General features: G+C 74.0%; 40 protein-coding genes, 1 tRNA gene and 1 pseudogene (1 of these 42 running past the window's edge). 20 read left to right on the top strand and 22 right to left on the bottom strand.

Translation table 11 applies throughout. From position 1 onward, the window contains the following. From HS99_RS37535 to HS99_RS37515, 5 genes are all read right to left on the bottom strand, one after another. Positions 1–6,569, bottom strand: the 5' portion of a protein-coding gene (locus tag HS99_RS37535; RefSeq protein ID WP_050366548.1) for a non-ribosomal peptide synthetase. The gene continues 5,926 nt to the left of window position 1, outside the view; 6,569 of the gene's 12,495 nt are visible here — the first part of the coding sequence; it begins with the start codon at positions 6,567–6,569; its stop codon lies beyond the left edge, outside the window. Position 6,570: 1 nt separating this feature from the next. After that, a complete protein-coding gene (locus HS99_RS37530; RefSeq protein ID WP_050366549.1) occupies positions 6,571–12,909 on the bottom strand; it encodes a non-ribosomal peptide synthetase in 6,339 nt (2,112 codons plus the stop codon). A 120-nt stretch (positions 12,910–13,029) separates the two neighbouring features. Further along, positions 13,030–14,334: a serine hydrolase domain-containing protein gene (locus tag HS99_RS37525; RefSeq protein ID WP_046385743.1), complete on the bottom strand. Its 1,305-nt coding sequence runs from the start codon at positions 14,332–14,334 to the stop codon at positions 13,030–13,032. Positions 14,335–14,682: 348 nt separating this feature from the next. Next, positions 14,683–17,250 carry an FtsX-like permease family protein gene (locus HS99_RS37520; RefSeq protein ID WP_030553364.1) on the bottom strand — a complete coding sequence of 856 codons (2,568 nt, stop codon included), beginning with the start codon at positions 17,248–17,250 and terminating at the stop codon, positions 14,683–14,685. Positions 17,251–17,254: 4 nt separating this feature from the next. Further along, positions 17,255–17,992, bottom strand: a complete 738-nt coding sequence (locus HS99_RS37515) for an ABC transporter ATP-binding protein (RefSeq protein ID WP_030287913.1) — start codon at positions 17,990–17,992, stop codon at positions 17,255–17,257. A 193-nt stretch (positions 17,993–18,185) separates the two neighbouring features. Between HS99_RS37515 and HS99_RS37510 the strand changes: the two genes are divergently transcribed. Both HS99_RS37510 and HS99_RS37505 read left to right on the top strand, forming a co-directional pair. Then, positions 18,186–19,478, top strand: a complete 1,293-nt coding sequence (locus HS99_RS37510; RefSeq protein ID WP_030287915.1) for a sensor histidine kinase — start codon at positions 18,186–18,188, stop codon at positions 19,476–19,478. Beyond that, positions 19,466–20,128: a response regulator transcription factor gene (locus HS99_RS37505; RefSeq protein WP_030287917.1), complete on the top strand. Its 663-nt coding sequence runs from the start codon at positions 19,466–19,468 to the stop codon at positions 20,126–20,128. Before HS99_RS37510 ends, HS99_RS37505 begins: the two co-directional genes overlap by 13 nt. A gap of 90 nt (positions 20,129–20,218) precedes the next feature. Here the strand turns inward: HS99_RS37505 and HS99_RS37500 are convergent, their stop codons facing one another. The 8 genes from HS99_RS37500 to HS99_RS45560 all read right to left on the bottom strand — a co-directional run bounded on the left by HS99_RS37500 (position 20,219) and on the right by HS99_RS45560 (position 29,503). Continuing rightward, the gene (locus tag HS99_RS37500) at positions 20,219–21,514 is read right to left on the bottom strand and encodes an MFS transporter (protein WP_050366550.1); all 1,296 of its coding nucleotides are present in this window, start codon (positions 21,512–21,514) and stop codon (positions 20,219–20,221) included. Then, the gene (locus tag HS99_RS37495; protein WP_046385742.1) at positions 21,511–22,533 is read right to left on the bottom strand and encodes a TauD/TfdA family dioxygenase; all 1,023 of its coding nucleotides are present in this window, start codon (positions 22,531–22,533) and stop codon (positions 21,511–21,513) included. The genes HS99_RS37500 and HS99_RS37495 overlap by 4 nt, the downstream gene beginning before the upstream one ends. A gap of 68 nt (positions 22,534–22,601) precedes the next feature. Next, entirely contained in the window at positions 22,602–23,648 is a 1,047-nt protein-coding gene (locus tag HS99_RS37490; protein WP_030553359.1) for an isocitrate/isopropylmalate dehydrogenase family protein, read from the bottom strand. Between the two features lie 9 nt (positions 23,649–23,657). Continuing rightward, entirely contained in the window at positions 23,658–24,833 is a 1,176-nt protein-coding gene (locus HS99_RS37485) for a pyridoxal phosphate-dependent aminotransferase (RefSeq protein WP_030553357.1), read from the bottom strand. After that, positions 24,830–25,456: a 3-isopropylmalate dehydratase small subunit gene (gene leuD / locus HS99_RS37480; protein ID WP_030287927.1), complete on the bottom strand. Its 627-nt coding sequence runs from the start codon at positions 25,454–25,456 to the stop codon at positions 24,830–24,832. The genes HS99_RS37485 and leuD overlap by 4 nt, the downstream gene beginning before the upstream one ends. A gap of 7 nt (positions 25,457–25,463) precedes the next feature. Further along, positions 25,464–26,870, bottom strand: coding sequence for a 3-isopropylmalate dehydratase large subunit (gene leuC / locus HS99_RS37475; protein ID WP_030553355.1), 1,407 nt, complete (start codon positions 26,868–26,870; stop codon positions 25,464–25,466). Beyond that, complete coding sequence (locus HS99_RS37470; protein WP_030553353.1) at positions 26,867–28,051, bottom strand: LeuA family protein; 1,185 nt, start codon at positions 28,049–28,051, stop codon at positions 26,867–26,869. Before HS99_RS37470 ends, leuC begins: the two co-directional genes overlap by 4 nt. 747 nt (positions 28,052–28,798) lie before the next feature. Further along, complete coding sequence (locus HS99_RS45560) at positions 28,799–29,503, bottom strand: ArsR/SmtB family transcription factor (protein WP_052405390.1); 705 nt, start codon at positions 29,501–29,503, stop codon at positions 28,799–28,801. Between the two features lie 1,004 nt (positions 29,504–30,507). Here HS99_RS45560 and HS99_RS37460 point away from each other — a divergent pair. After that, positions 30,508–30,735 (top strand): MbtH family protein, encoded by a 228-nt coding sequence (locus tag HS99_RS37460; RefSeq protein ID WP_030287934.1) that lies wholly within the window; start codon positions 30,508–30,510, stop codon positions 30,733–30,735. 18 nt (positions 30,736–30,753) lie between these two features. Here the strand turns inward: HS99_RS37460 and HS99_RS42020 are convergent, their stop codons facing one another. Then, positions 30,754–31,479 carry a flavodoxin family protein gene (locus tag HS99_RS42020; RefSeq protein ID WP_072654564.1) on the bottom strand — a complete coding sequence of 242 codons (726 nt, stop codon included), beginning with the start codon at positions 31,477–31,479 and terminating at the stop codon, positions 30,754–30,756. A 143-nt stretch (positions 31,480–31,622) separates the two neighbouring features. On the opposite strand from HS99_RS42020, the gene HS99_RS42015 reads away from it, so the two are divergent. Continuing rightward, positions 31,623–32,543 (top strand): LysR family transcriptional regulator, encoded by a 921-nt coding sequence (locus HS99_RS42015; protein WP_078867519.1) that lies wholly within the window; start codon positions 31,623–31,625, stop codon positions 32,541–32,543. A 55-nt stretch (positions 32,544–32,598) separates the two neighbouring features. Further along, positions 32,599–32,811 (top strand): cold-shock protein, encoded by a 213-nt coding sequence (locus tag HS99_RS37445; RefSeq protein ID WP_030287940.1) that lies wholly within the window; start codon positions 32,599–32,601, stop codon positions 32,809–32,811. Between the two features lie 58 nt (positions 32,812–32,869). On the opposite strand, the gene HS99_RS48040 is transcribed toward HS99_RS37445, so the two are convergent. Continuing rightward, a complete protein-coding gene (locus HS99_RS48040; protein ID WP_051835541.1) occupies positions 32,870–35,014 on the bottom strand; it encodes a serine/threonine-protein kinase in 2,145 nt (714 codons plus the stop codon). Positions 35,015–35,150: 136 nt separating this feature from the next. Then, positions 35,151–35,234, bottom strand: a tRNA-Leu gene (locus HS99_RS37435). Between the two features lie 475 nt (positions 35,235–35,709). Between HS99_RS37435 and HS99_RS37430 the strand changes: the two genes are divergently transcribed. The 3 genes from HS99_RS37430 (at position 35,710) to HS99_RS37420 (ending at position 38,878) form a co-directional block, all read left to right on the top strand. Then, the gene (locus HS99_RS37430; RefSeq protein WP_030287945.1) at positions 35,710–36,606 is read left to right on the top strand and encodes a LysR family transcriptional regulator; all 897 of its coding nucleotides are present in this window, start codon (positions 35,710–35,712) and stop codon (positions 36,604–36,606) included. 126 nt (positions 36,607–36,732) lie between these two features. Further along, entirely contained in the window at positions 36,733–36,915 is a 183-nt protein-coding gene (gene dmpI, locus HS99_RS37425; protein WP_030287947.1) for a 4-oxalocrotonate tautomerase DmpI, read from the top strand. A gap of 388 nt (positions 36,916–37,303) precedes the next feature. Further along, entirely contained in the window at positions 37,304–38,878 is a 1,575-nt protein-coding gene (locus HS99_RS37420; RefSeq protein WP_232543128.1) for an AMP-binding protein, read from the top strand. A 222-nt stretch (positions 38,879–39,100) separates the two neighbouring features. Here HS99_RS37420 and HS99_RS37415 read toward each other — a convergent pair whose 3' ends face one another. Further along, positions 39,101–39,997 carry a LysR family transcriptional regulator gene (locus HS99_RS37415; RefSeq protein WP_030553346.1) on the bottom strand — a complete coding sequence of 299 codons (897 nt, stop codon included), beginning with the start codon at positions 39,995–39,997 and terminating at the stop codon, positions 39,101–39,103. A gap of 148 nt (positions 39,998–40,145) precedes the next feature. On the opposite strand from HS99_RS37415, the gene HS99_RS37410 reads away from it, so the two are divergent. Beyond that, the gene (locus HS99_RS37410; protein ID WP_030289058.1) at positions 40,146–40,496 is read left to right on the top strand and encodes a DoxX family protein; all 351 of its coding nucleotides are present in this window, start codon (positions 40,146–40,148) and stop codon (positions 40,494–40,496) included. 136 nt (positions 40,497–40,632) lie between these two features. Here HS99_RS37410 and HS99_RS37405 read toward each other — a convergent pair whose 3' ends face one another. Continuing rightward, complete coding sequence (locus tag HS99_RS37405) at positions 40,633–41,277, bottom strand: TetR/AcrR family transcriptional regulator (protein ID WP_030289060.1); 645 nt, start codon at positions 41,275–41,277, stop codon at positions 40,633–40,635. A gap of 60 nt (positions 41,278–41,337) precedes the next feature. On the opposite strand from HS99_RS37405, the gene HS99_RS37400 reads away from it, so the two are divergent. After that, the gene (locus HS99_RS37400; RefSeq protein ID WP_030289062.1) at positions 41,338–42,744 is read left to right on the top strand and encodes an aldehyde dehydrogenase family protein; all 1,407 of its coding nucleotides are present in this window, start codon (positions 41,338–41,340) and stop codon (positions 42,742–42,744) included. Positions 42,745–42,793: 49 nt separating this feature from the next. After that, entirely contained in the window at positions 42,794–43,009 is a 216-nt protein-coding gene (locus HS99_RS37395) for a hypothetical protein (RefSeq protein ID WP_030289065.1), read from the top strand. Positions 43,010–43,031: 22 nt separating this feature from the next. Here the strand turns inward: HS99_RS37395 and HS99_RS37390 are convergent, their stop codons facing one another. Continuing rightward, complete coding sequence (locus HS99_RS37390) at positions 43,032–43,991, bottom strand: GlxA family transcriptional regulator (protein ID WP_030289067.1); 960 nt, start codon at positions 43,989–43,991, stop codon at positions 43,032–43,034. Positions 43,992–44,062: 71 nt separating this feature from the next. On the opposite strand from HS99_RS37390, the gene HS99_RS37385 reads away from it, so the two are divergent. Next, entirely contained in the window at positions 44,063–44,674 is a 612-nt protein-coding gene (locus HS99_RS37385; RefSeq protein WP_030289068.1) for an isochorismatase family protein, read from the top strand. Here the strand turns inward: HS99_RS37385 and HS99_RS37380 are convergent. After that, the gene (locus tag HS99_RS37380) at positions 44,664–45,185 is read right to left on the bottom strand and encodes a hypothetical protein (RefSeq protein WP_030553343.1); all 522 of its coding nucleotides are present in this window, start codon (positions 45,183–45,185) and stop codon (positions 44,664–44,666) included. The two genes, HS99_RS37385 and HS99_RS37380, sit on opposite strands and share 11 nt — an antisense overlap. Positions 45,186–45,405: 220 nt before the next feature. Between HS99_RS37380 and HS99_RS37375 the strand changes: the two genes are divergently transcribed. Beyond that, positions 45,406–46,335 (top strand): sigma-70 family RNA polymerase sigma factor, encoded by a 930-nt coding sequence (locus HS99_RS37375; RefSeq protein WP_223885956.1) that lies wholly within the window; start codon positions 45,406–45,408, stop codon positions 46,333–46,335. Positions 46,336–46,392: 57 nt separating this feature from the next. On the opposite strand, the gene HS99_RS37370 is transcribed toward HS99_RS37375, so the two are convergent. After that, on the bottom strand, positions 46,393–46,944 hold the full coding sequence (locus HS99_RS37370; RefSeq protein WP_232543127.1) for a DinB family protein: 552 nt from the start codon (positions 46,942–46,944) through the stop codon (positions 46,393–46,395). A gap of 38 nt (positions 46,945–46,982) precedes the next feature. After that, positions 46,983–47,558 (bottom strand): nucleosidase, encoded by a 576-nt coding sequence (locus HS99_RS37365; RefSeq protein ID WP_030289077.1) that lies wholly within the window; start codon positions 47,556–47,558, stop codon positions 46,983–46,985. A gap of 535 nt (positions 47,559–48,093) precedes the next feature. Between HS99_RS37365 and HS99_RS37360 the strand changes: the two genes are divergently transcribed. The 7 genes and pseudogenes from HS99_RS37360 to HS99_RS46010 all read left to right on the top strand — a co-directional run. After that, entirely contained in the window at positions 48,094–49,407 is a 1,314-nt protein-coding gene (locus tag HS99_RS37360; RefSeq protein ID WP_030289079.1) for a GlnX family signal transduction membrane protein, read from the top strand. Between the two features lie 15 nt (positions 49,408–49,422). Next, the gene (locus HS99_RS37355) at positions 49,423–50,394 is read left to right on the top strand and encodes a glutamate ABC transporter substrate-binding protein (RefSeq protein ID WP_050366553.1); all 972 of its coding nucleotides are present in this window, start codon (positions 49,423–49,425) and stop codon (positions 50,392–50,394) included. A 230-nt stretch (positions 50,395–50,624) separates the two neighbouring features. After that, positions 50,625–52,031 (top strand): hypothetical protein, encoded by a 1,407-nt coding sequence (locus HS99_RS37350; RefSeq protein ID WP_232543126.1) that lies wholly within the window; start codon positions 50,625–50,627, stop codon positions 52,029–52,031. 5 nt (positions 52,032–52,036) lie between these two features. Beyond that, on the top strand, positions 52,037–54,550 hold the full coding sequence (locus tag HS99_RS37345; protein WP_030553336.1) for a serine/threonine-protein kinase: 2,514 nt from the start codon (positions 52,037–52,039) through the stop codon (positions 54,548–54,550). Positions 54,551–54,553: 3 nt separating this feature from the next. Continuing rightward, positions 54,554–55,888 (top strand): PP2C family protein-serine/threonine phosphatase, encoded by a 1,335-nt coding sequence (locus HS99_RS37340; RefSeq protein ID WP_063738010.1) that lies wholly within the window; start codon positions 54,554–54,556, stop codon positions 55,886–55,888. Positions 55,889–56,017: 129 nt separating this feature from the next. After that, positions 56,018–57,373, top strand: a complete 1,356-nt coding sequence (locus HS99_RS37335) for a vWA domain-containing protein (protein ID WP_030289088.1) — start codon at positions 56,018–56,020, stop codon at positions 57,371–57,373. Between the two features lie 84 nt (positions 57,374–57,457). Then, positions 57,458–57,671 (top strand): annotated as a pseudogene (locus tag HS99_RS46010) (hypothetical protein); the annotation flags it as partial.

The raw sequence follows: 57,671 nt of genomic DNA, 5'->3' as shown, positions 1-57,671 counted from the left end.
CGGTGCTCGACCATGACGCCCTTGGGCCGCCCGGTGGAGCCGGAGGTGTAGATGACGTAGGCGAGGTGCTCCGGGGTGACGCCGGACTCCGGGGTCCGTGCGGGCAGGCCGGCGATCCGCGGCCACTCCTCGTCCAACCGGAGCACCGGCACGCCCTCGGGCAGCCGGCCGGCCACCGAGGCCTGGGTGAGCACCAGCCGGGCGGCGCTGTCGGCGATCACGTACTCCAGCCGCTCGGCGGGGTGCCCCGGGTCCAGCGGCAGGTAGGCGCCGCCCGCCTTGAGCACGCCGAGCAGGGCGACGACCATGGGCAACCCGCGCTCGACGCAGATGGCGACCACCGTGTCCGGGCCGACGCCGCGCGCGGCCAGCTCCTGGGCCAGCCGGTCGGCCGCCTCGTCCAGTTCGGCGTAGCTGAGGGAGGCCGAGCCGTACACCACCGCCTCGGTGTCGGGGGTGAGCCGGGCCTGCCGGGCGATCAGCTCGTGCAGGCAGCTCTCCCGGTCGAAGGGCAGGGGCGTGCCGCTCCAGTCCCCGAGCAGCCGGGACCGCTCCTGGTCGGTGAGCATGCTCAGCTCGCCCACCGTCCGGTCCAGGCCGTCGGACGTGCCGCGCAGCAGCGCGGCCAGGTGCTCGGCCGCCCGGGCCACCCTCGGCCGGTCGAACAGGGCCGGGTCGTAGGCGAGTTGGAGGGTCAGCCGGTCGCCGTCGAGGTGGGCGGTGAGGTCCAGCGGATAGCTGGTGGTGTCCACCGCGGCGACGTCGGTGACGGCGAGCCCGTTCGCGGCCGCCGCGCCGTCGTTGCCCGGGTAGTTCTCGAAGACCACGATGCTGTCGAACAGCCGGGTTCCGCGCGGCAGTTCGGAGGCCGCCTGGATCTGGGCCAGCGGCGTGTACTCGAAGCGCCGGGACTCGACCTGCTCCTCCTGCAGCCGCCGGAGCCAGTCCAGCAGGTTGTCCTCCTCGGCCACCCTGGTGCGGACGGGCAGCGTGTTGAGGAAGTTGCCGACCATCTCGCCCACGCCCGGCAGGTCGGCCGGCCGTCCGGACGCGGTGGCGCCGAAGCAGACGTCCTGCTCGCCGCTGTAGCGCGACAGCAGCAGGGCCCAGGCCCCCTGGACCACGGTGCTGAGGGTGAGCCGGTTGGTGCGGGCCCGTTCGACGAGCGCGGCGGAGTGCTCCGGCGAGAGCTCCACCCGGACCCGCTCGGCGGACTCGGACTGGTGGCCCGGGGCGGGGAGGCGGTCGTACGGGAGCGGGGTGGGCGAGTGCAGCCCGGCCAGCGCCCGCCGCCAGTGCGCCTCCGCCTGGGCGGCGTCCTGGTGGCCGAGCCACTGGACGTAGTCGCGGAACCGGGGCCGGACCGGGACGGCCTGCTCCGGGGACGCACCGTCCACCAGTGCGCGGTACTGGGCGAAGACGTCGCCGAGGATCCGGGAGGTGCTCCAGCCGTCGAGCACGATGTGGTGGAAGGTCCACACCACCCGGACGGCGTCCTCGCTCTCCCTCGCCAGCACCAGGCGGGTCAGCGGGGCACGGGACAGGTCCATCCCGGCCCGCCGCTCCTGCGCCGTCAGCTCCTCCAGCAGGCGTGCGCGCTCGTCCGCCGTGCGGTCGCGCCAGTCCAGGGTCCGGACGGTCGGCCGGGCGTCGCGCCGCACGATCTGCAGCGGCTGCTCGACCCCCTCCCACACGAGGTGGGTGCGCAGCGCCGGGGTCGCCTCGGCCACCCGGCGCCAGGCCGTCGCCAGGGCGTCGACGTCACCGGCGCCCTCCAGCCGGAAGGCGACGTGGTCGAGGTAGGCGCCGTCCGGCTCGGTGAGGGCGTGGAAGAGCATGCCGCTCTGCATCGGGGTGAGCGGGTAGATGTCCTCGACCTGACCGCCGGTCCCGGCCAGCTGGTCGACCCGTTCCTGGTCGAGGCCGGCCAGCGGGAAGTCGGAGGGCGTGGCGCCGCCGGCGCCCGGCTGCAGGCAGTGCCCGATCAGCGCGCGCACCGCGTCGGCCAGGCCGTCGGCCAGCTCCTGCGCGGTCTCCCCGGTGTGCACGTCCTGCGCGTAGAAGACGGTGAACTCCAGCTCGCCGCCCCGGACTTCGCCGACGACGTCGAGCAGGTGCGGGCGCGTCCCCAGCGGGCTGTGGTCCCGGCCGAAGTCGAACTCGACGGCCGTGCACAGCCCGTCGCCGGCGACGTCCTGCCACTGCCCCAGGTAGTTGAAACTGACGGCCGGGGCGCACTCGGGCAGGACGGACCGCCCGGTGACCGGGTAGCGCAGCGCCCCGTAGCCGACGCCGCGCTGCGGGACCGCCCGCAGGCCCTCCTTCACCGACTTGATCAGCTCGCCCGGCCCGGCGCCGCGCGGGACGTCCAGCAGGACGGGGAAGATCGAGGTGAACCAGCCCGTGGTCCGCGAGACGTCGACCCCCTCGAGGATCTCCTCGCGGCCGTGGCCCTCCAGGTCGACCAGCACCCGCTCCTCGCCGGTCCACCGGCACAGGACCTGGCCGAGCGCCGTGAGCAGGATGTCGTTGACCTGGGTGCGGTAGACCGGCGGGACCCGGTGCAGCAGGGCGTGGGTCGTCCCGGCGTCCAGCGCGGCCCGCACCCGGCGCACCGAGGCCATGGTGTTCCCGCCGTCGCGGTCGACGGGCAGCGGCGCGACCGGCCGGCCGGTCACCTCCCGCCAGTGGTCCAGCTCGGCGTCGAAGCCGCCCGCTGCGGTGTGCTCGGCCTGTCGGCGGGCCCAGTCGCGGAAGGAGGTGGTCTTCGCGCCCAGATCCACCGGCCGGCCGGCCGCTGCCTGGGCGTGGGCCCGTTCCAGGTCCTCCAGCAGGATCCGCCAGGACACCCCGTCGACCACCAGGTGGTGGACGGTCAGGAACAGCTGGGCCGGTTCGTCCGGTGCGCCGGTGAACAGCAGGGCGCGCAGCAGCGGCCCCTCTTCGAGGTCGAGCCCGGCCTGTGCCCGCTCGGCCAGGGCGAGGGTGGCCCGGCGCCGCTCTCCGGCGCCGAGGCCGCCCAGCTCGACCCGTTCCAGGGCGGGCTCCTCCCCCACCGGCAGGTTGACCTGGTGCGGCTCGCCGTCCCGGAGGCGGAAGCGCATCCGGAGCGCGTCGTGGTGCGCGACCACGGCGCGCAGCGCCGCCGCCACCGCGCGCTCGTCGGTGCCGGGGGCGAGGGTGATCAGCACGGACTGGTTGAAGTGGTGCGGGGCCTCGGTGTGATGGGCGAAGAACCACCGCTGGACGGGGGTGAGCGGAGCGTCCCCCGTGACCGGCCCGGTGTCGGCCGCGGCGGAGACCGGTACGGCGGCCCGCGCCAGCTCGGCCACCGTCTGCCGGGCGAAGACGTCCTTGGAGGTCAGCTCCCAACCGGCCTGCCGGGCCTGGGCGACCACCTGGATGCTGAGGATGGAGTCGCCGCCGAGGTCGAAGAAGTTGTCACGGGTGCCCACCCGCTCGATGCCGAGCACCTCGGACCAGACCCGCGCCAGCACCTGCTCGGCCTCGCCGGTCGGCGCGGTGTAACCGGCGCCGGGGGTGTGCCGGTCGGCGGGGGCGGGCAGGGCTCGCCGGTCCAGCTTGCCGCTGGCGGTGAGCGGGAACTCCGCGAGCGCCACGAAGGCGGAGGGCACCAGGTAGCCGGGCAGGTGGCTCTCGGCGAAAGCGCGCAGCTCGGCCGGTTCGGGGGCGTCGCCGTCCGACGGCCGGACGTAGCCGACGAGCTGCTTGCGGGCGCCGTCCTGCCGGACCACCACCACGGCGGCGGAGAGCCGCGGGTGCTGTTCGAGGACGGACTCGATCTCGCCCGGCTCGATCCGGTAGCCGCGCACCTTGACCTGGTGGTCGGTGCGGCCGAGGAACTCCAGGGTGCCGTCGCCGCGCCAGCGCACCAGGTCGCCGGTGCGGTACAGCCGGGCGCCGGGCGTGTCGGAGAAGGGGTCGGCGAGGAAGCGCTCCTCGGTCAGTTCGGGCAGGTTGAGGTAGCCGCGGGCCACCCCGGGCCCGCCGATGTACAGCTCGCCCGCCACCCCGGCGGGCACCGGGGAGCGGCGCTCGTCCAGGACGTACAGCGAGGTGTTGGCGATCGGGCGGCCGATCGGGACCGGGGTGGTGCCGTCGGCCTCGCGCACCCGGTGGCAGGCGGCGAAGGTGGTGGTCTCGGTGGGTCCGTAGCCGTTGACCAGGCGCCGCGGCGGCGCGGTCGCGAGGACCTGGGCCACCCGGCGGGGGTTGACCGCGTCCCCGCCGAACAGCAGGTTGCGCAGGCCGCCGAACGCGGCCGGGTCGACGGCCACCACCTGGTCGAACAGCCCGGCGGTCAGCCACATCGTGGTGATGCCCAGCCGCTCGATCGCCCCGGTCAGCGCCCGGGCGTCCAGCAGGGTCTCCCGCTCCAGCGCTACCAGCCGTGCCCCGGCGGTCAGCGCGCCCCAGATCTCGAAGGTGGCGGCGTCGAAGGTGACGTCCGCGGCCTGGGCCACCACGTCGTCCGGGTGCAGCGGCGCGTAGTCGTTGCCGCTGACCAGCCGGACGATCGAGCGGTGCTCGACCACCACGCCCTTGGGGGTGCCCGTGGAGCCGGAGGTGTACAGCACGTAGGCCGCGTCGCCGGGGCCGACCGCCACCGAGGGGGCGTCCTGCGGGCGGGCGGCGATCGCCCCGGCCTCCTCGTCCAGCAGGACGGTCCGGGTCCGGCCGGCGGGTATCCGGTCGGCCATACTCCGCTCGGTCAGGCAGACCGGCGCCGCGGTGTCGTCCAGGATGTGCGCCAGCCGCTCGGCCGGGTGGTCGGGGTCCAGCGGCACGTAGGCGCAGCCCGCCTTCAGCACGGCCAGCAGGGCCCCGTAGAACCCGGCGCCGCGCGGCAGGCAGACCGCGACGTGGTCGCCGGGCCGGGCGCCCAGGGCGATCAGGTGGTGGGCGAGCCGGTTGGCGCGCTCCTCCAGCTCCCGGTAGCGGAGCGGGCCCGCCGCGTCCTCGACCGCGACGGCGTCCGGGTCGCACCGGACCCGGTCGGCGACCAGGCCGTGCACGGTGGCGTCGGCCGGGTACGGGACGCGGTGGTCGCCCCACTCCCGGGTGAGGGTGTGCAGTTCGCCGGCCGTCAGGAGCGGCAGGTCCCCCAGCGGGCGGGCCGGGTCGGCGACGATGCCCGCGAGCAGCTCGCCCAGGTGCCCGGTGAGCCGGGCCACCGTCGCGGCGTCGAACAGGTCGGTGTTGTACTCGACCGTCCCGGCCAGTTCACCGGAGGCGGTCTCGGCGAACTCCAGCGTCAGGTCGAAGATCGAGGACACCGACGGCGGGCGGAACTCCGTCACCTCCAGTCCCGGCAGTGCGATCTCGCCGGCGGGGGCGTTCTGCAGAACGACCGCGGCCTGCACCAGCGGGGTGCGGCTGGGGTCCCGCTCGATGTGCAGCGCGTCCACCAGCCGGTCGAACGGGACGTCCTGGTGGGCCAGCGCCTCCCACACGGTGTCGGCGACCCCGGCGAGGAAGTCGGTGAAGGGCAGGTCGGCGTCCACGTCCGCGCGCAGCACCAGGGTGTTGACGAAGAAGCCGACCAGCGGCTCCAGTTCGGTGCGGTCCCGGCCCGTGCTCACCGTGCCCACCGCGATGTCCCGCTGCCGGGAGTGGCGCGCCAGCAGCACCTGGGAGGCGGCCACCAGCGAGGAGAACAGCGTGCCGCCGTACCGCCGGCCCAGCTCGGCCAGGCCGCGGGCCACCTCGGCCGGGACGCGGAACGGCGCCAGCGCCCCGTTGGTGGTGCGGACGGCCGGCCGGGGCCGGTCGGTGGGCAGCTCCAACGGCTCGACGCCCGCCAACCGGTCCTTCCAGTAGGCGAGTTCCGTCTCCTGCCGGGCCTCGGTCAGGCTCTCCCGCTGCCAGTCGGCGAAGTCGCGGTAGCGCACCGGCAGCGGTGCGAGCCGGTCCTCTCGGCCCTCCTTCGCGGCCCCGTAGAGCTCGCCCAGCTCGCGGGCGATCACCCCCTTGGACCAGCCGTCGGCCGCGATGTGGTGCAGAGTCAGCAGCAGGACGTGCTCCGCGGCGCCCAGGCGCAGCAGCACCGCCCGCAGCAGCGGCCCCTCCACCAGGTCGAAGGGGCGGCCGAGTTCGGCCCGCAGCAGCTCGTCCACCCGCGCCTGCCGGGCGTCCTCGGGCAGCCCGCCCAGGTCCTGGACGGCCAGGTCCACCGGGGCCGCCGGGCGGACCACCTGGTACGGCCGGCCCTCGGCGGTGGCGAAGGTGGTGCGCAGCGGCTCGTGCCGGGCGACCAGTCGGCCGAGGGCGGCGGCGAGCGCCTCGACGCTCAGCTCGCCGCGCAGCTGCAGCCCGACGGCGGAGTTGTACTCGGTGCCGCCGGACTCGTAGCGGTCGAGGAACCACAGCCGCTCCTGTCCGAAGGAGAGTCGGGCGGGCCGGGCGTCGTCGGCCGGCGGGATGGCGGCGACCTCTGGGTCCGCCTCCGTCCGGGCGTTCAGCCGCTCTTCGAGCAGCGCGTCGAGGGCGGCGTCGTCCAGCTGGTCGAAGTCCTCCGGCCCGGCTGTGCCGGCGATCTGGTCGGGCATGTCATTCCCCTCGTGCGCTGGTGGTGCGGACAACGGCGTCCGGTCGGGCCCGGTGCAGCTGTGCCCGGGCCTTGGCCCGGACCACGCCGGCCAGTTCGGACACGTTCCGGGCGGTGAAGACCTCGCGCACCGAGACGGTGACGCCGAAGTCCTCGCGGATGCGGGAGACGGTCTGCAGGGTGAGGACGGAGCTGGCCCCGAGGGCCGACAGGTCGTCCAGGACGCCGATCCGCTCGGTGTCCAGGACGTGCTCCCAGATGCGGGTCAGTGCCCGCTCCACCGCGTTGCGGGGCGCGACGTGGTCGCTCCCGCCCTGCGGACGGGACGCCGGCCGGGGCAGCGCGTTGCGGTCGATCTTGCCGCTGGTGGTCTCCGGGAAGGCGGCCAGCACCAGGATGTGCGCCGGCACCATGTACTCGGGCAGGCCGGTGCCGAGCCGCTCCCGCAGCTCCTCCGGGTCAGGTTCGCCGGGGCCGTCCGGCACCACGTACCCGGTCAGCACGGCGGAGCCGGAGGCGCCCTTCCGGGCGACCACCGCGGCCTTGGCCACCCCGGGCAGCCGTGACAACGCGTTCTCCACCTCGCCCAGTTCGATACGGTAGCCGCGGACCTTGACCTGGTTGTCCAGCCGTCCCAGGAAGTCCAGTTCGCCGTCGGGAAGCCACCGGACCAGGTCACCCGTGCGGTACAGCCGCTCCCCCGGCGCGAAGGGGTCGGGAACGAAGCGCTCCTCGGTCAGCTCCGGGCGGTTGAGGTAGCCGCGGGCCAGGCCCAGGCCGCCGACGAACAGCTCGCCGGGCACGCCGGCCGGCACCGGCCGGCCGTTCTCGTCGAGCACGCGGGTGCGGGTCCCGGTGATGGCCGAGCCGATGGACGGCAGCCGCTCGTCGGAGGCGTCCCCGCGTTCGCGCAGCACGGCGGCCGTGGTCAGCACCGTGGTCTCGGTCGGACCGTAGTGGTTGACCAGCGTGAACGGGGCGTCCGCGGGCAGGCGGCGGCGGACCACGTCGGCGCCGGTGAGCATGAAGCGCAAGTTCCCCTCGTAGAGGCCCGGTTGGTCCAGGACGGACTCCAGTCGCGGCGCCGGCACCACGGCGTGGGTGATGCGCTGGGCCCTGAACCACTCGACCAGCAGGTGCGGGTCGTCCAGCCGCTCGTCGGGGACGAACCACACGCTCGCTCCGGCGCCGAGGTTGCCCCACTGCTCCAGCAGCGTCGGGTCGAAGCCCGGCGCCACCAGCTGCGAGGCACGGTCCTGCGGACCCACCCGGTAGTAGTCGCGGTACCACCGCAGCAGGTTCAGCACGCTGCCGTGCTCGATCTGCACGCCCTTGGGCCGGCCGGTGGAGCCCGAGGTGTAGAACACGTACGCCAGGTCGCCGGGGCCGGTCGCCACGTCGGGCGGGCCGTCCACCGCCTCCCCGTCGGCGTCCTCCACGTACAGCACCCGGCCGTGCTCGGGGACCGGGCCGTCGGCCGGGTTCCGCCGGGCGACCACCACCCGCACCCCGGCGTCGTCCAGGATGTCCGCGGCCCGCTCCGCCGGCACCGCCGGGTCGAGCGGCAGCGCCGCGGCGCCCGTCTTGAGGACGGCCAGCTGGCCGACGGTCATCTCCGGGCCGCGCCCGGTGCGGACGGCGACGACCTCGCCCGGGCGCACCCCCTCCGCCACCAGCCGCCGCGCCAGCGCGTCGGCCCACCCGTCCAGTTCGCCGAAGTCCAGGCGCCGGTCACCGGCCACCACGGCGAGTCCGTGCGGTCGGCGGCGCACCTGCTCGGCGAGGAGCGCGGGCACGCTCCGGTGCCCGGGCGGGCCGGTGCGCGGGTCCGGGCTGCTCCAGCGCTCGACCAGGCGGCGCTCCGCCTCGGCCATCAACGGCAGTTCACCCAGCGGGCGGTGCGGCTCGGCGGCCATCGCCGCCAGCAGCACCAGCAGGTGGCCGGACATCCGTTCCACGGTGGAGCGGTCGAACAGGTCGGTGTTGTACTCCAGCCGGCAGGACAGCTCCCCGTCCCGGTCCTCGAACTCGAAGCCCAGGTCGAACATCGCGGTGACCCTCGGCGCGCGCACCTCCTCGGCCCGCAGCCGGGCGGACTCGACGGTCTGGGCCCGGTGCAGGGTCACCCCCGCCTGGAACAGCGGGGTGCGGCTCGGGTCCCGCTCCGGCTGCAGTTCCTCGACCAGGCGGTCGAACGGCAGCTCCTGGTGGGTGAGCGCTTCCAGCACCGTGCGCCGGGTGTCGGCCAGGAACTCCCCGACGGTCGCCCCGGGGCGGACCGAACCGCGCAGCACCAGGGTGTTGACGAAGTAGCCGAGCACGTTCTCCATCTCTTCCCGGTCCCGGCCGGAGACGATCGTGCCCAGCGCCACGTCCTGCTGCCGGCTGTAGCGGGACAGCAGCAGCTGCACCCCGGCCACCAGCGCGGCGAACAGCGTGACCTGCTGCTCCCGGCACAACTCGCCGATCCGCTGCGCCAGTTCGGCGGGGAGGGCGAAGACGTGCTGGTCGCCCACCGAGGTGCGGACCGGCGGACGGGTCCGGTCGGTCGGCAGCTCCAGCGGACCGAGGCCGGCCAGCCGGCGTCGCCAGTACTCCAGGTCCTCGCGCGGGCCCGCGCCACTGCGCCGCTCCTCCTCGGCGCGCTGCCACACGGCGTAGTCCGGGTACTGCACCGGCAGCGCCTCCAGGGCCGCCGGGGTGCCGGTCGCCGCCTCCTCGTAGAGCGCGCAGAACTCCCGCGCCAGCACGTTCTTGGACCAGCCGTCGGTGACGACGTGGTGCATGTCCAGCACCAGGACGTGCTCCTGCCCGGACAGCCGCACCAGCACCACCCGCAGCAGCGGGCCGCGGCGCAGGTCGAACGGGAGTGACGCCTGCTCACGCAGCAGCCGGTCCAGCTCGGCCTCGCGACCGGCCGCCGGGCGGTCGGAGAGGTCCACCCGGCGCACCGGCACCTCCACCGTGTCGTGCACCCGCTGCACGCCACGGCCGTCGACGACGTCGAAGGTGGTCCGCAGCGCCTCGTGGCGGGCGACCACCGCCCGCAGCGCGGCCTCGGTGGTGTCGGCCTCCAGCGCGCCGGTCAGCCGCAGCACCAGCGGCGAGTTGTACTCGATGCCGCCGGGCTCGTACTCGTGCAGGAACCACAGCCTCTGCTGGCCGTACGACAGCGGCAGCGGCCCGCCGCGGTCGACCCGCCGCGGGCCGGACCCGCTCCGTGAGCCGTCCAGTCGCTGGGCGAGCGCGGCCACCGTCGGGGCCTCGAACAGGGTGCGGACGGACACCTCGGTGTCCAGCGCCGCGCGGATCCGGCTGACCAGCCTGGTGGCCAGCAGGGAGTGCCCGCCCAGGTCGAAGAAGCTGTCGTCGATGCCGATCCCGTCGGCGCCCAGCACCTCGCAGAACAGGGCGTGCAGCTGCTCCTCGCGGGCGATCCGGGGCCCGCGCCGGGCCTCCGTCGGCTCCAGGACGGGCGCCGGCAGCGCCGCCCGGTCGGCCTTGCCGTTGGGGGTCAGCGGCAGCTCCGCCAGCGGGACGACCGCGGCCGGGGCCATGTAGTCGGGCAGCGAGGACGCCGCGTGCTCCCGCAGCCGGGCCGGGTCCAGCCGCCGGCCCGCCGCGGCGACCGCGTACGCCACCAGCCGGACGTCACCCGGCCGGACCTCGGTGGCCTTCACCACCGCCGTGGCCACGTCCGGGTGCCGCTCCAGGACGGCCTCGATCTCGCCGGGTTCGATCCGGAAGCCGCGGACCTTGACCTGGTGGTCGCTGCGGCCGAGGAACTCCAGCGCGCCGTCGGCGGCCCAGCGGGCCACGTCACCGGTCCGGTACAGCCGGGCGCCCGGCTCGCCGGAGAACGGGTCGGCCACGAAGCGCTCCGCGGTCAGCCCGGGGCGGCCGTGGTAGCCGTGCGCGACGCCGGCCCCGCCGAGGTAGAGGTCGCCGGCCACGCCGACCGGCACCGGCCGTAGCCGGGCGTCCAGCACGTACGCCCGGGTGTTGGCGATGGGGGTGCCGATGGCCGGGGCGCCCGGGCGGCCGTCGAGCCTGGCGGCGGTGGACCAGATGGTGGTCTCCGTCGGACCGTAGAGGTTGACGGCTTCCGCCCCGAGTTCCCGCAGGGTCCGCGCCAGGGCGGCGGGCAGCGCCTCGCCCCCGACGGCGATCCGCAGTCCGCGGACGGCCTCGGGCTGCTGCTCGCACAGCGCCTGCCACAGACCGGGGGTGGCCTGCACGACCGTGGTGCCGGTGCCGGTGATCAGGTCGGCCAGGGCCCGCGGGTCGCGGACGGTCTCCCGGTCGGCCAGCACCACGGTGGCCCCGGCGGCCAGCGGCAGGTAGAGCTCCAGGGCGGCGATGTCGAAGGCGACGGTGGTGACCGCCGTCCACACGTCGGCGGGGGTCAGCGGCAGCAGCTCGGCCATCGCCGCCAGGAAGTTGGCCAGCGCCCGTCGGCCCACCACCACGCCCTTGGGCCGCCCGGTCGAGCCGGAGGTGTGGATGACGTACGCGGCCTGGTCGGCGCCCGGCACGGTGCGGCGGGCGGGCGCGACCGGCGCGGTGTCCGGCAGCGCCGACAGCTCGCGCACGGTGTCCGCGTCGTCCAGTACGAGCAGGCGGGCACCGGTGGCGGGCAGCCGCCCGGCCGTACGGCGGTCGGTGACGACGGCGACCGGGCGGGTGTCGGCCAGCGCGTGGGCGATCCGCTCGGCCGGGTACTCCGGGTCGAGCGGCTGGTACGCCGCTCCGGTCTTGGCGACGGCGAGCAGGGTCGCCGGCAGGTCGGTGCCGCGCGGCAGCACGAGCGCGACGAAGGCGCCGGGGCGCGCACCCCGGTCGACCAGGGCCCGGGCGATCCGGTTGGCCCTGGCGTCCAGCTCCGCGTAGCTGCTGGTCCGGCCCGCGTGCACCACGGCGGGGGCCTGCGGGCGGGCGCGCACCTGGGCCTCGAAGAGGTCGGCGACGGTGCCGTCGGGGACCGGCGCGGCGGTGGCGTTCCACCGGGTCAGCACGCGGTCACGCTCCTCGGCGTCCAGGACGTCGAAGCCGTCGAGCGCCCGCTCCGGGACCTGGACGGCCTCGGCCAGCAGCCGCGGCACGGCCTCGGCGAGGCGGCGCGCGGTCGGCTCGTCGAACAGTTCGCGGCTGTAGTCGACCAGCAGGTCCATCCCGCGCGGGCCGCCGTCCGTGTGCTCCGGCACGGCGCGCACGTGGAGGTCGTACGGAGAGCCGCCTGCGGGCACCTCCCGGGTCCTGGCCGCCAGGTCGCCGAAGGCGTCCGGGGCGGGCACCGGGTGGGCGAGGTCGAGGACGACCTGGCACAGCGGGTGCCGGTTCAGCGCCCGGTCCGGCCGCACCGCGTCGACCAGCCACGGGAAGGGCAGGCCGCCGTGCGCACGGGCGGCGTCGGCGGTGGCCGAGCAGGCCCGCACCAGGTCGGCGAAGCTCACGCCGTCCGGTACCGCGGTCCGCAGCACCACCGTGTTCTCCAGCGGCCCGACCACGGCCGACTCGCCGGCGCCCCGGGTGCTCACCGTGGTGCCCAGCGGCAGGTCGTCGCCCGCGCCGAAGCGGCGCAGCACGACGGCGAGCGCGGCGTGCAGGACGGCGAAGGCCTCGGTGCCGGTCCGTGCGGCCAGCGCCTCGACGGCGCGGTGGCACCGGGCGTCCAGGCGCAGCCGGAGCCGGGCACTCTCGTACGTGGCGGCCACCGGGCGGGTGCGGTCCGCCGGGAGCTGGAGCTGTTCCGGGGCTCCCGCCAGGGCGCCGCGCCAGAACTCCAGTTCGGCCGCAGCTGCCGGGGACGGCCGATCGAACGTTCCCAGCTCCTGATGTCGCGTCACATTTGCAAGCTGGAGCGGCCGTTCCCCCGACGGAGCCTCGCCGCGACAGCGGGCGGCGTACGCGTCGGCCAGATCGCCCAGCAGCGGCCCCCAGGACGCCTCGTCCCCGGCGATGCGGTGCAGCACCAGCAGCAGGACGTGCTCCTCGGAGCCGAGCCGGAACAGCTCGACACGCAGCGGGGCGTCCCGGGTCAGGTCGAAGGGACGGGCCGCCGCCTCCGCCAGCCGCCGGTCGAGCCCGTCCGGGTCGGCCGCGCGGACCGCGAGGTCGGCGAACGGCTCGTGCGCGGGGCGCGGTTCGGGGCGGCAGCGGCCGTCCTCCTCGACGTGGACGGTGCGCAGCAGGTCGTGGCGGGCCAGCAGGTCGGCCAGCGCCTCTCCGAGCGCGGCCGCGTCGAGGGCACCGGTGAGGCGGACGGCGCGGGCCGTGGTCGCACCGGCGCCGGATTCCTGGAGCCGGTTCAGGAACCACAGCCGCCGCTGGACCGGTGACAATCCTCCGCTCTCCGCGGCCGTTTCCGCGGAAACCGACCGGGTGCCGTTCGTTCCTGTCACTTCCATACTCCAGCGAATGAGTCGTGCGAGAAGGGAGGCAGCGCTTGTCCGGGACTTTCGTCAGCCGGCCGTGCGGAATTTCCCGGTCTTTTCCCCGTACGGGGATTCCCGGCGGAGAACGCGTCCGGCGAACTGCAGGAGCGGACTTACCCCGGTTTCCGGATCGGGCAGGAACCGGCCCGCGTACGGGGCTTCGAGGAAATCCAGGCGGTGGGCGGAGAATCGCCCGCGGCCATCGAGGTCGAGCCGGTAGCGCGCCCCGGTGTCGTCCTCCAGGTGCAACGGGGCGCCGGCCCCACCGGTGAGGCGGTACACCATGTCGCCGTTGGCCCAGGTGCCGGCCAGGTCGGCGTCGCCCCCGGGCGCCGGATGCGCCTCGGACCGCCCGACCGGGGGTGCGCCGACGTCCCGGCCCTCGGCGCGCAGCCGTTCGGCCAGCTCGCGCCAGAGGGCGAGCCCCGCCGTGGAGTCCGTGACCAGGGCCAGCACGCTGCCGGTGCCCGGCTGGACCCGGAGGTTGCAGGTGGTGCCGCCGGCCATGGCGTCCAGGCCGAGCCAGGGCTCGTCGGCCGCCCCGTACCGGGCCCAGCCGAGGCCGAAACCGTCGGCGAGCCCGTACGGCTCGACACCCGGCACCGGGCCGCGCATCGCCGCGACGCCGTCCTCGTCCAGCAGCGCCCGGTACGCCTCGGCGCGATCCGCCAGGTGCAGCCGGGCGAAGGCCACCAGGTCCTCGGCGGTGCCGGCCAGCGCGGCCGCCGGCGCCATGGCAGCGGGGACACGGACGTCCACCGGGACGGCGCCCGCCCCGGTGACGGCGTGGCCGACGGCGATGGCCGGGCCGGGCGCCGAGGGCCCGGGGGCGGGCAGATGGGCCGGAGTGATGCCGAGCGGGCCCAGCAGGAAGGTGTCCACGGCCTCGCACCAGCTCAGACCGGCGGCCGCCTCGATCAGTCGGCCGACCAGTGCGAAGCCCACGTTGGAGTAGGAGAAGGCGCTGCCCGGCCGGAACAGCAGGGCCGGCTCGCCCGCGGCGGCCGCGAAGCCGCGCGGGGTCCGGTCCTCGTCGTCCAGGGAACAGACCAGGCCGCTGGTGTGGCTCAGCAGGTGGCGCAGGGTCACCGTGGTACCGAGACCGTTGGGCGCGGCCGCGAACTCCTCGCCGTACCGCCCCAGGGCGGCGTCCAGGTCGAGGTCGCCATCGCGGACCAGCTGCAGCGCCACGGTGGCGGTGAACAGCTTGGTGACGGAGGCGAAGGGGAAGCGCAGCTCCGCCGCCTCCGGTCCGCCGACGCGGGCCGTCCGCACTCCGGTGTGGTCGAGCAGCGCGAGCTGAGCGTTCCGGACCCCGAAACCGGCGGCCATTCTCGGGAATTGGGCAACAAGTCCCGGTGACACCAGGAAACCCCCTCTACTCCGCTTTCCGTGACGGGCCGCAGACAGCCTGGAACAGCCGCGAATTCCAGGTGCGCACGGAGTGGTGCGCACGGACCGCGACTGGGGAAGATCGTCTTGTTTCCTGAAGGCTACACGGGGACTTTGCGCCGGTCAGCGTCCTTAAGTCCTCTGTGAAAAACGCTGGTTGGCATTCCGCGGGCACCGGGGAGGGGTATCCGCGGTGTGGGCCCGATCACAGCACTGTGCGGGCCCGATCACAACCGAAAGGCCCGCGGCGCGTCGAACGCACCGCGGGCCCCTCGGGTGGGCGGGAGGCTATTCCCGCAAGCCGATGCCCTCCACCGGGCGGGTCCGCAGCGCGAACCGGGTGGGCACCAGGATCGCGCCCAGTCCGATGAGCGCGGTCACCGCGACGATCCCCAGGTACATCAGCACCGGGAAGTGCGGCACCGGCGATCCGGTCAGCCCCAGGCTCACCGTGACCAGCGGCAGCAGCGGCACCACGGTCCCCACCACCACCGCGATGGCCACCACCATCCCGGCCTCCACCCGCATCATCCGCACCACCTGCTCCCTCGGCGCCCCGACCAGCCGCATCAGCGAGAACTCCCGCACCCGGCCCAGGGTCGCCAGCACGAGCGTGTTGGCGACCGAGATGGCGAGGTAGCCGAAGACCAGCGCCAGCGGCAGCGCACTGGTCAGCACCGAGGACATCGCCTGCTCCTGCTGCGCGGCCGAAAGGCCGCTCCCGTCCAGCACCTTGAGGCCCGGGTACCGGCCGGCCAGGCCGCGCAGCGCCTTGCCGACCTGGCCCTTGTCGGCGCCGGCGGCGGTCTTGACGAACACCGCGTCCTCCAGTTGGCGGGAGCTGTGCGCCAGCACCGAGTCCTGGGGGAGCGTCACGTCGCCGAAGCCCAGGCCCCGGTCGTAGACCGCGACCACCGCGGGCTTGACCTCGGCGCCGTCCGGGAGGTTCAGCCGGATGCGGTCGCCGACGTGGGCGCCCAGCGTGCTGGCCGCACCGCCGCTGATCGCCACCACGTCGCCGCGGAGGTTGTCCAGGGAGCCCTCGGTGACACCGAGGTCCATGGTCTGCGCCGCCTTGTCCGGAGTGACGCCCTGGGCCTGGTACTTGAAGATCTCCGGCGAGTCGAGCACCTTCCGGGAGCCGTTCACCTGGACCCGGATCACCCCGGTGGCGGCGGCCACCCCCGGCAGCGCCGCGGCGTCCCGGACCACGCCGATCGGCGGCCCGCCGGGCCCGCCCTGCACCGTGAACTCGGCCACGATGCCCGCCTCGGCCTGGTCCTGGGCCGCCGACGCGGTCGTCGTCGGGATGCACAACTGAACCAGCGCGAAGCCGATCGCCAGGGTGAGCGGACCGATGCCGGCCGCCAGCCGGCGGGCGTTGGCCCGGGTGTTGGCCACCGCGAGGTAGCCGTGCGGTCCGGTGCGCCGGCGGACCGGGCCCGCCATCAGCCGACTCGCCACGCTCACCACCGGTGGGGCCAGCATCAGCACGGCGATGATCATGACGAGCCCGCCGGTGCCCGCGCCGGCCACCGCGAAGACGCTGCCGAAGAACAGCGGCAGCAGCGAGCCCCCGACGCCGAGCAGGAACAGCAGCACCCCGAAGAACACCCGGCCGCGCCCCAGCCGCGCCGGTTCGATCTGGGCGTCGCCCATCGCCTCGACCGGCCGGATCGCCACCGCCTTGCGGGCGACCCCGACCGCGGCCACCTCCGCGGCGAACACCGTTGCCAGGACGGCGACCAGCATCGGCACGGGGCCGACGGAGAACGCGAAGTCGTCGGGCACCATGCCGATCACGCTCAGCGCGCCCATCAGCACCTTGGCCACCAGAACGCCCGGCAGGCACCCGATCACCGAGGCCACCAGGGAGACGATCAGGACCTCGGCCGCCATCATCTTGTAGACCTGGCGCGGGGTGGCCGCGACCGCCCGCAGCAGGGCCAGCTCGCGGCGGCGCTGGTGCACGCTGAGGGCGAGGGTGCTGGCCACCACGATCATCGCGATCAGCACCACCGTCGCCCCGAGCGACCCCGCCAGCTCGACCAGGTTGGTCTGGGCCGAGGCCACGTCGTGGAACTCCACCTGGCTGCGGTCCTCGCCCAGATAGGTGTCGGCGCCCGCCCCGGCCAGCTTCTTGTCGATCCGGTCCGCCACCTTGTCCGGGTCGGCGCCCGGCGCGACCAGCACCCCGACCGCGTCGATCCGGCCGGGGTGCCCGTAGAGCGTCGTCGCCTCGGCGTCCGTGAAGAACACCGCCGGCGAGCGCGGCTTCCCGCCGCCCTTCAGCGCGGCCACCCCGGTGACGGTGTACTCCCGCGCCTCCTGGGTGGTCGCCAGGCGCACCCGCTGCCCGGGCGACACCCCCACCCGGTCGGCCAGCCGCGCGTCCAGCACCACCTCGCCCGCCTGCTGCGGCGCCCGCCCGCGCTCCAGGTCGAAGGGGCCGAGCACCGAACTGGACCAGCTGTGCCCGCTCGACGGCTGCTCGCCGCCGCCGGCGTCCAGCCCGCCGTCCCCGTCCACCACCTGGGCGGGGAAGCTGACGTCGGGCACCGCGCGCTGCACGCCCTCGACCCCGGCCACCTTGTCGGTCACGTCGCTGTTCAGCGGCGCGGGCACGGGCAGCGGCTTCTGCTTGGTCTTGCCGTCGGTGACCTTGAACGACTGGGTGCCGCCGACCACCACCGGCGCCCCCGCGTAACGCTGGGTGGCCACCCCCGAGCCCAGTCCGGACTGCAGCAGCGCGCCGAACGCGGTGATCAGCATCGACGCCCCGACCAGCGCCACGAAAGCCCCGACGAGTCCGGCCTTGCGCTCCCGCAGGGTCATGAGGACGAGCTTGAAGATCATCTGCTCACCACTCCTCTAGGCGGGTCATCCGCGCGGCCACCCGATCGGCGGTCGGCGCCGCCATCTCCTCGGCGAAGGCGCCGTCCGCGAGGAACACCACGCGCTGCGCGAAGGAGGCGGCGACCGGGTCGTGGGTCACCATCACGACGGTGTTGCCGTCCCGGTCCACGATCTCCCGCAGCAGGGACAGCACCTGACGGCCCGTACGACTGTCGAGCGCGCCGGTCGGCTCGTCGGCGAAGATCACCTCGGGCTTGGTGATCAGGGCCCGGGCGATCGCCACCCGCTGTTGCTGGCCGCCGGACAGCTGGGCCGGCCGGTGCTGCAGGCGGTCGGACAGCCCGACCCGCCGAGCCACCTGGTCCAGCCAGCCCGGCTCGGCCGCGACCCCGGCGAGCAGCAGCGGCAGCGTGATGTTCTCCGCCACCGTCAGCGACCCCAACAGGTTGTACGCCTGGAAGATGAAGCCGACCCGCTCCCGGCGCAGCATGGTCAACTGCGCCTCGTCCAGCGTCGCCAGGTCCGTGCCGGCCAGCCACACCGAGCCCGAGGTCGGACGGTCCAGCCCGGCCGCGCAGTGCAGGAAGGTGCTCTTCCCGGCGCCCGACGGCCCCATGACCGCGGTGAACGATCCCCGGTCGAAGGAGAGGCTGAGATCGCGCAGCGCGGCGACCTCACCCGCTCCGCGACCGTACTTCTTCTCCACCGACCGCAATTCCACCGCCCACTGGCCGTGCGCCACTGCGTCCCACCTTCCCGCCCTGTCATCGACACGTCGAACTCACGCTAGGCGCACGGCTCCTGTGGGCACCACGATGTTTGCTGGAGTTCGAAAGGTGCAGTTGGCTACCCCCCTGTCCGGGTGACGGCCGAGCCGCGGAGATCACCTCGCAGTGATACCGTGGGTGAAAACGGGTAACGGGGGCTTGGCGACGATGGATGGCGTTCCCCAGCGGCCGCGCCGCGGGTTGACCCCGGCGACCACGCAGCAGGAGTTCCTCCGGCGGTTCGTCCTGGCCCTGCGGTACCTCCTGGAAGTCGGCGGCACCGCGGTGGTGGCCTTCCTCGGCTTCTACGCCCTCCTCGCGGTGTTCGTACTGAGCCTGGTCGGCCCGGGGTTGAGCCTGCTGCCGCTCTCACTGGCCCGGCTCCGGCGGGTCGCCGACGCCCACCGTCGGCGCGCGGGGCAGTGGTTGGACTGCGAGATCCCGTCCTCCTACCGGGAGGCCGAGGGCCGGGTGCTGGTCCGCGCGCAGGCGATGCTCACCGACAAGGCCACCTACACCGACCTGCTGTGGCTGCTGCTGCACGCCGTACTGGGCACGCTCGGCGCCGCGTTGGCGATCGGACTGTGCGTGGGGTCGGCCAGCTGGCTGACCATCCCGCTGTGGTGGCAGGTCGTGCCCAAGCCCGCCCAGTTCCTGGTCTGGAACATCGACTCGTGGGGCTCGGCGCTGGGGGCCTGCTTCGCGGGCCTGGCCTACGGGGCGCTGGCCGGCTGGCTGCTCCCCTGGTGCGCCCAGTTGCACGCCCTGATGACCCGGGCACTGCTCAAGCCGCGCAAGCGCCGGACGTCCCTCGCCAAGCGCGTGGAGGAGCTGACCATCACCCGGGCCGAGGCCCTGGAGGCGCACGCCGCCGAACTGCGGCGCATCGAGCGCGACTTGCACGACGGCGCGCAGGCGGGACTGGTCTCGGTGTCGCTGCGGCTGGCGCTGATGAAGAGGGTGCTCCACGACAACCCGGAGAAGCTGCCCGAAATGATCGACCAGGCCCGCGACCTGGCCGATCAGGCGGTGCAGTCGCTACGCGTCGCGGTGCGCTCGATCTACCCGCCGGTGCTCGCCGACCACGGCCTGGCCGAGGCGACCCGCTCCCTGGTGGCGGCCTGCCAGATCCCCACCAAGCTGGACCTGGAGTACGAGTCCAGGAGCAGCCGGGCGCCCGCCGCGGTGGAGGCGGCGGCCTACTACGTCATCTCCGAGGCGCTGACGAACGTCGCCAAGCACAGCGGGGCCGAGTGCAGCCAGGTGCAGCTGCGCACCACCGAGAGCAGGATTCACATCTCCGTCTGGGACGACGGGCAGGGCGGGGCGGCGACGACCGGCTCCGGCAGCGGGATCCGCGGCATCAAGCGCCGCGTCGCGGCGTTCGACGGCGTGACCGAGCTGCACAGTCCCCCCGGCGGACCGACAGTACTTCGAGTGGAGCTCCCGTGCGGATCGTGATCGCCGAGGACAACGCCCTGCTGAGGGAGGGCATGTCACTGTTGTTGACCAGCGTGGGCCACGAGGTCTGCGCGACCGTGGAGGACGGCGACAGCCTGCTGCCCACGCTGCTGGAACACCGCCCGGACATCGCCGTGCTGGACGTCCGGCTGCCTCCGACCTACCGGGACGAGGGGCTGCGCAGCGCGGTGACCGCCCGGGAGCAACTGCCCGACCTGCCGGTCCTGGTGCTGTCCCAGTACGTCGAACACGCCTACGCCGCGCAGTTGCTGGTCCACGGCGCCTCCGGGGTGGGCTATCTGCTCAAGGACCGGGTCAGCCGGGTCGAGGAGTTCCTCCAGGCCCTGGACCGGGTCGCGGGCGGCGGCGTCGCCATGGACCCCGAGGTGATCTCCCAGCTGATGGTCCGCCGGGTGCGCAACGACCCGCTGGACGCGCTGAGTTCGCGCGAGCGCGAGGTGCTCTCGCTGATGGCGGAGGGCCACGGCAACGGCGCCATCGCCAAGTTGCTGTTCATCGCGGAGACCTCGGTGAACAAGCACATCGGCAACATCTTCACCAAGCTCGGGCTGCCGGCCACGGACGGCGGCCACCGACGGGTGCGCGCCGTGCTGACGTACCTCAACTCGATAGACGGCCAGGGCGATTGACCGGAACCCGGCGACCTGGCCGGCGACCGGAACCCGGCAACCGGGCCGGTGACCGGAACCCGGCGACCGGGCCGGCGGGTGCCGGCCCGGTCAGGCGCTCCGCCCCGGCCCCGGCCCGCCCGGCGCGGGCAGCGCGCGGATCGCTCCGCTGAGGGTCGCCAGCAGGGCCAGCAGCACCAGGACCGCCGTGGCCGCCAGCACCGTGGCCACCGGCCCGGAGAACTCCAGCAGCGCCCCTCCCGCCAGCGTGCCCACGGCGGAGGCCGCGCCCAGGCTCACCCCGATCGCCCCGGCCAGCCGGCCGCGCATCGCGTCCGGCGTGGTCGTCATCTGGTGGGTGGCGATGATCGCGGTCGCGGTCGGCGCCAGGAAGGCGGTGCAGCCGAGCACCGCCCCGTAGCAGTACCCGGCGGGCAGCACCGCCAGGAGCGGCACCAGGGCGCTCGCCCCCCACGTCAGCAGCAGCACCGCGGTGTACGGGGCCAGCCGCAGCCGCAGCCAGGGCGCGGCGAGGGCGCCCAGCACTCCCCCGGTGCCCATCAGCATCCCGATCGGCCCGACCTCGTCGGTGGCTCCGGCCTGCTGGGCCATGCCGATGGCGACCAGCAGCAGCCCGCTGAAGACCGCGTTGAAGCCCATGGTGAGCCCCACGGTCACCCGCAGCAGGCGGTGTCCGCACAGCCAGCGCAGTCCGGTCAGGGTGTGCCGCAGCAGGCCCCCGGGCTCGGCGGCGGCGATCCGCGCGCGCTCCTCGGGCGCCCGGAGGAACAGCAGGACGCCCAGCGCGCCCAGCGAGGCCACCGCCTGGGCCGCGAACGGCAGGACGCGCAGCACGTTGTAGAGCACCCCGCCGAGGCCGGGCCCGGTGATGGTGGCGACGTAGTAGCGCGCGGTGTTGCGCGCCACCGCCGACGAGAGCTGCGGCTCCGGCACCACCAGCGGCAGCAGTGCCTGGTCGGCGGCGCTGAACAGCGCGGTGCTCACGCCCTCGACCACCGCCACGGCCAGGATCAGCGCGAGCGGCGCCCGCCCGGCGGCGATCGCGACGGCCAGCACCGCCAGGGCCAGGGCCCGGGCGGCCTCGGACACCAGCATCACCCGCTTGCGCGACACCCGGTCGGCCACCGCGCCGGCCGGCAGCCCCGCCACCATCCGGGACGCGGCCACGGCGAACTCCACCAGCGAGGCCTGGAAGACCGACCCGGTCATCGCCATCACCAGCAGCGGGTAGGCGAACAGCGTCGCCTGGGAGCCCAGTTGGGAGAGCACGTTGCTGCTCCACAGCAGGTTGTACGCGCGGTTGCGGCGCAGCGGACGGGCGGGCGCAGCCGTCTGCGCCCGCCCGTCGCACCGAGCCGTCACCGGCTCCTCGGTGCGCTCCGTCACCCCGCGTGTCCCACCGCTCCGCCGGGCAGCGCGGTCCGCTCCACCGGGCGCAGCCGCTCCCAGGACAGCGCGTCGGCCATGCTCACGAACAGCTCGCGGGGCGGCACGAACGGGGCCCGGCCGTGCGCCACGCTCAGGTTGTCGACGATCAGCACGTCACCGGTGCGGCAGGTCACGTCGACCTGGTGGTCGCGGTAGCCGGCGTGCAGCGCCTCCACGACGTCCGGGGCGATCTCGGTGCCGTCGGCGTGGAAGGTGTTGGTCGGGATCCCCCGGGGGCCGTACTCCTCCAGCAGCAGCTCGGCGAGGTCCTTGTTCAGCGAGCTGGAGTGGAAGAACGTCATGTGGTTGAACCAGGACTTCGCGCCGGTCTCCGGGTGGGTGGCCACCGCCCAGCGCACCTGCCGGGTCTGGACGTGGTCCTCGGACAGCCACTCGACCTCGATGCCGTTGTCCGCGCAGTACCGGCGCACCCGCTCCGGGTCCTCGGTGCCGAACGCCTGCTGCCAGGTGAGGCCCAGCCCCGGCAGGAAGTTGCGCACCAGCAGGTAGCCCTCGCGGTCGAACCGCTCGACCACCTCGCGCGGCAGCGCGTCGTGGACGGCCCGGCAGTCCGCGAGGCGGTTCGCGCCGCCCTCGGGGGCGCCCTGCCGGCAGAAGAAGAACAGGTAGCGCGGCACCGTGAGGTTGTAGGACTGCTCGGTGTGGAGGAAGATCTCCTCGGTCGGCGGGTGGTCCGTCGCCGTGAAGACGCCGGGGTGCAACTCGGTGCGCGGCGAGGAGCGTTCGGTGTAGTCCAGCGGCGAACCGACGACCTGCTTGACGAAGGCGTCCAGGTCGTTCCAGTCGGTCCACTCGTACCCACTCAGCAGCGCGGCACCGTGCCCGACGACCCGTTCCCGGATGGACGGGCCGTGCTGGGCCCCGAGTTCGGTCAGCGCGGGGCGGCCCGGGCTGGACAGTCCGCAGACCAACCCGCCGAGCCGGGGCTCCGCGTCCAAGGTGATCGCTGTGGTCATGGGAACGTGCTCCTCCTGTTGTCCGGATGCGGTTGGTTCGTCGGGGCGGGGTGGCCGCGGGGGCGGGGTCAGTCCAGCGCCGCCCGGATGGCCTCTCCGGCCTGCCGGGTGTTCAGGGTGCCGCCGAGGTCCGGGGTGCAGCGGCGTTCGGCGACGGTGCGGCGCACCGCCCGCTCCAGGGCCTCCGCCTCGCTCTTCAGCCCCCGGTCGCGCAGCAGGAGGGCGGCGCTCAGCACGGCGCCCGCGGGGTTGGCGAGTCCCTTGCCGACGATGTCGGGGGCGCTGCCGTGCACCGGCTCGTACAGGCCCATCCCGGTCACCGGGTTGATGTTCGCCGAGGCGGCGGTGCCCAGCCCGCCGGCGAGTTCCGCGGTGAGGTCGCTGAGGATGTCTCCGTAGGAGTTGTTGGTGACGATCACGTCGAAGGACGCGGGATCCTTGACCAGCTTCATCGCCGCGACGTCCACGTACAGGTGGGACGAGTCCAGCTCGGGGTGGCGGTCCCGGGTCTCCCGCCACACCCGCTGCCACAACTGGCCGCCGAACCGCACCGCGTTGGACTTGTCGACCATGCACACCGACCGGCGGGCGACGCCGTAGGCGTACTCGACGATCCGCGAGACCCCGAGGTGGGTGTTGGTCTCCTGGTCGACGGTGACCTCGTCGGGTGTGCCGGTCCGCAGGCTGCCGCCGACCCCGGTGTACAGGCCCTCGGTGTTCTCCCGCACCACCACGCAGTCGATGCCGCGGCGGGACTCGTCGCGCAGCGGGCTGAGCCGCTCGTCCAGCAGCACCGCCGGACGGTAGTTGACGTACAGGTCCAGGTCGGTGCGGAGCCGGAGCAGCACGCCGCGGGCGTAGTCCGGGTTGGTCACCCGCGGGTCGCCGACGGCCCCGAAGAGCACCGTGCCGGCCGTTCGGACCTCCTCCAGCTCGCCGTCGGTGAGGGCCACGCCGTCGCGGAGGTAGCGGTCGGCGTTGATCCGGTCGAGGAAGGTGAACTCCAGGCCGGCGCCGAGGGCCTGGAGCGTCAGGACGGCTTCCTCGGTCACTTCGGGGCCGATGCCGTCACCGGGTATCACGATGATCTTCTGGGTGTTCTGCTCGGTCTGCACGGGATCGTCCTAGGGTCGGGCGGTCAGGCGCCGGTGGGCTTCGCGGAGGGTGGCCTCGGGGCGGTTGAAGGCGACCCGGACGTACCGGTCGCCGCGCCGCGGGTCGGCGAAGAAGGGGGTGGCGGGCGCCAGCAGCACCCCGGTCGCGGCGGCCAGGTCGCGGACGAAGGCGGGACTCGGCTCCCGGGTGAGGTGCTGGATCCCCGCCGTGACGTAGATGCCGCCCCGGGGTGCGACGCAGTCGAAGCCCGCCTCGGTGAGCATCCGGACGGCCAGGTCGCGCAGCGGCCGCATCGACCCGGCCGGGTCCCAGCCGTCCCGCAGGGCCGGGCCGGCCTCGGCCAGCGCGTGCTGCAGCGGAGCGGCGGCCCCGCCGGTGGTGGCGACGTGGACCTGTCGCAGCATCCGGGTCCAGGGCGCGGGGGCGCGCAGGTAGCCCAGGCGCCAGCCGCTGACGGCGTGGCTCTTGGAGAAGCTGCCCAGCACGATGCTCCGCTCGGCCAGGCCGGGCAGTTCGGCCACCGAGCGGTGCCGCGCGCCGTCGTAGACGTAGCCGGCGTAGACCTCGTCGGAGACGGCCGTCACGTCCCACCGCTCGCACAGCTCGGCGATCAGGCCCAGTTCCCCGTCGGTGAGCAGCCGCCCGGTCGGATTGGCCGGGCTGTTGAGGACGATCGCCCTGGTGCGCGGGCCGAACGCGGCGGTGAGCGCGTCGGGGTCCAGGGCCCAGTCCGGGCCCTCGGCCCGGACGAACCGCGGCACCCCGCCGACCAGTGCGACCGCGCTGAGGAAGTTCTCGTAGAACGGCTCCAGGACGACGACCTCGTCCCCGGGGTCGACGCAGGCCAGCAGGGCGACCGCGAGCGCCTCGCTCGCCCCCGCGGTCACCGTCAGCTCCGTGTCGGGGTCGGGCCGGCCCGGCAGGGTACCCGCGATCCACTCGCGCAGCCGCGGGTTCCCGGCCGGGTCCTCGTACTGGTGGACGCCCTCGCGGAGGGCGCGGACGGCGCCCTCCACCAGCTCGGGCGGGGTGGCCGGCCACTTCGGAGTGCCGGCCGCGAGGTCCACCGAGTCCGCCCCCCGGCCCGCCAGCAGGGCGACCAGCCCGCCGGCGGGCAGTTGCCGGACGCGCTGCGCGCCGAGCGGACGGGCAGGGGCGGTGCCGACGAGCGCGGAGCGGGTCACCGCGCTCCCCCGGTGGCGTGCTCCGATCCCGATCCCACGGGGACGGTCGGCAGCCAGGACGGGCGGCGCCGTTCGTACGCCTCGATCAGCTCGCCGCGCCGCATGGTCAGCTCGATGGTGTCCAGGCCCTGCAGCAGCAGTTCGCGGGCCCGCTGCTCGGCCTCGAAGGGCCAGCTGCGGCCGCCGACGACCAGCCGGAGCTGCTGGAGGTCGACGGTGAGGGTGAAGGACGGGTCCCGCTCGGCCTCGGCCATCAGCTCCTGGACCACCTCCACCGGCTGGTCCACCGGGATCAGCCCGTTGTTCATGGCGTTCCGGCGGAAGATGTCCCCGAAGCCGGAGGCCACGACCGCGACGAAGCCGCCGTCCTTCAGGGCCCACACGGCGTGCTCCCGCGAGCTGCCGATGCCGAAGTTCCGGCCCGCCAGCAGGACGGTCGCACCGGCGTGCGCCGGGCGGTTGAGGACGAAGTCGGGCTCCTGCCGCCAGCGGGCGAACAGGGCGTCCGCGTACCCGCTCTTGACGACGCGCTTGCAGTACTCGGCCGGGACGATCTGGTCGGTGTCGATGTCGTCGCGGCGCAGTGCCACCGCCTGCCCGGTGTGCGTGATCAGGGGTTCCATGGCTCTCTCATCCCAGGTCGGCGGGCGCCGACAGCCGGCCGGCCACCGCGGTCGCGGCGGCGACCACCGGCGACACCAGATGGGTACGGGCGGTGGCGCCCTGCCGGCCTTCGTAGTTGCGGTTGGAGGTGGATGCCGAGCGCTGCGGCCCGGTCAGCCGGTCGGTGTTCATGCCGAGGCACATCGAGCAGCCGGGCAGCCGCCATTCGGCGCCCGCGTCGAGGAACACCCGGTCCAGGCCCTCCTGTTCGGCCTGTTCCCGGACCTGTACGGAGCCGGGCACGACGAGCAGCCGGGTGGTGCCGGCCACCCTGCGCCCGCGCAGCACCTCGGCGGCGACCCGCAGGTCCTCGATCCGGCCGTTGGTGCAGGAGCCGAGGAAGACCACGTCGATCGGGACCTCGCGCAGCGGGGTGCCCGGCGTGAGGTCCATGTACTGCAGGGCCCGCTCGGCCGCCACCCGTTCGGCCGGGTCGGTGAACGACGCGGGGGCCGGCACCCGCCCGCTCAGCGGCACCGCCTGGCTGGGGTTGGTGCCCCAGGTCACCAGCGGGCTCAGACCCGACACGTCCAGTTCGACGGTCCGGTCGAAGGCGGCGCCGTCGTCGGTGCGCAGCGTCCGCCAGTGGGCCACGGCCGCGTCCCAGTCCGCCCCCTGCGGCGCGTGCGGGCGCCCCTTGAGATAGGCGAAGGTGGTCTCGTCGGGGGCGACCAGGCCGGCCCGCGCACCGGCCTCGATGCTCATGTTGCACAGCGTCATGCGGGCTTCCATGGACAGCGCGCGAACGGCGGCGCCGCGGTACTCGATGACGTACCCCTGGCCGCCGTTGGCACCGATCTCGGCGATCAGCGCGAGAATCAGGTCCTTGGCGCCGGTGCCCGGGGGGAGCTCACCGGTGAACTCCACCGCCATGGTCCTGGGCCGGCTGATCGCCAGGCACTGGGTGGCCAGCACGTGCTCGACGTCGCTGGTGCCGATGCCGAAGGCCAGCGCCCCGAAGGCGCCGTGGGTGGAGGTGTGGCTGTCCCCGCAGACCACCGCCATGCCGGGCTGGACCAGCCCCAGCTGCGGGCCGACCACGTGCACGATGCCCTGGCGGCGGTGGCCGAGCTGGTAGAGCTCGATGCCGTGCGTCTCGCAGTTGCGCCGCAGGGTGTCGATCTGGAGGCGGCTGACCGGGTCCTCGATGACCGTCGAGTCGGTCGGGACGTTGTGGTCCTCCAGCGCGAGCGTCAGCTCCGGGCGCCGCACGGCGCGCCCGGTCAGCCGCAGGCCGTCGAACGCCTGCGGGGAGGTGGCCTCGTGGGTCAGGTGGAGGTCGATGTAGAGCAGGTCGGGCTCGCCGTCGGCGCGGTGCACGACGTGCGTCTCCCACAGCTTCTCCGCCAGGGTTGCGGGGGCCTCGGTGGTCACGCGGCAGCTCCGGCCGACCGGGCGAACCGCTGGGCGAGGCTGGCGCGGACCACGGACAGCTCGTCGCACTCGCCGCCGGTGCGGCTGGCGATGTAGTCGTGGTACAGCTCGTCCAGCAGCTCGGGGGTGGCGGGCACGTCGAGCTGCTCCAGCAGGTGCGCCAGGATGCCGCGGCCGGAGTGGCGGCCGACCAGCAGGGAGCGCTCGCGGCCCACCCGGGAGGGCTCCAGGTACTCGTAGGTCTCCGGGCGCGCCAGCATGCCGGCCTGGTGGATCCCGGCCTGGGTGGCGAAGGAGTACTGGCCGAAGATGGCCTTGTTGCGCGGGGTCTCCATCGCGATGGCCCGGGTGAGCACCTGGTAGGCCGCGTACAGCCGCTCGGTCCTGATCGTGGTGGTGAAGCCGTAGTGGGCCGCCTTGTAGAGCAGGACGGCGGCGAGCTCCTCCAGCGCGGCGTTGCCCGCGCGCTCGCCGATCCCACCGAGCGTCACCTGCATCTCGTCGGCCCCGGCCTCCAGGCCCGCGAGGGTGTTGGCGACGGCGAGGCCGAAGTCGTCGTGGCAGTGCACCGACAGCACCGTCTCGGCGGGCAGCCACTGCCGGACCGTGTGGGTGAGGTCGCCGAACTCGGCGGGCACCAGACAACCCGAGGTCTCGCCCAGGGCGATCGTGGTGGCGCCGGCCTCCGCGACGATCTCGCAGTAGCCGCGCAGCAGGTCGTGCTCGCCACGGCTGGCGTCCTCGATGCCGATCGAGATGTCGGTGACTCCGAGCTCCCTGGCCGTCCTGATGGCGGCGCGGACCTCGGCGTACGCCTGCTCGCGGGTGATGCCGCGCTTGTGCTCCAGGTGCATGTCGCTGCCGGTGACCAGGAGTTGGATCTGGTGCCGCTCGATGCCGCCGGCCTCGACGGCCACCTCCACGTCCCTGGGTACCGACCGGCAGAAGGAGGAGAGCCGGGCGTCCGTCAGCTGCTCGGACATCATCCGGGTCGCCTTGAAGTCCGTCGGGGAGGCCGCCGGGAATCCGGTCTCGATGACGTCGACGCCCAGGCTCTGGATCGCCATGGCGACGTCGAGCTTCTGTTCGGCCGTCATGGCGTTTCCGGGCGCCTGCTCGCCGTCGCGGAGCGTGGTGTCGAAGACGGAAATCCGGCGGAGCTCTCCTGTATTGATGACCACCTGATAGACCTTCCCCCGTTACCGCCTACGCGGATTTCCCTTTTCGCCTCGGCGACAACAGTGATCTGAGGAAATACCGGGACCGCGGCGCGGAAACCGGCATGTCGACTTGTCCGGAATGCTCGGGGGAACTCCCCGTCACCCTGAGCACGCTCTTGATTCAAGAACACCCGGCCGGGGCCCGCTACGTCTTTTGACAGTGACCGAATAGCGCTGGTCGAATAGTGTTCGACGGGCGGGGCGGGGCCGGCGGGCAGTCCTCGGCGGGGCCGCCGCGCGCGGGCCGGACGGGTCGGACGGGTGCAGAGAACTGCACCTGCGAACGGCAGGGAACCTGACTGCGCTGGCCGCCGGCCGCGGGTTAGCCTCGCTGTGCAGCGGGGGACCATCCGCTGCCCTACTACTTCCCACTCCTCACGGCGAACAGGAAATACCATGTCTGGATGGCAGCCCCAAAAGGAACGTCCGCTGTGGCCCTGGGTGTTGCTGGCCATCGTCGTGGTGGGCGTCTGCATCAACGTGACGCTCAGCCTGGCGTGACGCCGACGGCGATCCCCGGGGCGTGCCCGCCACGCCCCGGCACCCGGTAGCAGCAGCACGTGCGGGGCCCACCGACTCCCCAGCGGGCCCCGCACGACGCCTACCGCCACCCGTCCGCGTCCGGGAGCGGCGGCCCATTCCCCCGGCCGCCGCTCCCGGACGCGGGCGGGGCGCGGACGCGACCGGGTCGTGTCCGCGCCTCGGCCCTCAGGCGATGAGCTCCTCGTGCAGGAGCGCGTTGCCCAGCGGGGTGAGCGTGTGCGTCACGGTGTTGAACGATCGAAGAGTGGTCACCAGCCCGGCGCTCCGGAGGATGGCCGCGTGCTGACTGGCCGCCGCCACCGAGATGCCCACCCGGTGCCCGAGCTCGGTGGTGCTGCAACTGTCGGTGAGGGCCCGCAGGACGGCCGCCCGGGTCCGGCCCAGCAGGGCACCGAGGGCGGCGACGTCCCGGGCCGACTCCTCGTTCCACATGGCGGTCAGCCACTTCTGCTTCACCGGGATCGGGTAGACGAGCACCGGCGTCCCGGCCCCCGACGGATCGATCAGCAGCACGGGGGCCCGCGAGTGCAGGAAGAGCGAGGGCGCCAGGAGCAGCCCGCCGTCCCCGAGCCTCCATTCGACGTCCGGACCGGGGACGTCGAGGTGGGGCGACTCCCAGTGGACGGAGGGGTGCAGCGTGCTGAGCACCTTCTCCATGCCGCCGCTGAGCATGATCTGCCCGCGCGCCGCCCGGTCGATCGCGAGCCGGCCGCCGATGCGGTGCCAGTACGGGGCGATCGCACGCCGGTGGAATTCCCGGACGTCCTTGACGACGCGCCAACTGGAATCACCCGGCTGCCCGTCGGTCGGTCCGTCCGGGCCGCCGGCGCCCCGGACGATGTCGTAGACGTCGGGGAGCGAGTGCAGCATCGAGGTCAGTTTGAACAGGGCCCGCGTGCCCAGGGCGGCGACGGCCTGCGCCCGCCACGGGGCGAATTCCGAGCCCCCCCTTCCGGCAGCCAGTAATTCCAATGCGAGGAGCGCCTCCACGAGCTCTTCCGGCTCATCCAGGATTCGCGTCTTCGCGAGACTCGCAGACGACAGTATAAGGCGCGTCACACTCCCACCCCCGTATAGGCGAACGACAAGCTCCACACTTTCCCGGGACTCCCGCGAATGAACCTTTCTGCTACGTGGCCGACGCCACCGCGCGCCCCGCCGGCGCCCTGCGTCCCAGAATACCCGTACGCACCATAGGTCACGAACGGGCGACAGGCAACGATAAGCGGCAGCGATAGACAGTGGAGGAACCATCGGACACGCACCGGACCGTTTACCTTCACAGCCGGAGGGATTAATTCCATATCGTCCCGCGGCGGCCCGCCGCACGCGGAAGCAACCCCTCTACATCATCCGAAGAGGGGTTGCACCTGTCGAATCATCCGTACCGCGAATTCCAGCCGGATCAGGGTCGCGGACGATCCACTGGATCTTCACTGCAATTAAGGATCGGAACCGGGATGCTTGACTTGTCCAATAGTTGATCTGTACATGATCCCACGCGGCCGTTCGTTCGGTCAACCAGCCCACAGGGGAGCAGAGTTGACCGAATCCACGGTCGACGACCGGTGCCACAGCTTCCGATCTCCGTCCCGCCGGGCCGCTCAGCGACCCTAGCCCGGCCCTCCGAGCGGGGCAGGAGAGTGGACTGCAGTCCTCAGGTGCAGAAAACTCCCCCCTGGACATCCCCGGCCGAACGTGCATCACCTGCTCCCGGGCCAGTCCGCCCCCTTCTGCCTGGGTTGTTTCGTCCCTCCTTAAAGACGTGGCGGACGGTCCGCGAGGGCGGCAGGCTTGCCGTGCGCCGCCGAGCAGCAGCGCCCTGCCCGAAACCCGCCGCGTCCCGCACCTCGGAACGAAGGAGCCACCCGGTCGTGCAGAACCCCTTCGACGACCCCGACGGCCGCTTCCTGGCCCTGGTCAACGACGAGAACCAGCACTCGCTGTGGCCCGCGTTCCTGGAGGTGCCGGCCGGCTGGCGGATCTCCCACCCCGAGGACAGCCGTCAGGCCTGCCTCGACCACATCGAGGAGCACTGGACCGACGTACGGCCCAGAAGCCTGGTCGAAGCACTGGCGGCCCAGGGGCACAGCGACCGCTGACGCGGCACCGACGGAGGGTCAGTGACCCGCCGGTGCGGCCTCCGCCTCCCGGAGCGAGGCGGAGAGGGCACGCGCCTCGTGCTCGGTCATCCGCGGGGTCCCGTACGGTACGGCGTTGACCCAGCGCTGGGCCAGCCGGGCGATCCGCTCGCCGTAGCGCCGCGCGGTGAGCAGATCGCCGCGCGATCCGGCCTGCTCGGGGCCCAGGTCGGCGTGGCTCTGGCTCATCAGGCCCAGCCAGGAGCCCAACCGGTTCAGGTCGTCGCGGCTGCCACCGCTCCAGTTGTTGCCCGGCATGTCGCCCACGCCGACCCACTGCATGCCCAGCTGCGCGCCGAACACCGCCAGCTGTTGGAGGACGGCCAGCTTGTCACCGCTCTGCGAGGCGGACATGGTGAACCCCCCGGCCAGCTTGTCCTTCCAGCCCTGGGTGACGAACGGCGTGAACGCGGCCTCCATGAACGCCTTGAACACCGCCGACACACTGCCCATCAGCGTCGGGCAGCCGAACACGATCGCGTCGGAGCGGTCCAGCAGTGCCAGCACCTCCGGGTCGTGCCAGCGCCCCGCGTTGACGTCCTCCGCCCGGAGCTCGGCGAGGTGCACCTCGGCCCCGGGCACCAGCCGCGCCCCCTCGGCGAGGTGCTCGGCGAGCACCCGGGTGTGCCCGTGCACCGAGTGGTAGACCACCGTCACCGTGACCGTCGGAGCGTCCTGCTCACGGTCAACGTCCTTGACTGCCATGTCGATTCACTGCTTCCTCTGATGGGGACTCCCTGGTCACCACCCATCTCAGCCTGCGCGCGGCAGGGCATCAACGCCGAAGACCGGCACGCAGCGATCGGTCACACCGATCGATCGCGCCGGACAGGCCGTAGCCTGAGGGCGTGGACAGGATCGAACTGGAAGCGTTCGTCGCGGTCGCCGAAGAGCTCCACTTCGGCCGCGCCGCCGCCCGCCTGCACCGGGGGCAGCCGACCGTCAGCGACGCCGTCCGACGGCTGGAGAGCACCCTCGGCGGGCGGCTGTTCCACCGCACCAGCCGCCGGGTGTCCCTCACCGACCTCGGCGCCGAACTGCTGCCCGACGCCCACGCCGCCCTCGCCCAGCTGCGCCTCTTCCAGCAGCGCGGACGCGCCCTGGCCGCCGGCGACCGGGCCGGCACCACGCTCGTCGTCGGGCACGCCGAGTACACCGGCCACCAGCTGCTGCTGCGCTGCCTGCCGCAACTGCGGGAGCGCTTCCCCGACGTGACGATCGTGCCCGAGCCGATGCCGGCCACCGCCCTGCTCACCGCCCTGCGGGCGGGGACGATCGGACTGGGCATCGGCTGGGCGACCGACGGCGTCACCGGTGTCCGCGCGCGGGTGCTGTCCACCGAGCGGTTCACGGCCCTCGTCCCCGAGGCCCACCCGCTGGCCGACCGCGCCGAGTTGAGCGCCACCGAACTCTCCGCCGCCGACCTGCTCACCTGGCCCCACCAGATCAACAGCGGCCTCTGCGACCGCCTCCTGTCCGCCTTCCGGATCGGCGGAGCCGATCTGCGCATCATCCGCACCGCCGACAACGTCCACGCCATCGCCGCCCACGTCGCCGCGGGCACGGGCATCGGCATCACCGTCGAGTCCGCCCTCGACCACCGGCCCCCCGGTCTGCGCGTCATCCCCCTCACCGGCCCCTCCACCACCGCCGACCAGGTCGTCCTCACCCCTACCGCCCCCTCGGAACCCGCCGCCGCCCTGCGCGACCTCCTCCTGCACGCCGCGGCGGACGCGACACCGGAGCCCGCTACTCTACGTGTCGACTGACACCCTCTGCGTGAGAGGATCGCGGGACAGTGCGATCCGATCCCGAGGAGTGGACATGGCCGAGCGCCAGCACGGCACCGTGAAGTGGTTCAACGACGAGAAGGGCTACGGCTTCATCACCCCGGAATCCGGCCCCGACCTGTTCGTGCACTTCAGGGCGATCGAGGGGGGCGGCTTCAAGTCCCTCGTGGAGGGCCAGAAGGTCACCTTCGAAGCCGTCCAGGGCCAGAAGGGCATGCAGGCCGACAAGGTCCGGCTCGAGGAGTAACGCCCCGCGGATCCGTGCGTGCGCCCGGACAGCCCACGGCCGTCCGGGCGCGTCGGCGCTACCCGGACCGCAGCCCGGCCAGGACGCCCCGCACCTGCTGGGTCACGGCCGGGGGCAGCGTGCCGTACTTCAGGGACTCCCCCGTCGCCTGGCCCGGCCCGCTGACCGCGTAGGAGGCGAGGCCCGCGACGACGGCGGAGCCCCCGCCGCGCTCGCAGAAGTCGAGGTAGCCGAATCCGACCACGGGATATCCGTCCTTCACCCGCTGCTGGTAGTCGAGCTTGACCGACACCCGGCTGTCCGAGGTCTCCACCGTGCCGGCCGCGGCCACCACCTCGGCGCCCTGGACGCTCGGGGCCACGTCGGAGTCACCGGTCCGCACCCGGGCCGTGTAGAGCTTCCCGACGTCCTTCAGCGGGACGACGCCGATCGAGCCGGTGGCGCCGGCGACGGCGCCGGGGATGCTCGCGTCGGTCGTACCGGGCGCGGCCTTCATGACGGGATCCCAGTGGGCGCCCACCTCGAACGGCCAGCCGCCGGCCTTGCTGAGGTACTGCTGGAAGACGTAGCCGGTCCACGACATGGCCGCGGGGACCCGGATGTCGATCGGTGAACCCGGTAGCACGGTGGCCGGGTTGAGCGCCTTGATCGCCGGGTCGTTCCAGGTCTCGATCTGGTGCTGGAAGATCTTGGAGAGCGTCGGGGCGTCGAACACCAGGTCCGTCACCCCGGGCACGTTGAAGACGATCGCGACGGGGGCCACGGTCACCGGGAGTTGGACCATCCGACCGTTGGCGCAGTGCTTGCCGTAGGAGAACGCCTGCTGGTCGGTCGCAGCGGTGTCGAAGGCGGCGCCGTCGACCTCGGCATTGGCGAAGGCGCTGGCGTTGGCGTACTTGAACGGATCGTCGGTGTTGCCGGACGGGGGCTTGTAGGTGAGCCGGTCGTCCGGGCAGGCCTTGCCGAAGTCCGCCGCCCACTGCTGGACCAGCGCGGCCTCCATGCCGTCCGCCCCGACCGTGGCCTTCCCGGCCGGGGCGCAGGAGAGGCCGGAGGGGAGGGCGGACGGCCCGGGCCGCCGCTGCTGGTCCTGCCAGGCGACGTAGCCGAGCGTGCCGGCCGCGGCGACCACGACGGCGGCCACCGCGGAGCCGATCACCAGGGCCCGGCGCCGGCGCGGCCGGCCGACGGGGGCCGCGGCGGCGACGGGCGGGAGGTACGGAGGGACGCTCGGCGGCCCGGGCGGTGCCACCGGCGCGGGGGCCGTCGGGCTGGGGGCAACCGGGCCGGTGGTCACCGGCGTGGGGGCCAGTGGGCTGGGGGCAGTCGGCGTGACAGCGGCCTGCGGCGCGGCAGCGGCCTGCCGTACGGCCGGAGCCACCGGCCCCGTCCGCAGCTGGACCGTCCGTTCCCCGGCCCCCTCCGCGATCACCCTCAACAGGGCGTCCACCGTGGTCCGTTGTGCCGGTTCCTTGGCCAGACACCCGATGATCAGCGGGTACAGCTCCGGCGCCAGACCCGACAGGTCCGGCTCCTCGTAGACCACCCGGAAGCCCACCGCGTGCGAGGAGTCCGCTCCGAACGGGCCGCGTCCGGTGGCGGCGAACGCGAGCACCGAGCCGAGGGCGAAGACGTCGGTGGCCGCCGTCGCCGTGCCGTCGCGGAACTGCTCGGGCGCCATGAACGGCGGGGTGCCGACGGCGACCCCGGTGCTGGTGAGCTGGGTCTCCCCCGCACTGCGGGCGATGCCGAAGTCGATGACGCGCGGACCGTCCTCGGCGAGCAGCACGTTGCCGGGCTTGAGGTCACGGTGCACCAGTCCCACGCGGTGGATCTCCCGCAGGGCCTCGGCCAGTCCGGCGGCGAGGCGGCGCACCTCGGGCGGAGCCAACGGGCCCTGCCCGGCGACCCGTTCCCCCAGGGACGGACCGGGGATGAACAGGGTGACCAGCCAGGGCGCCGGGGCGTCGGCGTCCGCGTCGAGCACGGGCGCGGTGAACGCGCCGCTGACCTTGCGCGCCGCCGCGACCTCCAGCCGGAACCGGGCCCGGAACTCGGCGTCCGCGGCCAGCTCGGGCCGGATCACCTTGACCGCCACCTGGCGGCCGGACACCGATCGGGCCCGGTAGACGACGCCCATCCCGCCCGCGCCGAGCCTGCCCTCCAGGAGGTACCCGCCGATCTCCCGCGGATCGTGCTCCATCAAGCTCACGTGCCGATTCCCCCCAAGGCGTGTACGGCCGACCGGCCCAGCCTAGTGGCGCCCCCGTTCACGGGCCGGGGCGGCCCGGGGAAACAGAACGGCCGGTCGATCCGAAGATCGACCGGCCGTTTCGCTGTGCGCGAGGGGGGAGTTGAACCCCCACGCCCTTTCGGGCACTGGAACCTGAATCCAGCGCGTCTGCCTATTCCGCCACCCGCGCATCTGGGTGATGGGTTAACTATAGACCACCTGGAGGGGTGCCTCTGACCACCGGAGACGGGCGGCCCCACCCCGCCCCTGTTTTGCTCCGGATGACGAACGGCCGCCATGATGTGCCGCCGCCACGAGCCAGGAGCGCACGAGCACGGACATCCAGGTCGACTACGAGGCCACCACCGAGGACACCGTCGCCTCGATGACGGCGAACGCGGCCGCCCGGCCGACAGCCGGCTGAGCGGGAACGGCCGCGCGGGGACGGCCGCGCGGGAACGGCCACGCGGGAACGGCCGCGCGGGGACGGCCGCGCGGGAACGGCCACGCGGGAACGGCCGCGCGGGAACGGCCACGCGGGAACGGCCGCGCGGGAACGGTCGAGCGGGAACGGCCGAGCCGGCACCCCGGCGGGAGAGCCGGGAAGTGCCCCCCGTTCCGGCCTGGGAGCATGAGCCGGTCGACACACCGAGCAGGGGGTCCGCATGGAGCTACGGCAGCTGCGCTGCTTCGTCGCCGTCGCCGAGGAACTGCACTTCGGCCGGGCCGCCGAGCGGCTGCTGCTCGGGCAGCCCGCCGTGAGTCAGCAGGTGCGGCGGCTGGAGCGGGAGTTGAAGGTCGAGCTGTTCGACCGGTCGCCCCGGTACGTGCGGCTGACGCCCGCGGGTGAGCGGTTCCTGCCCGCCGCCAGGGACGTCCTGTCGGCCGAGGACGCCGCCCGGGCGCTCGCCGCCGATCTGGCCGCGCCCGCCGTGCTGCGGCTGGGCACCGTCACCGGGCTGGCCGAGCGGCTGGACCTGATCCTGGACACCTATCAGCGGCAGGCGCCCGGGGTGCGCGTCGAGTTGCAGTCGGTGCCGGTGCGGGAGCGGCTGACGCGGCTGTCGGACGGGCGGCTCGACGCCGCGTTCGTGCGCGGCGCGATCCCCGGGAACAGCCCGGAGCTGCGCTTCCTGCCGGTCTGGGACGACGAGTTGGTGGTCGTGCTGCCGGCCCGGCACGCCCTCGCGCAGCAGCCCGAGGTGGACCTCGCGGACCTCGCCGCGCTGCCGCTCCGCCTGACCGACCGCCGCAACAACCCCGCACTGGTGGACCTGGTGACGGACGCCTGCGCGCAGGCCGGCTTCCGGCCGGTCCTCGGCCCGGCGCACGGCGCCCTGCAGGACACCCTGGCCTCGATCGGCACCGGCACCCCGATGTGGACGGTGGTGTACGCCGCCAACGCCCGGCTGACGAACTCCCCCCGGGTCGCCTTCCGTCCCTGCCGGACCCCGCTATCGCTGCCGACCTCGCTCGCCGTACGGCGGTCCGCCCCGCTCCCCCGACTGCTCCTGGCAGCGTGCCGCAAAACGCCACCGAGCTGGGACGATCAGGATTCGTGATCGCTGTCGGAGCGATTCGGGCCTGGGTGCGGGCGGCCGGATCGGGTGGACTGTTCCCAGCCGGGGAAACCGGCGGAAGAGCCGGACCGAAGAGCCCGGCAGGAGAATCCCGATCAGGAGCCGAAGATGCCGATCGTCACCATCCAGCAGGGCCCGCGCAACGTCGAGCAGAAGCGCGAGCTGGTCAAGAAGGTCACCGAGGCGTTCGTCGAGGCGCTGGAGGTCCCCGCCGAGAGCGTCTACGTGTGGATCCAGGAGTACCAGCCGGAGAACTGGGGCGCAGCCGGCAAGCTCACCGCCGACCGGTGACCACCGGAGGCACCGAGCGGGCCCGCCGGACCTCTCCGGCGGGCCCGCCCCCTCGGCGACAACTTTCTCGCCAACTCCGACCGCTTCGACTTCGACCCGCGCACCGGACCGATCTCCGCCCTGCCCGACGGCCCGCCGACCACCGGCGAACTGCGCCTCGACGGCGCGCCCGTCGCGGTCGAGCTCCGTCACAGCACGGGCTGCCGCAGCGCGCTGGTCCCCGAACTCCCCGGCCGGCAGGGCTATGTGATCGTCACCGCGCCGGACGAGCACGGGGACGCCGTCACCGATCCGGTCCTCCGCCGTCCGACCGACTTCCCGTCAGTCTCGCGATCTGGCATGGCCTGAACTCGACAACACCGGACGGGGGTGGAGTTAGCCTGACGACATGGTTGCAAACTACAAGGAAGAAGTGGCCATGACCGACCAGGAGTTCGTCAGCGCACCCGCCTTGATCCTCCGGTCCCTGGTCTCCGAGCCGCACCGGCGCGCCATCACCACCGCCGACGGCGTCGAGATCACCGCCGGCGACTTCGCCGCCGCCACCTACCGCCTCGCCCACGAGCTGCTGGCCCGGGGCGTGGGCCGCGGCGCGACGGTCACCCTGCTCACCGGCAACACCGCCGAGGCGCTCAGCGCCCGCTACGCGGCGGGGCTCGCGGGTGCGCGGGTGGTCAACCTGTACGACGGGATGAGCGCCCCGGTGCTGGCCGAGATCACCGCCAGCGTGGAGACCACCGTCCTTCTCGTGGACGCCGAACGCCACGCCGACGCCGCCGAGTTGCTCCCGCTGATCGACGTCCCGACCGTCCTCACCCTCGGCCCCGGCCCGAGCGGGGGCGCCATCGGCGAGGACGTGATCGCCGCCTCCGCCCACCGGGCCGCCGAGGAGCCCGCCGTACGCATCGATCCCGGCGACGACCTCGGCATCCGCCACACCGGTGGCACCACCGGCATCCCCAAGGGCATCGTCAGCCTGCACGGCCCCTACCGCGACATGTTCGACGCCGCCCTCGTCGGCCGTCCCGAGGAGGAGCCGCCCCGCCTCCTCGCCGCCACCTCCCTCGCCCACCTCGCCGGGGTGTTCTCCGACGTGACGCTCCAGCGCGGCGGCTCCGTCGTCCTCCAGCGCTCCTTCGACCCCGGCGAGGTGCTGGCCGCGATCGAACGCGAGCGCATCACCGACCTGTGGGTGCTGCCCCCGCTGATCTACCAGCTGCTCGACCACCCGGCCGTCGGCCGCACCGACCTGTCCAGCCTGCGACGGCTCGACTACGGCGGCTGCGCCGCCTCCCCGACCCGGATCCGCGAGGCCCTCAAGGTGTTCGGGCCAGTCCTGGTCAGCCTCTACGGCATGTCCGAGGCGCAGAAGATCGCCTTCCTCACCCCCGCCGAGCACGCGCGGTTCGGCGACGACGGTCCACTCCCCGTCGGCCGCCCCTTCCCCGACGTGGAGGTGGAGATCCGCGCCGCCGACGGCACCGTGCTGCCGGCCGGCGAACAGGGCGAGGTGTACGTCCGCTCGGCCACCCTGATGGCCGGGTACTGGAAGCAGCCGGAGCTCACCGCCCAGGTCCTGCGGGGCGGTTGGCTGGACACCGGCGACATCGGCTACTTCGACGCGGACGGCTACCTCTACCTCGCCGACCGCCTCAAGGACCTGATCATCGTCGTCGGCGGCCACGTCTACCCGACCGAGGTCGAGGAGCTGCTGCTCACCCACCCGGCGATCGCCCAGTGCGCCGTCTTCGGCGTGCGCGATTCCCAGGAGTCCGAGCACGTCCACGTCGCCGTCGTCCCCGCGCAGGGGCAGCGGCCGCAGTTGGAGGAGGTCCGTGCCTTCGTCACTGCCCACAAGGGCCGCATCTACGCCCCCGAGGCGCTGCACCTGGTGGACGCGATCCCGCTGACCTCCGTCGGCAAGCCCGACAAGAAGCGCCTGCGCGCCACCCTCGCGGGCTGAGCCCCCGTCCGGACCCACGCCCGCGACGGGGCACTCACCGAAACCCCACGGAACCCCGCCCGGATCCCCACCCGGTTTCACCCCAAGGCGGGGTTTGGCTCAATGAACCACCGGCGTGGTGCCGAGTAGCCAATGGGGGTGGCGGCGCTGAGGGCCGCCACCCCTCCCCCTCGCCTCCGTCTCCCCTCCGGCAGCCCTTCCGCCCTGCTCGGCGGCCACCGGTCACCCCTCGGCGACGGCGTCCAGACAGCACTCCACGAAGGCCCGGACCACCGGGTTCCCGTCGTCCGCCGGGGACCAGGCGACCGCGATCCGGCTCGGGCTCACCCCGGTCACCGGCCGGTAGGCGATCCCCGGTCGGGCGTAGAAGCGGGCGGTGGACTCGGGCGCGAGCGCGACGCCGTAGCCGTTGGCGATGGCGCTCAGCCAGTCGTCCGGGTGCTCGACGTCCGGGCCGAAGCGGACCGGGTGCCCCTCCCGCTCGTCGGCGGCGACCCAGTAGTCCCGCCAGCGGCCGGTCCCGGCCGGGGCCGCCACGAAGGGCTCGTCCCACAGCTCACGGAACGGGACCACCTCCAGCGCGGCCAGCGGGTGCGCCGAGGGCAGTGCGACCCAGCGCGGTTCGGTGAACAGTTCGGCCACCCGCAGCCGGTCCTGTCCGGGGAACGGCAGCCGCAGCAGCGCGACATCGGCTTCCCCGGCGGCCAGGCCGGCGGTCGGATCCGACCAGGCCGTGTGCCGCATCTCGACCCGCCAGCCCGGCTGCCGGGCGGTGAACCCGGCCACGATGCCCGGCGTCGCCTCGTTGGCGGCGCTGGCCAGGAAGCCGACCCTCAGCACCCGCTCCGCGCGGCTCGCCGCGCCCCTGGTCTCCCGCAGCACCGCGTCCCAGTCCGCCAGCAGCCCCGGCACCCGCGCCGCCAGGCTCCGACCGGCCACGGTGAGCGCCATCCCGGCCCGCGACCGTACGAACAGCGGCACGCCGAGCAGGCTCTCCAGCTGCCGGATCTGCTTGGTCAGCGCGGGCTGGGAGACGTACAGCCGCTCCGCGGCGCGGGTCAGGCTGCCGTCCTCGGCGACGGCGGCGAAGGTGCGCAGCAGCCGGGTGTCCACATCCATTCCACCAGGTTATGGAAGCAGGTATTGGACGCAAGGGGAGCCCCCCGAAGAGGCTTGGTGGCGAGGCCCCCCCCACGAAACCCGACCTCCGCGTCCCGCCCCTGCCCCTGCCCCTGCCCCTGCCCCTGCCCCTGCCCGAAGGAACCCCATGTCCATCGCCCTCGTCACCGTGACCGTCGTCGCCGTCGCCGCCAACGGCGGAATCGCCGCCGCCGACTTCGCCAAGGCCGAGTTCGTCCTGGCCAACTCGGCCGAGGTGAACGTCAGGCCGGAGTGGGTCCCGTGGCTGGCCTCGCTCAAGACGGCCGGGGCCGCCGGACTGCTGATCGGCCTGCTCGCCGTCCCTTCGTTGGGCCTGGCGGCCGCGGTCGGGCTGGTGCTGTTCTACATCGGCGCGGTGGCGACCCACCTCCGCACCCGGGTCATCCACAACATCTACTTCCCCGCCGGCTACCTGGCCCTGGCCGTCGCCACCCTCGCCCTCACCCTCACCCGCTGAGCCCCTCGCGCTCGCCGACCGAGGCCCCGCACCGCCACCGCGCACCCCTCGGCGCTCCCGCCCGGCACCGTCCGGTCGGCCACGCCGGGATCACCTGGGGAACCTCGACGTCGCGGCGCCCCGTCGGGGGACTCGTTCAGGGCGTTCCCCCCACCGCGCGCAGGGCGAAGGGCAGCAGGCGGTCGGCGGTCTCGCGGGCGGTGGCCTGGTCGACGTCCTCGGGCAGCCGCGGGGTGAGCAGGAAGTGGGTCATCACCGGGCCGACGACCACCTCGCCGAGCAGTTCCACCCCGTCGAGCGGTGGGATCTCGCCGCGTTCGACCGCCCGCCGGACCACCTCCGCGACCCTGTCGTACAGCGGCTGGAGGAAGGCCGTCACCAAGGCCTCGGCCAGGGCGGTGTTGTGGGCGGCCTCGCCGATCAGGGCGCGGATCAGCCGGCCGGGCTCACCGGTCATGGCGGCGGCCTTCTCGCGCAGGACGACCCGCAGATCACCCTCCAGGGTGCCGGTACCCGGTTGCTCGTAGGAGCTCTCCCCGTGGAGCGCGGCGGCGGCGATCACCAGTTCCTCCTTGGAGGACCAGCGGCGGTAGAGGGTCGCGGTGGAGACCCCGGCCCGGGCCGCCACGGCTGCGGTGGTCAGCCCGCCGTAGCCGTTCTCCGCCAGGACGGCCAGCGTGGCGTCCAGCAGGGCGCGGTCGCGGGCGGCGTCGCGAGGGCGGCCCCGGCGCGGTGCGGGCGCGGGTTCGGCGGGGTGGGGCGAGGTCGTGCCGTGCGTCATGCCGTGGAGTTTACCGAAAACAAGAAACGAAAGCGTTTCGTTTCGTTTATGCTCGGCAGCATGAGCCTCTCCGTCGAAGCCACGCCCGCCCGGAGCGAGGAGACCGCCGCGACCGTCTCCCGCCTCCACGCCGCCTTCGCCACCGGCCGCACCAGGCCCCTCGCCTGGCGAAAGGCCCAACTCCGCTCCCTGCGAAGCCTGTTGGTCGAGCAGGAGGCCACCTTCGCCGCCGCCCTTCGGGCCGACCTCGGCAAGAGCGCCGCCGAGGCGTACACCACCGAGATCGGCTTCACGATCGGCGAGATCGACCACACCCTGCGCCACCTCGACCGGTGGCTGCGCCCGCGCCGCATTCCGGTGCCGCTGGCGCTCCAGCCGGCCCGGGCCCGTACCGTCCGCGAACCGCTGGGCACCGTGCTGATCATCAGCCCGTGGAACTACCCGCTGCAGCTGGCCCTCGCCCCGCTGGTCGGCGCGCTCGCCGCGGGCAACTGCGCGGTGGTCAAGCCCAGCGAACTCGCCCCCGCCACATCCGCCGCCATCGCCCACTGGCTGCCCCGCGCCCTCGACGGGCAGGCCGTCGCCGTCGTCGAGGGCGGCGTGCCGGAGACCACCGCCCTGCTGGAACAGCGCTTCGACCACGTCCTCTACACCGGCAACGGCACCGTCGCCCGCATCGTGATGACCGCCGCCGCCCGCCATCTCACTCCCGTCACACTGGAGTTGGGCGGCAAGAGCCCCGTCGTCGTCGAACCCGGCACCGACCTCGCCACGGCCGCCCGCCGGATCGCCTGGGGGAAGTTCATGAACGCCGGCCAGACCTGCGTCGCCCCCGACTACGTCCTCGCCATCGGCGCCACCGCGCCCCCGCTCGAAGCCCATCTCACCGCCGCCGTCCGCGAGATGTACGGCACCAACCCGGCCGACAGCCCCGACTACGGCCGCATCGTCAACGAGCGCCACTTCGACCGCCTGACCGCCCTGCTCTCCGACGGCCGCCTCGTCACCGGCGGCGACCACGACCGCGCCGACCGCTACCTCGCCCCGACCGTCCTCGCCGACGTCGACCCGGACGCCCCGGTGATGCGCGAGGAAATCTTCGGCCCCGTCCTGCCGATCGTCCGCGTCCCCGACCTCGACGCCGCGATCGCCTTCATCACCGCCCGCGACAAACCCCTCGCCCTCTACGCCTTCACCGCCTCGGCCGCCACCAAGCGCCGCCTCACCACCGCCACCTCCTCCGGAGCCCTCGCCTTCGGCGTCCCCAACGCCCACATCGCCGTCCCCGGCCTCCCCTTCGGCGGCGTCGGCGAGAGCGGACTCGGCCGCTACCACGGCGCCCACTCCATCGACACCTTCAGCCACACCAAGTCCGTCCTCGACAAGCCCCTCCTCGCCGACCCCCTCCGCCCGGCCTACCCGCCCTTCACCCCCCTCAAGTCCCGCCTCCTGCGCCGCCTCCTCTGACCCCGTCCATCACGTTTCGACGGACCGTCAATCCGCCCCGGGGGAAGCCGTGGGCTACCGGATCAGCGGCCAGGTCACGATCAACGGCCGCGTCATCCAGTCGGACAACCCGGTTCTCGCGACCGGCACGCCCGACGCCTCGGCGGTGCCGCTCACCCGTACCGAGTACGACGAGGTGCTCGACCTGCTCGCCCGTCTCGGCGCCGCCGACTCCCCGGAAGCCGCCGCTGCCCGTTCGCTCACCGCCCGCCTCCGGGGCCGCTGAGCCGAACGGCACCGGACGCGCCCTACCCCTCCTCCCGCCCCCGGAAGGTCCTGCGGTACTCCCGCGGTGCCACGCCCACCCGTTTGACGAACACCGGTCGCAGCGACACCGCCGAGGCGAAGCCGCAGCGGGTGGCGACGGTGTCGACCGGCAGATCCGTCTCCTCCAGGAGGCGCTGGACGGTGAGGATGCGCTGGTCGAGGAGCCAGCGCAGCGGGGTGGTGCCGGTGGTCGCGGTGAAGCGGCGGGCGAAGGTCCGTTCGGACATCAGGGCCGCGGCGGCCATCCGGCGGACGGTCCAGGGGGTGTCGAGGGCGGCGAGGATCTCGGCGCGGACGCGGGCGAGCGGGTCGTCCTCGTCAACCGGAGGCACCGGGCTGGGGATGAACTGGGCCTGGCCGCCCGCCCGGAAGGGGGCGGTGACCATGGCGCGGGCGATGGCGGCGGCGGCCTGTTGGCCGTGGGCGGTGCGGACGAGGTGGAGGCAGAGGTCGATGCCCGCCGCGACTCCGGCCGAGGTCCACACCCCGTCGCCGCCGGTGAACAGCACCTCCGGGCGGACGGTCACCGCCGGGTGGCGGCGGGCGAGTTCGGGGGCGAGGGCCCAGTGGGTGGTGGCCTCTCGGCCGTCGAGCAGCCCGGCCTCGGCGAGGACGAAGGCGCCGGCGCAGAGCGAGGCGACGGGGACGCCGGCGGAGGAGACGGCCCGCAGGGCGTCCAGGACCTCCGCGGGCCGCCGGGCGGCCGGGTCCTCGACGCCCGGGACCACCACCAGGTCGCAGGCCGCCAGCGCCGCGAGCCCGAGGTCGGGGACGCGTTCCAGCCCGCCGCCCAGCCGCACCCGGGCCCCGACCGGGCCGCAGACCCGCAGGTCGAAGGCGGGCACGCCGGGCCGGGTGGCCCGGTTCGCCCACACCTCGCCGATCACCGCGTAGTCGAAGGCCCGTACGCCGTCGAAGATCAGGCAGCCCACAGTTCGCATGGCGGGAACCTATCGATGACCGGCGTTCCTGCCCATCACCCCGCCCCGCCGGCGGCCCGCACGATGGACCCATGACGAACACCGACGCCTTCGACGCCCCGCTCACCCTCGACCCCGACGCCGTCCTGCTCCTCATCGACGTCCAACGGGGCTTCGAGGACCGGGACTTCTGGGGCCCGCGCGACAACCCGGAGGCCGAGCAGCGGATGGCCGAGCTGATCACCGCCTGGCAGGCGACCGGCCGCCCGATCGTCACCGTGCAGCACGCCTCCCGGGTCGGGCCGCTGGTCGAGGGCACGCCCGGTCACGCGCTCAAGGACTTCGTCGCCGGGATCACCCCCGACCTGCACATCACCAAGACCGTGAACAGCGCCTTCTACGGCACCCCCGACCTGCACGCCTGGCTCCGGGAGCGCGGCAGCCGACAGCTGGTGATCACCGGGATCATCACCAACGTGTGCAACGAGACCACCGCCCGGATGGCCGGCAACCTCGGTTACGACGCGATCTTCCCGACCGACGCCATGCACTCCTTCGACATGACCGGCCCCGACGGCACCACCGTGCCCGCCGCCGAGCTGGCCCGCGCCACCGCGACCACCCTGCACGCGATGCGCTTCGCCAAGGTCGTCACCACGCGGACGGTCCTCGACGCCGCGGAGAAGACCGCGGTCAGGGCCTGAAGATCGGCTCGTAGGCGTTGCCCTCCACCGCGTTGAGCAGGACGTACGACGCCCCGAGGCCGACCACGACCTCCCGGAGCCGCGCCAACGCCTCTGCGGCGGTGGGCACTTCGAGGCCGATCGCGGCGGCGGCCGCGTCCCGGTCGGCGAGCAGGTCGGGCTCCTCGGCGAGGTGGTCCTCGGCCGCCTCCGCGCTCTCCTCCTCGGTCAACCGCACGCAGTCCCGCCACCACGGCACCGCGAGCACCAGCCGGACCATCTCCTCCAGCCCGACCGCCAGCAGCGCAGCCCCGCCCTCGGAGTCCGCGTACAGGACGGGCCGCTCGTCGCCGCCCTCGCCGCACAGGAAGAAGGTGCCGCCCGCGCCACACTTGGCCACCTCCTCCAGGCGCTCCCCGGAGGCGAGCACGACCTCCTCCACGTGCGAGTAGGCGTCGAGGGAGAAGTCCCCCGGCCAGAGCAGGTAGTCGACGGTGGCGGGGGTCGCCCGGAGGCGCTCGAGGAACGACATGGCGGTCACCCTACGGCGCCGCAACGACAACTCACGCCGCCGACCTCCTGTTCGCTCCGAGCGGAGAGTTGATCTTCCGCCCCTGACAACGCCCACTGACAAGGAAAGAGAATGTGAGCCAGAACGGACAGGACGGCTCGGCCACTGCGTGGCTCCGAGCCGAGGACCGTAGAAAGCCGCCCCGATGCCGGGGGCATCCCGGGAGAGATCTGGTGACACTGTGAACGAGACGGTCGATGAACGATCCGGCCGGACCGCGCTGTTCGAGGAGCACCGCCCGCACCTTCGCGCGGTCGCGTACCGGATGCTCGGCTCGATCAGCGAGGCCGAGGACGCGCTCCAGGACGCCTGGCTGCGCTACGACCGCACCGACACCGGTGCGGTGGGCAACCTCGGCGGCTGGCTGACCACGGTGGTCTCCCGGGTGTGCCTGAACCAGCTGCGCGACCGCGCCGCGCGCCGCGAGGAGCCGCTGCAGCCGACCGGACCGGACGGCGCGGGCGGCCCCGAGCGCATCCCGGACCCGCTGCTGCGGCGCGAGGGGGTGGTCGACCCGGAGCAGGAGGTGATGCTCGCGGACTCCGTCGGCCTGGCGCTGATGGTGGTGATGGAGTCGCTGTCACCCGCCGAGCGCGTCGCCTTCGTGCTGCACGACCTGTTCGCGGTGCCGTTCGAGGAGATCGCCCCGCTGATCGAGAAGACCGCGGCCGCGACCCGCCAACTGGCCAGCCGGGCCCGCCGCAAGGTGCAGGGGCAGGCGCCCGCACCCGACCCGGACCTGGGCCGCCAGCGCCGCGCGGTGGACGCCTTCTTCGCCGCCGCCCGCAACGGCGACCTGGACGCCCTGCTCGCGGTGCTCGACCCGGACGTGGTGCTGCGCTCGGACGGCGGGGTCGGCCAGGCCCGGCACACCGTGGTACTCAACGGCGCCGCGACGGTGGCGGGGCAGGCCGTGCTGTGGGGCAAGCTGTCGCCGTTCGCCCGCCCCGCGCTGGTCAACGGCACCGCGGGCGCGGTGGTCATCGGCGACAACGGCCGGGCGCTGTCGATCATGGCGTTCACCGTCGTGGACGGCGCGATCGCCGCGATCGACGTCATCGTCGATCAGGAGCGGCTGGCCTCCTTCGACCTCTCGGCCTTCCGGGACTGAGCCCGGACGACAGGGGGGCGGCCGGATCCCCGGCCGCCCCCGCCGCACTCGGCCCACTCAGCGCCCGACGGCCCCGTCCAGCTGCTCGCGGATGATGTCCGCGTGCCCGGCGTGCCGCCCGGTCTCCTCGATCATGTGCACCAGCACCCAGCGCAGCGACGGCCCCTCGGCGGCGTCCGGCCGCAGCGAGCGCGCCCCGGGCCGGTCGAGGTCCGGGGCGGCCTGCGCCACCGCGTTCGCCCGGGCGATCGCGTCCCGGTAGGCGGCGACCGCCGCGGCCACTGTGAGGTCGGCCGGGACGGCCGCCTCGCTGTCGACGGGCCCCTGCTCCCCCAGCCCGCCGTAGGCCCACTCGAACCAGTTGTGCTCGACCACGGTCAGGTGCCGCACCAGCCACAGCAGGCTGGTGCCGGAGGCGACGCCGGGGCGCCGGGCGTCCTCGTCGCCGAGGCCGTCGACCTTGGCGATCACGGCCTCGCGCAGGTAGTCGAGGAAGGCCAGCAGGGTGGTCCGCTCGTCGGCGTTCATCGTCGGCGGACGGCTGTCGGAGAGCTTGCCCGGCGCGGCGCCAAGGGGCGCGGTGCTCTGGGTCGCGGTGTTCTCGGTCACCGCGCCAGCCTAACCACCCGCACTCGCCTGGTGAACCGTCACCAACCCTGTGCGTGCACCCAGTCCGCGAGGTGCCGGGCGCAGTCGTCGACCGACTCCCGCCAGGTGTGCCCCGCGCCGTCCCCGGCCTCGTCGCTGACGTACTTGACCAGCCGCACCGGCACCCCGGCCCGGTGGGCGACGGTGGCGACGGCGTAGCCCTCCATGTCGACCAGGTCGGCGTGCTCGGCGAGCCGCTCCTTGGCCGCCGGGGAGTCGACGAACAGGTCGCCGGTGGCCAGCACCGGGCCATCGCCCCGGCCGACGACCAGCGGGTCGCCGTAGCTGCGGCCGGTCAGGGCCCGCAGGACCTCGCTGTTCAGGTCGTGCTGGATCACCTGGACGACGTGGTGGATGCCCTCCCAGCCGGGGCGCAGCGCACCGGCGGTGCCGAGGTTGATCACCTCGGAGGGATGCTCACCCTGGGCGAGCACGGTGGCCAGGGACGCGGTGGCGTTGACCTTCCCCATCCCGGTGAGCAGCACGGGCAGCCGGTCGTCGAGGTGGGCGGCCTCCTCGCGGACCGCCACGACGAGCAGCGGGCGGTCGGGCGAGATCGTTCCAAGCAGTCGCATGGGCCCATGGTACGGAGGGGCGGGGTGCCTCACCCGGGATCAGCGCGGCGCGGAACCGTGGTGTGCGACCGCGGCGCGGAACCGTGCGGGGCGCCGCCCGCGTCGCACGGATCGCCACCTCTCCGCACGGCCGGCCCGAGCCGGTGCGAGCCACCTCAGGCCATCACGAGCCACCTCGGGCATCACGAGCCGGCACGAACGGTACGAGCCGTACGGAAGCGTGCAGAAACCGTGCACGACATGCTCAAGACCAGCGCAAGTCAGGTGTGGCCGCAGGGAGTCACGGCCATACTGCTGCCATCGGTCGGGCCCCGGGTGTCGGGTCCGACCCCAGGGGAGGATGAGGCGGGTGGCAACACCAGTAGGCAACGGCGCACCGGGCGCCGCGTTCCCGGCGCGGCCGAGCGCGCCACCGCCCGTACCGGGGGCGGCACCGGCGGCAGCGGGACGGAGCGCGGCTCCGCCCGGCGTTCCCGCTGCCGGAGCAGCCGGTACGCCCGTGAAACACCCCGGTCCAGGCAGGTCCGAGCGCGGTGTGCGCGCCCGGCTGGCGCAGGCCACCCGGACGCCCCCGGGCCGGCTGCGGCTGGCCGGGGTGGTGCTCGCCGTGCTCACCGTGGCCTTCGGCGGGCTCACCGCCTGGCAGTTGGAGACCAGGGCGTCCGCCGCCGACCGGGTGGTCTCGTACAGCCAGCCGCTGAGCCGGGACGCGGCCGAGATCCACCGCTCGCTGGCCGACGCCGCCACCACCGCGTCCTCCGGCTTCCTGCTGGCCGGCACCGAGCCCAGGGACGTCCGGGCCCGCTACGAGCAGGACCTCGCCCAGGCCGCCAAGCTGATCTCCCAGGCCGCCGCCCGGACCACCGAGACCTCCCCGGCCCAGGACTCACTCTCCCGGCTGAACCAGCAACTCCCGGTGTACGCCGGTCTGGTGGAATCCGCGCGGGCCGACAACCGGCAGGGCATCCCGCTCGGCGGCGCCTACCTGCGGTACGCCTCCGAGCAGATGCAGACCGTCCTGCTGCCGGCCGCCGCCGAGTTGAACACCATCGAGACCAGGGAGCTGGCGGACGACTACACCGCGGCCCGGTCGGTGCCGTGGGGCGCGTACGGCCTGGCGGTGCTGACCCTGGCCGCGCTGGGGTGGGTGCAGGTGACCTTGTTCCGCCGCACCAACCGGGTGTTCAACGTCGGTCTGCTGGGCGCCACCGCCGCCGTGCTGGCGGGCACGCTCTGGCTCGCCGTGGCCGGAGTGACCACCGGTTCGGCCCTGGAGAGGAGCGACCACGAGGGCGCGACCCCGCTGCGGGCGCTCAACGCGGCCCGGGTGGACGTGCTGAGCGCCCGGCTGGCGGAGAACCTGAACCTGGTCGCGCGCGGCTCCACGGCCACCTACAACGGCCAGTACGCGGACGCCACCAAGCGCCTGGCCGGAATCGCCGGCAGGTCGACCCCGATGCGGCGGCGCAGCGGCTCGCTGCCGAACGCACTGGCCCTCGCTCCGGGCGCCGCCGACCAGGCCCTGGCCACCGCCGCCGACCAGTACGACTCCTGGCAGGACCGGTACCAGGACGCGCTCAAGGCCGAGGTCGGCGACGCCGACTACCAGGGCGCCCTGAACAAGACGGTGTCGGCCACCGACACCACCAGCACCGCCGACGCCGCCTTCAACGGCACCGACCGGGCGCTCGCCCAGGCCGCCGACATCGAACAGGCCCGGTTCGAGGCCGCCGCCGACGGCACCGCCGGGGACCTCCGCCTGGCGGCCGGCGCCGCCGCGGTGCTCGGCCTGGTGGCCGCGGCCGCCGCGCTGCGCGGCCTGGGCCGACGACTCGCCGAGTACCGGTAAGGGGGAACGGAACAGATGCGCAGCACAACCGTACCGACCAGGAGCGCCGCGGCGCTGGCCGTGCTGGCCGCCTGCGCGGCCGTGCTCGGCGGGGGCGGGCCCTCCGGCGCCGTGCCGACCGCCGCGACCGGCGCGCCGCAGGCCGTCCAGCAGACCCAGCAGCAGCAGGCCCAGTCCGACACCTGCGACATCTACGCCAGCGTGCCGCCGAGTTCGGTGGACGGTCCGGCGGTGAAGGCCATCAAGGCCAGGCGGAGCCTGGTGATCGGCGTGGACCAGAACAGCTACCGCTGGGGCGCCCGTAACCCGAACACCGGCCAGATCGAGGGTTTCGACATCGACCTGGCGAGGGCGATCGGCACCGCCATCATGGGCGACCCGGAGAAGGTGGTGCTCAAGCCGGTGGCCACCGCCGACCGGGTCGACGCGGTGCAGAAGAACCGGGTCGACCTGATCGTCCGCACCATGACCGTCAACTGCAAGCGGATGGAGGACGTCGCCTTCTCCAAGCCGTACTTCAGCATCACCCAGCGGGTGCTGGTCCCGAAGACCTCCCCGGCGAAGAACCTCGACGAGGCGATCGGCGGCAGGAACGTCTGCGTCGCCAAGGGGTCGACGGCCGCCGACGTCTTCGACCCGGCCAAGAACGGCGCCAAGAAGGACGCCGGCGCCCACCTGACGGTCGTGGAGAACCAGCTGGACTGCCTGGTCCTGATGCAGCTCGGCAAGGTCGACGCCACCATGACCGACGACGGCCTGGCGGCCGGTCAGGCGGCGCAGGACCAGACCGTGCGGATCGTGGACGGCGACGTGCAGCCGGAGGTGATCGGCGTCGCCATGCTCAAGGGCAGCACGGACCTCACCGCGCGGGTCAACCAGGTGCTGGCCGACTACCACGCCGGCGGCGAGTGGGGGCGCAGCTACGACCGCTGGCTGAAGCCGTACATGCTGAACGACGCCGAGCACTACTGGCCGGTCCCGCACTGAGGACCGCACCCGTACAGGCCCTGGCGGCGGGGCGCCGCATCGCGTACGGACCGGTGCGGACGCGGGGTGTTGACGGCGTCTTGACGCCCCGCGCCCGCACCGCCCGGACACCCACCGGCTAGGGTTCGGGACGATCACCACGGGGAGACCGGTGGTGGGACACGGGGGTTGTCGCGGGACCGGCCGTCGCACGCGACGGCGGCCCCGCGCGAGGAAGGAAGGACACCGCGGTGGCGGCATCGGCTGGCCCGGTACTGAGCCGGGAGGAGGTGGACCGCGCGCTGGCGCGCCTCGGCGCGGAGCGGGACGCGGTCGAGTCGGCGCTGCTCGCCCTGCAGGACCACCCGGGCCTGCGGCTGCTGGACGGCGCCGAACTGACCGGACGGACCCTGGAGCGCTGGTCGGTCGCCGGCAAGGGCCTGCCGCTGCTCTGGGCACTGTTCGACCGCTACTCCGAGGCGCTCGCCTCGGCCCGCGCGGTCCGGGCCCGCAAGGCCAAGCCCGGCGGCCCCGAACTCGCCGAGCTGAGCGAGCTGCTGACCGGGGACGCGGTGACCGTCCCGGGCGGCGCGCTGCCGGACGGGCCCCAACTGCTGGGCGCTCCCGCCAAACTGGTCGAGCGGGTCAGCCTGGACGCGCTGATGGCCCGGATGAACTCCTGGTACGCCACCGTGCTGGAGGTGGTCAGCGCCGCCGACGCGGTCTGGTCGGCGCTGCCGGCCCGGATCGACCTGCTGCTGGCCGAGCTGCACCGGGTGCAGACCCTGGCCGCCTCGCTCGGCGTGCGCGCCGGCGGCCACCCGCTGGGCGACGACCTGACCGGGCTCGCCCGCGACCTCACCGAGCTGCGCACCGAGGTCCGCGAGGACCCGCTGGCGCTGTGGCGCCCGGCCCGGGTGCCCGCCCAGCGCGGCACGGTGCCCGAGGGCGAGGCCTTCGCCACCCCCTCCGGGGTGGTGGACACCGAGCGTTTCGACCGGGCCGGGCGGGCGCTGGACGGCGTCCGGCTGGAGCTGGAGAACCTACTGCGGCTGCGCGACGACGCCGAGGAGCGCCTGCAGGGCGTCGGCGACCTGCTCCAGCGGGCCGACGCCACCCTGGCCGAGGCCCGGCGGGCGCGCGGCGAGGTGCTGGCGAAGATAGCCTCCAGCGACGTCCCGGCCGTGCCCGGGCCGGCCTCGGCGCTGCGCGAACGGATCGTCACCGCGCTGGAGCTGCGCCAGGGCGGGCAGTGGGGCCGGCTGGCACCGCTGCTGGACGCGCTGGAGGACGCCGCCGCCAAGGAGCTGTCCCGGGCCCGGCAGTCGCTCACCGAGGTCACCCAGCCGCTGGCCGTCCGGGCCGAACTGCGCGGCCGGCTGGACGCCTACAAGGCGATGGCGGCCCGGATGCGGGTCGCCGAGGACCCGGAGGTGATCGAACGGTACGAGAAGGCGCGCTGGCTGCTGTGGAGCGCGCCCTGCGACCTGCGGGCGGCGGCCGCCGCGGTGGCCCGCTTCCAGCAGTCGCTGCGCCCGGCCCAGACCGAGGCCTCCGGGGGCGCGCAGGTGAACGAGGGCGCACAGGCACACGAGGGCGCACAGGCACACGACGCGGCCGGCCGGCCGCCGGTCGACGGACAGGTACAGGGGGGCTGAGGTTGATGGGCGAGGTGTGCGTACGGCCGGACTGCTCCGGCAACGGCAGGATCGACGCCGACGGCTACTGCGACGAGTGCGGGCTGACCCCGGCGGGGACCTCCACGGTGGCCCCTGCGGGCACCACCGGAACGACCGCGCCCCCGCCGGCCGGCCCCGGCTCCCCGTGCCCGCGGGACTGCGCGGGCACCATCGACCCGGACGGCTACTGCGACGAGTGCGGGCTGACCCCGCCCGGCCCCGACACCGGCGTCACCCAGCCCTACGTCCCGTCCGCCCGGGTCAGCCCGGACTCGGCCCGCAGCGGCTCGATCCGCTCGCTGTCGGCCCGCACCGGCTCCGCCCGCTCGATGTCCGGCCGCTCCCGCTCGCACCGCTCGACCCGCACCGGCAGCAGCCGCTCGGTCTCGGTGCGCTCCACCCGCGGCAGCGTCAGTGCGGGCACCCGCAACCGGCTGGGCGCCGGTCTGGTCACCGTGCCGACGGTGGCGACGGCCGACCCGGCGCAGGCGGTGCTGGTCAACCCCGAGGTGCCCGAGCGCAAGCGGTTCTGCTCCAAGTGCGAGGCCCCGGTGGGCCGGGAGAAGAACGGCCTGCCCGGCCGCCCGGACGGCTTCTGCACCAAGTGCGGCACGCCGTACTCCTTCACGCCCAAGCTGCGCCGCGGCGACCTGGTCGGCGGGCAGTACGAGGTGGTCGGCTGCCTGGCGCACGGCGGGCTCGGCTGGATCTACCTGGCGGTGGACCGGCGGGTCAACGACAAGTGGGTGGTGCTCAAGGGCCTGCTGGACACCGGGGACGAGGACGCGCTCGCCGCGGCCGTCGCCGAGCGGCGCTTCCTGGCCGAGGTGGACCACCCGAACATCGTCCGGATCATCAACTTCGCCGAGCACCCGGACCTGCGCACCGGCTCCACCGACGGCTACATCGTGATGGAGTTCGTCGGCGGAAAGTCGCTCAAGGACATCGCCAACGACCGCCGCACCCCGGACGGCCGGCGCGAGCCGCTGCCGGTCGAGCAGGCGATCGCGTACGCCCTGGAGGCGCTGCCCGCGCTGGGATACCTGCACGGCCGGGGCCTGGTCTACTGCGACTTCAAGATCGACAACGTGATCCAGAGCGGCGACACGCTCAAGGTCATCGACATGGGCGCGGTCCGCCGCTTCGACGACGACGGCCCGATCTACGGCACCATCGGCTACCAGGCCCCGGAGATCGCCACCGACGGCCCCTCCCCCGCCTCCGACCTCTACACGGTGGCCCGCACCCTCGCGGTGCTCACCTTCGACTTCCAGGGCTACAGCACCACCTACCGCGACTCGCTGCCCGGCCCCGAGGACGTCGAGGTCTTCGCCAGGTACGAGTCGTACTACCGCTTCCTGGTCCGCGCCACCGACCCGGACCCGGCCCGCCGCTTCTCCTCCGCCGAGGAGATGGCCGACCAGCTCACCGGCGTGCTGCGGGAGGTGCTGGCCCTCCAGGACGACCGGCCCCGGCCCGCGCTGTCCACCCTGTTCGGCCCCGAACTGCGCGTCGTCGACACCGAGTTGGTGCTGCCCAGCACCCGGCCCGGGCAGCTCCGGGTGGGCACCCCGGACCCGTCCGCCGCCGCCCTCGCCCTGCCCGTCCCCCGGGTCGACCCGGGCGACTCCAACGCCGGCTTCCTCGCCACCCTGCTCGCGACCGACCCCGAGGAGGCGCTCGTCGCGCTCGGCGGCGCCCCCGCCGTCTCGGTCGAGAGCCGGCTGCGCGAACTGCGCGCCCTGCTCGAACTCGGCCGCCACGGCACGGCCGTGCAGAAGCTCGCCGAGCTGGAGCAGGACCACCCGGACGACTGGCGGGTGGTCTGGTACCGCGGCCTGGTCGCCCTGGTCGGGTCGGCGGACGGCGGCGAGAGCGGGCTGCGCGCCGCCGCCGAGGCCTTCGACGCGGTCTACGACGCCTTCCCCGGCGAGGCCGCGCCCAAGCTCGCGCTGGCCATCTGCGCCGAACTGCTCGACGACGACGGCGACGCGGCCGAGTTCTACCGCCTGGTGTGGACCACCGACCACGCCTACCTGAGCGCCGCCTTCGGCCTCGCCCGGGTCCGCCTCGCCGAGGACGACCGGCCCGGCGCGGTGCGCGTGCTGGAGTCCGTCCCGGCCACCTCCAGCCAGTACACCGCCGCCCGGATCGCCGCCGTCCGCGCCCGGCTGCGGGAACGGGCCGCCACCGACCCGCTGGCCGTCGACCTCGCCGCCTGCTCCGCGCAGCTGACCGCGCTGCGGCTGGACGACCGCCGCCGCGAGGAGCTCTCCGTCGAGGTGCTCGGCGCCGCCCTCGACTGGGTCGGCGCCGGCTCGGCCGGGGCGCAGCAGGGCGCCGACCTGGTGGTACTGGGACGTCCCGCGGTGGAGCGGGAACTGCGCTTCGCCCTGGAACAGTCCTACCGGGTACTCGCCCGGTTGGCCGACCGGGCCGAGACCAGGATCGAGATGGTGGAACGGGCCAACCGGGCCCGCCCCAGGACGTGGGTGTAGCCGATGCCGCAGCAGACCGAGTGCCCGAGCTGTTCCGAGCCGATGGACCCCGACGACGCCTTCTGCGGGCACTGCGGGACCGGCCGGGACGGCCGGACGGCCCCGGGCGCGATGCCCGCCGGCTGGGCCGCCGCCCGCGGTGGAGCCGTACCGCCGCCGCGCGGGCCGGTCTGCGTGAACTGCGGGCAGCCGCAGGTCACCGAGGACGGCTACTGCGAGGGCTGCGGCAGCGCCCAGCCGCGCCCGCGCGACCACATGGAGAAGGCCCTCGCGGGCGTCGCCGGGGTCAGCGACCGCGGCGTGCGCCACCACCGCAACGAGGACTTCTTCACGGTCGCCGCCAGCTCGCTGCCCGGCGGGGAGCCGGTCGTGGTTGCCGTGGTGTGCGACGGCGTCTCCTCCTCCGACCGCCCGGACGAGGCCTCGGAGACCGCCGTCGACGCCGCCTCGGAGTCCCTGCTGACCTCGCTGGAGGCCGGCCGGGACCCGGAGGAGGCGATGCGCGCGGCCGTCGCCGACGCCGCCCGGGCCGTCGCCGACCTGGCCACCGACGGTGCCGGGCCGGCCCGGCCCGACGTCAACGCGCCGGCCTGCACCTTCGTCAGCGCCGTAGCGGCGGGCGGCCGGATCACCATCGGCTGGGTGGGCGACACCCGGGCGTACTGGATCCCGGACGACCGCACCACCGCCGTCCCCTTCCGGCTCACCCAGGACGACTCCTGGGCGGCCCGGATGGTCGAGGCCGGGCTGATGGGCGAGGCCGAGGCGTACGCCGACCCGCGCGCCCATGCGATCACCGGCTGGCTCGGCGCCGACGCCGAGGAGGTCGTGCCGCACACCCTCGACTTCACCCCGCACGTCCCGGGGGTGCTGCTGATCTGCACCGACGGGCTGTGGAACTACGCCGAGGCGGCCACCGACCTGGCGTACTTCGTCCGGCCGGACGCCCGCACCGAGCCGCTCGCGGCGGCGCAGACCCTGGTGAAGTTCGCGGTGGCGGCCGGCGGGCACGACAACATCACCGTCGCGGTGCTGCCGATCGACCCGCCGGCGGTCTCGGTCGAGGAGGCCGAGGAGACGCCGACCGCGCTGGACCTGAAGGTGATCACCCCGTCCGCCGCCGGGGGCGCCCCCGGGGACGACCCGGACTACGAGCCGACCCTGCCGGACCTCCCGGTGATCGGCTCCCCGGCGGCCCCGCTGCCCACGGTGCCGACCGCCCCCGCCGCCCCGCCGGCGGCGCCCGCACCTCCGGCGGCTCCCCCGGCTCCCCCGGCTCCGGCCCCGGCCTCGCCGCCCGCCGTTCCGCCCGTCCCGCCGCACCCGCCGACCGCCTGACCGGACGGCCGGCCGTCCGCGACCGGCCCATCGGCCCGACGCGGCCCGACAGCCGTCGTCCGCCGGACCGCCGGACCGCCCCACCGACCCGATCGCATCCGCCCCTCACCCGACGGGAGCCACCGCCCCATGGCAACACTGGCGAAGCCGAACCTGCCCAGGTTCGACGTGGAGATCTTCCAGAACGAGTACCTGGCCGACGGCGCCCGCGAGGTGAACGCCATCGTCACCGTCACCTCCACCGGCGGCGGCACCTCCGGCGGCCGACCGCTCGGGATGACCGACGCCGGTCCGCAGCGCGGCGACACCGACGCGGCCGTGGTGATCCTGGTCGACTGCTCGGGTTCGATGGACTACCCGAAGACCAAGATCAACGGCGCCCGGGAGGCCACCGCCGCCGCCATCGACGCCCTGCGCGACGGCACCGCCTTCGCCGTGGTGGCCGGCACCCACGAGGCCCGCGACATCTACCCCGGCGACGGCACCCTCGCGACCGCCTCGCCGAGCACCCGGGAGCAGGCCAAGGAGTCGCTGCGCCGCCTCACCGCCGCCGGCGGCACCGCGATGGGCACCTGGCTGGCCAAGGCCGACAAGCTCTTCCTCACCCGCCGCGACATCGCCATCCGGCACGCCATCCTGCTCACCGACGGCAACAACGAGCACGAGTCGGCCGAGGACCTGGCCCGCAACATCGAGCGGGTCACCGGCCACTTCACCGCCGACTGCCGCGGCGTGGGCACCGACTGGCGGATCGACGAGCTGCGCAAGATCTCCTCGGCGCTGCTCGGCACCACCGACATCGTCGCCGAGCCCTCCGGCCTCGCCGAGGACTTCCGCTCGATGATGACCGGCGCGATGGGCAAGCAGGTCGCCGACGTCGCCCTGCGGATCTGGACCCCGGCCAACGCCACGGTGAAGTTCGTCAAGCAGGTCGCGCCCGCGGTCGAGGACCTCACCGGGCGCCGTGCCGAGGCCGGCCCCCGGGCGGGCGACTACCCGACCGGCTCCTGGGGCGACGAGAGCCGCGACTACCACGTCTGCGTCGAGGTCCCGGCCGCCTCGGTCGGCAACGAGATGCTCGCCGCCCGGGTCAGCCTGGTACTGCCCCCGCAGGTCGGCGGCGGCACCCCCGAGGTGCTCAGCCAGGGCCTGGTCAAGGCCGTCTGGACGGACGACCTGGCCTCCTCCACCCGGATCAGCCCGCAGGTCGCCCACTACACCGGACAGGCCGAGCTCGCCTCCTCGATCCAGCAGGGCCTGGAGGCCCACCGCGCCGGGGACGTCGACACCGCCACCGCCAAGCTGGGAGCCGCCGTCCGGATCGCCCACGCGACCGGGAACGACGGCACCTACAAGCTGCTGCAGAAGGTGGTGGACGTGGTCGACCCGAAGGAGGGTACGGTTCGGTTCCGTAAGAACGTGAGCGAGGCCGACTCGATGACCCTTGAGACCCGGTCGACCAAAACGGTACGTGTGAAGAAGTGACCGCGAAGTGACCGCTGAAGACGTGACCGGGCCGGCCGCCCGGCGCGACGCCGCGCCGCACCGGCCCGAAACGAGGGGGACCTGATGCCGATCTGCCCGAGGGGCCACGAGTCGCAGGCCGAGGACTGGTGCGCGTCGACGTCGCCGGTGACGGTGCTGGCGTCGATCCGCCCCGGTGACCCCGGCCAGGGTGGTGTCGCCGCTGGCGGCCTGCACCGAGACGTGCCCGACGACGCCGGTCACGGTGGAGTGCGCCGACACGGTGCCGACCTTGACGTCGGTGCCGGCCGGGACGGTC

The organism is Kitasatospora aureofaciens (assembly GCF_001188955.3).
GTDB classification, from domain to species: Bacteria; Actinomycetota; Actinomycetes; order Streptomycetales; family Streptomycetaceae; genus Kitasatospora; species Kitasatospora aureofaciens.
Note: the sequence above shows the minus strand (reverse complement) of the source record. Positions and strands in the feature narration are given on the sequence as shown.

Bases quoted from the DNA above. Each gene is read 5' to 3' on its own strand.
- HS99_RS37405 (WP_030289060.1), bottom strand. From the start codon at position 41,277: ATGACGCACGGCACGACCTCGCCCCACCCCGCCGAACCCGCGCCCGCA.
- HS99_RS37430 (WP_030287945.1), top strand. From the start codon at position 35,710: ATGGAGCTACGGCAGCTGCGCTGCTTCGTCGCCGTCGCCGAGGAACTG.
- HS99_RS42020 (WP_072654564.1), bottom strand. From the start codon at position 31,479: ATGGCAGTCAAGGACGTTGACCGTGAGCAGGACGCTCCGACGGTCACG.
- HS99_RS37495 (WP_046385742.1), bottom strand. From the start codon at position 22,533: ATGACCACAGCGATCACCTTGGACGCGGAGCCCCGGCTCGGCGGGTTG.
- HS99_RS37345 (WP_030553336.1), top strand. From the start codon at position 52,037: ATGGGCGAGGTGTGCGTACGGCCGGACTGCTCCGGCAACGGCAGGATC.
- HS99_RS37385 (WP_030289068.1), top strand. From the start codon at position 44,063: ATGACGAACACCGACGCCTTCGACGCCCCGCTCACCCTCGACCCCGAC.
- HS99_RS37400 (WP_030289062.1), top strand. From the start codon at position 41,338: ATGAGCCTCTCCGTCGAAGCCACGCCCGCCCGGAGCGAGGAGACCGCC.
- HS99_RS37340 (WP_063738010.1), top strand. From the start codon at position 54,554: ATGCCGCAGCAGACCGAGTGCCCGAGCTGTTCCGAGCCGATGGACCCC.
- HS99_RS37390 (WP_030289067.1), bottom strand. From the start codon at position 43,991: ATGCGAACTGTGGGCTGCCTGATCTTCGACGGCGTACGGGCCTTCGAC.
- HS99_RS37415 (WP_030553346.1), bottom strand. From the start codon at position 39,997: ATGGATGTGGACACCCGGCTGCTGCGCACCTTCGCCGCCGTCGCCGAG.
- HS99_RS48040 (WP_051835541.1), bottom strand. From the start codon at position 35,014: ATGGAGCACGATCCGCGGGAGATCGGCGGGTACCTCCTGGAGGGCAGG.
- leuD (WP_030287927.1), bottom strand. From the start codon at position 25,456: ATGGAACCCCTGATCACGCACACCGGGCAGGCGGTGGCACTGCGCCGC.
- HS99_RS37335 (WP_030289088.1), top strand. From the start codon at position 56,018: ATGGCAACACTGGCGAAGCCGAACCTGCCCAGGTTCGACGTGGAGATC.
- HS99_RS37410 (WP_030289058.1), top strand. From the start codon at position 40,146: ATGTCCATCGCCCTCGTCACCGTGACCGTCGTCGCCGTCGCCGCCAAC.
- HS99_RS45560 (WP_052405390.1), bottom strand. From the start codon at position 29,503: ATGCTGCACTCGCTCCCCGACGTCTACGACATCGTCCGGGGCGCCGGC.
- HS99_RS37355 (WP_050366553.1), top strand. From the start codon at position 49,423: ATGCGCAGCACAACCGTACCGACCAGGAGCGCCGCGGCGCTGGCCGTG.
- HS99_RS37525 (WP_046385743.1), bottom strand. From the start codon at position 14,334: ATGGCCGCCGGTTTCGGGGTCCGGAACGCTCAGCTCGCGCTGCTCGAC.
- HS99_RS37445 (WP_030287940.1), top strand. From the start codon at position 32,599: ATGGCCGAGCGCCAGCACGGCACCGTGAAGTGGTTCAACGACGAGAAG.
- HS99_RS37365 (WP_030289077.1), bottom strand. From the start codon at position 47,558: ATGCGACTGCTTGGAACGATCTCGCCCGACCGCCCGCTGCTCGTCGTG.
- HS99_RS37380 (WP_030553343.1), bottom strand. From the start codon at position 45,185: ATGTCGTTCCTCGAGCGCCTCCGGGCGACCCCCGCCACCGTCGACTAC.
- HS99_RS37420 (WP_232543128.1), top strand. From the start codon at position 37,304: ATGGTTGCAAACTACAAGGAAGAAGTGGCCATGACCGACCAGGAGTTC.
- dmpI (WP_030287947.1), top strand. From the start codon at position 36,733: ATGCCGATCGTCACCATCCAGCAGGGCCCGCGCAACGTCGAGCAGAAG.
- HS99_RS37520 (WP_030553364.1), bottom strand. From the start codon at position 17,250: ATGATCTTCAAGCTCGTCCTCATGACCCTGCGGGAGCGCAAGGCCGGA.
- HS99_RS37510 (WP_030287915.1), top strand. From the start codon at position 18,186: ATGGATGGCGTTCCCCAGCGGCCGCGCCGCGGGTTGACCCCGGCGACC.